At 67.3% G+C, this 56,167-nt stretch carries 55 protein-coding genes (1 of these 55 cut by a window edge); 30 read left to right on the plus strand and 25 right to left on the minus strand.

The features are described from left to right. The coding region (locus AB4Z48_RS21540) for an NAD(P)(+) transhydrogenase (Re/Si-specific) subunit beta (RefSeq protein WP_441617911.1) at positions 1-161 on the plus strand (161 nt) is incomplete at its 5' end. A gap of 267 nt (positions 162-428) precedes the next feature. Then, positions 429-1,469, plus strand: a complete 1,041-nt coding sequence (locus tag AB4Z48_RS21545; protein ID WP_441617666.1) for a response regulator — start codon at positions 429-431, stop codon at positions 1,467-1,469. 97 nt (positions 1,470-1,566) lie between these two features. On the opposite strand, the gene AB4Z48_RS21550 is transcribed toward AB4Z48_RS21545, so the two are convergent. From AB4Z48_RS21550 to AB4Z48_RS21590, 9 genes are all read right to left on the minus strand, one after another. Next, the gene (locus AB4Z48_RS21550; protein WP_441617668.1) at positions 1,567-2,856 is read right to left on the minus strand and encodes a THUMP domain-containing class I SAM-dependent RNA methyltransferase; all 1,290 of its coding nucleotides are present in this window, start codon (positions 2,854-2,856) and stop codon (positions 1,567-1,569) included. A gap of 81 nt (positions 2,857-2,937) precedes the next feature. After that, positions 2,938-3,543: a 2-hydroxychromene-2-carboxylate isomerase gene (locus AB4Z48_RS21555; protein WP_441617913.1), complete on the minus strand. Its 606-nt coding sequence runs from the start codon at positions 3,541-3,543 to the stop codon at positions 2,938-2,940. A 164-nt stretch (positions 3,544-3,707) separates the two neighbouring features. Next, positions 3,708-4,130: a CopD family protein gene (locus AB4Z48_RS21560; protein ID WP_441617670.1), complete on the minus strand. Its 423-nt coding sequence runs from the start codon at positions 4,128-4,130 to the stop codon at positions 3,708-3,710. A 137-nt stretch (positions 4,131-4,267) separates the two neighbouring features. Then, positions 4,268-5,548, minus strand: coding sequence for a glutamate-5-semialdehyde dehydrogenase (locus tag AB4Z48_RS21565; protein ID WP_441617672.1), 1,281 nt, complete (start codon positions 5,546-5,548; stop codon positions 4,268-4,270). A gap of 100 nt (positions 5,549-5,648) precedes the next feature. Then, positions 5,649-6,689 carry a DNA polymerase III subunit delta gene (gene holA, locus AB4Z48_RS21570; RefSeq protein WP_441617674.1) on the minus strand — a complete coding sequence of 347 codons (1,041 nt, stop codon included), beginning with the start codon at positions 6,687-6,689 and terminating at the stop codon, positions 5,649-5,651. A gap of 12 nt (positions 6,690-6,701) precedes the next feature. After that, positions 6,702-7,181 (minus strand): LPS-assembly lipoprotein LptE, encoded by a 480-nt coding sequence (locus tag AB4Z48_RS21575; RefSeq protein ID WP_441617676.1) that lies wholly within the window; start codon positions 7,179-7,181, stop codon positions 6,702-6,704. Between the two features lie 156 nt (positions 7,182-7,337). Beyond that, positions 7,338-9,962 carry a leucine--tRNA ligase gene (gene leuS / locus AB4Z48_RS21580; protein ID WP_441617678.1) on the minus strand — a complete coding sequence of 875 codons (2,625 nt, stop codon included), beginning with the start codon at positions 9,960-9,962 and terminating at the stop codon, positions 7,338-7,340. Positions 9,963-10,102: 140 nt separating this feature from the next. Further along, the gene (gene dapB, locus AB4Z48_RS21585) at positions 10,103-10,900 is read right to left on the minus strand and encodes a 4-hydroxy-tetrahydrodipicolinate reductase (RefSeq protein WP_441617680.1); all 798 of its coding nucleotides are present in this window, start codon (positions 10,898-10,900) and stop codon (positions 10,103-10,105) included. Between the two features lie 112 nt (positions 10,901-11,012). Further along, positions 11,013-11,678 (minus strand): outer membrane protein assembly factor BamE, encoded by a 666-nt coding sequence (locus tag AB4Z48_RS21590; protein ID WP_441617682.1) that lies wholly within the window; start codon positions 11,676-11,678, stop codon positions 11,013-11,015. Positions 11,679-11,877: 199 nt separating this feature from the next. Here AB4Z48_RS21590 and fur point away from each other — a divergent pair, with 199 nt between their 5' ends. Next, positions 11,878-12,309, plus strand: a complete 432-nt coding sequence (gene fur / locus AB4Z48_RS21595; protein ID WP_441617684.1) for a ferric iron uptake transcriptional regulator — start codon at positions 11,878-11,880, stop codon at positions 12,307-12,309. A gap of 106 nt (positions 12,310-12,415) precedes the next feature. On the opposite strand, the gene AB4Z48_RS21600 is transcribed toward fur, so the two are convergent. The 3 genes from AB4Z48_RS21600 to tkt all read right to left on the minus strand — a co-directional run bounded on the left by AB4Z48_RS21600 (position 12,416) and on the right by tkt (position 16,786). After that, positions 12,416-13,408: a LysR family transcriptional regulator gene (locus AB4Z48_RS21600; RefSeq protein WP_441617686.1), complete on the minus strand. Its 993-nt coding sequence runs from the start codon at positions 13,406-13,408 to the stop codon at positions 12,416-12,418. A gap of 248 nt (positions 13,409-13,656) precedes the next feature. Then, a complete protein-coding gene (gene gap, locus AB4Z48_RS21605; RefSeq protein ID WP_441617688.1) occupies positions 13,657-14,655 on the minus strand; it encodes a type I glyceraldehyde-3-phosphate dehydrogenase in 999 nt (332 codons plus the stop codon). Positions 14,656-14,749: 94 nt separating this feature from the next. Next, a complete protein-coding gene (gene tkt, locus AB4Z48_RS21610) occupies positions 14,750-16,786 on the minus strand; it encodes a transketolase (RefSeq protein WP_441617690.1) in 2,037 nt (678 codons plus the stop codon). Positions 16,787-17,115: 329 nt separating this feature from the next. Between tkt and AB4Z48_RS21615 the strand changes: the two genes are divergently transcribed. The 3 genes from AB4Z48_RS21615 to AB4Z48_RS21625 are packed head-to-tail and all read left to right on the plus strand — an operon-like array spanning position 17,116 to position 18,992. Continuing rightward, complete coding sequence (locus AB4Z48_RS21615; RefSeq protein WP_441617692.1) at positions 17,116-17,574, plus strand: VOC family protein; 459 nt, start codon at positions 17,116-17,118, stop codon at positions 17,572-17,574. After that, a complete protein-coding gene (locus tag AB4Z48_RS21620; RefSeq protein ID WP_441617694.1) occupies positions 17,574-18,329 on the plus strand; it encodes a 16S rRNA (uracil(1498)-N(3))-methyltransferase in 756 nt (251 codons plus the stop codon). Before AB4Z48_RS21615 ends, AB4Z48_RS21620 begins: the two co-directional genes overlap by 1 nt. Before the next feature lie 51 nt (positions 18,330-18,380). Next, complete coding sequence (locus AB4Z48_RS21625) at positions 18,381-18,992, plus strand: YidB family protein (RefSeq protein WP_441617696.1); 612 nt, start codon at positions 18,381-18,383, stop codon at positions 18,990-18,992. Between the two features lie 130 nt (positions 18,993-19,122). Here the strand turns inward: AB4Z48_RS21625 and AB4Z48_RS21630 are convergent, their stop codons facing one another. From AB4Z48_RS21630 to AB4Z48_RS21640, 3 genes are all read right to left on the minus strand, one after another. Further along, positions 19,123-19,722, minus strand: coding sequence for a barstar family protein (locus tag AB4Z48_RS21630; protein WP_441617698.1), 600 nt, complete (start codon positions 19,720-19,722; stop codon positions 19,123-19,125). Continuing rightward, entirely contained in the window at positions 19,719-20,075 is a 357-nt protein-coding gene (locus AB4Z48_RS21635; RefSeq protein WP_441617915.1) for a ribonuclease domain-containing protein, read from the minus strand. The genes AB4Z48_RS21630 and AB4Z48_RS21635 overlap by 4 nt, the downstream gene beginning before the upstream one ends. A 340-nt stretch (positions 20,076-20,415) precedes the next feature. Beyond that, complete coding sequence (locus tag AB4Z48_RS21640) at positions 20,416-22,740, minus strand: NADP-dependent malic enzyme (RefSeq protein ID WP_441617700.1); 2,325 nt, start codon at positions 22,738-22,740, stop codon at positions 20,416-20,418. A 284-nt stretch (positions 22,741-23,024) separates the two neighbouring features. On the opposite strand from AB4Z48_RS21640, the gene thiL reads away from it, so the two are divergent. The 3 genes from thiL to AB4Z48_RS21655 all read left to right on the plus strand — a co-directional run bounded on the left by thiL (position 23,025) and on the right by AB4Z48_RS21655 (position 25,267). Next, positions 23,025-24,023, plus strand: a complete 999-nt coding sequence (gene thiL / locus AB4Z48_RS21645) for a thiamine-phosphate kinase (protein WP_441617702.1) — start codon at positions 23,025-23,027, stop codon at positions 24,021-24,023. Positions 24,024-24,129: 106 nt separating this feature from the next. Next, positions 24,130-24,696: a phosphatidylglycerophosphatase A family protein gene (locus tag AB4Z48_RS21650; RefSeq protein ID WP_441617704.1), complete on the plus strand. Its 567-nt coding sequence runs from the start codon at positions 24,130-24,132 to the stop codon at positions 24,694-24,696. 73 nt (positions 24,697-24,769) lie between these two features. After that, on the plus strand, positions 24,770-25,267 hold the full coding sequence (locus AB4Z48_RS21655; protein ID WP_441617706.1) for a CinA family protein: 498 nt from the start codon (positions 24,770-24,772) through the stop codon (positions 25,265-25,267). Between the two features lie 16 nt (positions 25,268-25,283). Here the strand turns inward: AB4Z48_RS21655 and pyrF are convergent, their stop codons facing one another. Next, entirely contained in the window at positions 25,284-26,102 is an 819-nt protein-coding gene (pyrF, locus tag AB4Z48_RS21660) for an orotidine-5'-phosphate decarboxylase (RefSeq protein ID WP_441617708.1), read from the minus strand. Positions 26,103-26,270: 168 nt separating this feature from the next. On the opposite strand from pyrF, the gene AB4Z48_RS21665 reads away from it, so the two are divergent. The 3 genes from AB4Z48_RS21665 to corA all read left to right on the plus strand — a co-directional run bounded on the left by AB4Z48_RS21665 (position 26,271) and on the right by corA (position 28,664). Then, positions 26,271-27,173, plus strand: a complete 903-nt coding sequence (locus AB4Z48_RS21665; protein ID WP_441617917.1) for a DMT family transporter — start codon at positions 26,271-26,273, stop codon at positions 27,171-27,173. Between the two features lie 358 nt (positions 27,174-27,531). Then, positions 27,532-27,705: a hypothetical protein gene (locus AB4Z48_RS21670; protein WP_441617710.1), complete on the plus strand. Its 174-nt coding sequence runs from the start codon at positions 27,532-27,534 to the stop codon at positions 27,703-27,705. Continuing rightward, complete coding sequence (corA, locus tag AB4Z48_RS21675; protein WP_441617712.1) at positions 27,702-28,664, plus strand: magnesium/cobalt transporter CorA; 963 nt, start codon at positions 27,702-27,704, stop codon at positions 28,662-28,664. The genes AB4Z48_RS21670 and corA overlap by 4 nt, the downstream gene beginning before the upstream one ends. Before the next feature lie 143 nt (positions 28,665-28,807). Here corA and mtgA read toward each other — a convergent pair whose 3' ends face one another. From mtgA to mpl, 8 genes are all read right to left on the minus strand, one after another. Further along, the gene (mtgA, locus tag AB4Z48_RS21680; protein ID WP_441617919.1) at positions 28,808-29,509 is read right to left on the minus strand and encodes a monofunctional biosynthetic peptidoglycan transglycosylase; all 702 of its coding nucleotides are present in this window, start codon (positions 29,507-29,509) and stop codon (positions 28,808-28,810) included. Between the two features lie 91 nt (positions 29,510-29,600). After that, a complete protein-coding gene (gene aroE / locus AB4Z48_RS21685) occupies positions 29,601-30,494 on the minus strand; it encodes a shikimate dehydrogenase (protein WP_441617714.1) in 894 nt (297 codons plus the stop codon). A gap of 6 nt (positions 30,495-30,500) precedes the next feature. Then, positions 30,501-31,370, minus strand: coding sequence for an energy transducer TonB (locus AB4Z48_RS21690; RefSeq protein ID WP_441617921.1), 870 nt, complete (start codon positions 31,368-31,370; stop codon positions 30,501-30,503). Between the two features lie 171 nt (positions 31,371-31,541). Beyond that, positions 31,542-33,689 carry an RNB domain-containing ribonuclease gene (locus tag AB4Z48_RS21695; RefSeq protein WP_441617716.1) on the minus strand — a complete coding sequence of 716 codons (2,148 nt, stop codon included), beginning with the start codon at positions 33,687-33,689 and terminating at the stop codon, positions 31,542-31,544. A 195-nt stretch (positions 33,690-33,884) separates the two neighbouring features. Beyond that, a complete protein-coding gene (gene fabG / locus AB4Z48_RS21700) occupies positions 33,885-34,625 on the minus strand; it encodes a 3-oxoacyl-ACP reductase FabG (RefSeq protein WP_441617718.1) in 741 nt (246 codons plus the stop codon). A gap of 107 nt (positions 34,626-34,732) precedes the next feature. Continuing rightward, positions 34,733-35,326, minus strand: coding sequence for a chorismate--pyruvate lyase family protein (locus tag AB4Z48_RS21705; RefSeq protein ID WP_441617720.1), 594 nt, complete (start codon positions 35,324-35,326; stop codon positions 34,733-34,735). Between the two features lie 7 nt (positions 35,327-35,333). Continuing rightward, a complete protein-coding gene (locus AB4Z48_RS21710; RefSeq protein WP_441617722.1) occupies positions 35,334-35,945 on the minus strand; it encodes a YqiA/YcfP family alpha/beta fold hydrolase in 612 nt (203 codons plus the stop codon). Positions 35,946-35,957: 12 nt separating this feature from the next. Next, positions 35,958-37,349 carry a UDP-N-acetylmuramate:L-alanyl-gamma-D-glutamyl-meso-diaminopimelate ligase gene (mpl, locus tag AB4Z48_RS21715; protein ID WP_441617723.1) on the minus strand — a complete coding sequence of 464 codons (1,392 nt, stop codon included), beginning with the start codon at positions 37,347-37,349 and terminating at the stop codon, positions 35,958-35,960. A gap of 204 nt (positions 37,350-37,553) precedes the next feature. Between mpl and AB4Z48_RS21720 the strand changes: the two genes are divergently transcribed. The 10 genes from AB4Z48_RS21720 (at position 37,554) to AB4Z48_RS21765 (ending at position 47,094) form a co-directional block, all read left to right on the plus strand. Next, complete coding sequence (locus tag AB4Z48_RS21720; RefSeq protein ID WP_441617725.1) at positions 37,554-38,255, plus strand: UDP-N-acetylmuramate--alanine ligase; 702 nt, start codon at positions 37,554-37,556, stop codon at positions 38,253-38,255. 137 nt (positions 38,256-38,392) lie between these two features. Then, positions 38,393-38,935, plus strand: coding sequence for a TlpA family protein disulfide reductase (locus AB4Z48_RS21725; protein ID WP_441617727.1), 543 nt, complete (start codon positions 38,393-38,395; stop codon positions 38,933-38,935). Between the two features lie 217 nt (positions 38,936-39,152). After that, a complete protein-coding gene (gene aroQ, locus AB4Z48_RS21730) occupies positions 39,153-39,647 on the plus strand; it encodes a type II 3-dehydroquinate dehydratase (RefSeq protein ID WP_441617729.1) in 495 nt (164 codons plus the stop codon). 171 nt (positions 39,648-39,818) lie between these two features. Continuing rightward, the gene (gene accB / locus AB4Z48_RS21735; RefSeq protein WP_441617731.1) at positions 39,819-40,274 is read left to right on the plus strand and encodes an acetyl-CoA carboxylase biotin carboxyl carrier protein; all 456 of its coding nucleotides are present in this window, start codon (positions 39,819-39,821) and stop codon (positions 40,272-40,274) included. A 183-nt stretch (positions 40,275-40,457) separates the two neighbouring features. Further along, on the plus strand, positions 40,458-41,825 hold the full coding sequence (accC, locus tag AB4Z48_RS21740) for an acetyl-CoA carboxylase biotin carboxylase subunit (RefSeq protein ID WP_441617733.1): 1,368 nt from the start codon (positions 40,458-40,460) through the stop codon (positions 41,823-41,825). A 43-nt stretch (positions 41,826-41,868) separates the two neighbouring features. Further along, a complete protein-coding gene (gene prmA, locus AB4Z48_RS21745; protein ID WP_441617735.1) occupies positions 41,869-42,783 on the plus strand; it encodes a 50S ribosomal protein L11 methyltransferase in 915 nt (304 codons plus the stop codon). Positions 42,784-42,792: 9 nt separating this feature from the next. Then, positions 42,793-44,946 carry a DUF3426 domain-containing protein gene (locus tag AB4Z48_RS21750; RefSeq protein ID WP_441617737.1) on the plus strand — a complete coding sequence of 718 codons (2,154 nt, stop codon included), beginning with the start codon at positions 42,793-42,795 and terminating at the stop codon, positions 44,944-44,946. A 94-nt stretch (positions 44,947-45,040) separates the two neighbouring features. Continuing rightward, positions 45,041-45,541 carry a thiol peroxidase gene (gene tpx / locus AB4Z48_RS21755; RefSeq protein ID WP_441617738.1) on the plus strand — a complete coding sequence of 167 codons (501 nt, stop codon included), beginning with the start codon at positions 45,041-45,043 and terminating at the stop codon, positions 45,539-45,541. 116 nt (positions 45,542-45,657) lie between these two features. Further along, the gene (locus tag AB4Z48_RS21760; RefSeq protein WP_441617740.1) at positions 45,658-46,605 is read left to right on the plus strand and encodes a carbohydrate kinase family protein; all 948 of its coding nucleotides are present in this window, start codon (positions 45,658-45,660) and stop codon (positions 46,603-46,605) included. 21 nt (positions 46,606-46,626) lie between these two features. Next, the gene (locus tag AB4Z48_RS21765) at positions 46,627-47,094 is read left to right on the plus strand and encodes a hypothetical protein (RefSeq protein WP_441617742.1); all 468 of its coding nucleotides are present in this window, start codon (positions 46,627-46,629) and stop codon (positions 47,092-47,094) included. A gap of 293 nt (positions 47,095-47,387) precedes the next feature. Here the strand turns inward: AB4Z48_RS21765 and AB4Z48_RS21770 are convergent, their stop codons facing one another. Next, positions 47,388-47,963, minus strand: coding sequence for a histone H1-like DNA-binding protein (locus tag AB4Z48_RS21770; RefSeq protein WP_441617744.1), 576 nt, complete (start codon positions 47,961-47,963; stop codon positions 47,388-47,390). A gap of 736 nt (positions 47,964-48,699) precedes the next feature. On the opposite strand from AB4Z48_RS21770, the gene AB4Z48_RS21775 reads away from it, so the two are divergent. The 8 genes from AB4Z48_RS21775 to AB4Z48_RS21810 form a co-directional block, all read left to right on the plus strand. Continuing rightward, positions 48,700-48,876: a hypothetical protein gene (locus tag AB4Z48_RS21775; protein ID WP_441617746.1), complete on the plus strand. Its 177-nt coding sequence runs from the start codon at positions 48,700-48,702 to the stop codon at positions 48,874-48,876. 67 nt (positions 48,877-48,943) lie between these two features. Then, the gene (locus AB4Z48_RS21780; RefSeq protein ID WP_441617748.1) at positions 48,944-49,084 is read left to right on the plus strand and encodes a hypothetical protein; all 141 of its coding nucleotides are present in this window, start codon (positions 48,944-48,946) and stop codon (positions 49,082-49,084) included. 606 nt (positions 49,085-49,690) lie between these two features. Beyond that, positions 49,691-50,173, plus strand: a complete 483-nt coding sequence (locus tag AB4Z48_RS21785) for a DUF2147 domain-containing protein (RefSeq protein WP_441617750.1) — start codon at positions 49,691-49,693, stop codon at positions 50,171-50,173. 341 nt (positions 50,174-50,514) lie between these two features. After that, positions 50,515-51,840, plus strand: a complete 1,326-nt coding sequence (locus AB4Z48_RS21790) for an MFS transporter (protein WP_441617923.1) — start codon at positions 50,515-50,517, stop codon at positions 51,838-51,840. A 15-nt stretch (positions 51,841-51,855) separates the two neighbouring features. After that, entirely contained in the window at positions 51,856-53,088 is a 1,233-nt protein-coding gene (locus tag AB4Z48_RS21795; RefSeq protein WP_441617752.1) for an amidohydrolase family protein, read from the plus strand. A gap of 82 nt (positions 53,089-53,170) precedes the next feature. Next, on the plus strand, positions 53,171-54,073 hold the full coding sequence (locus AB4Z48_RS21800) for a LysR substrate-binding domain-containing protein (protein ID WP_441617754.1): 903 nt from the start codon (positions 53,171-53,173) through the stop codon (positions 54,071-54,073). Between the two features lie 150 nt (positions 54,074-54,223). Continuing rightward, complete coding sequence (locus AB4Z48_RS21805; RefSeq protein ID WP_441617756.1) at positions 54,224-55,210, plus strand: Bug family tripartite tricarboxylate transporter substrate binding protein; 987 nt, start codon at positions 54,224-54,226, stop codon at positions 55,208-55,210. Positions 55,211-55,557: 347 nt separating this feature from the next. Further along, a protein-coding gene (locus AB4Z48_RS21810) for a TonB-dependent receptor (protein WP_441617758.1) crosses the window boundary here: on the plus strand, positions 55,558-56,167 show its start. It continues 1,634 nt past the right edge of the window; 610 of the gene's 2,244 nt are visible here — the first part of the coding sequence; it begins with the start codon at positions 55,558-55,560; its stop codon lies off the right edge, out of view.

Genomic DNA, 56,167 nt, shown 5'->3' on the forward strand with positions numbered 1-56,167 from the left:
TCCTGGAAGCCTACAAGGCCAAGACCATCATCGTGAACAAGCGCTCGATGGCGGCCGGCTATGCCGGTCTCGACAACGAGTTGTTCTACATGGACAAGACCATGATGGTGTTCGGCGACGCCAAGAAGGTGGTCGAGGACATGGGCAAGGCCGTCGACTGAGCACGCCAGGGCGCCGGGCGCGGGCCACGCCCGTGCCCGGCGCCGCTGCCCGCACGCCACACGCGCCACGCCCCGGCGTCACCCCCCTCCTTCAACCCCGCCGCACTGCGGTTGCGCGGGGGCGCGAGCGCGCTATACTGGTTCCGGTCTTCGGCCACGGAGTGTTCGCGGGCCGATCCGCCACCGGCCCGGCCGCACAGGTCCGTCCCCTGCCGCGCCGAACCCACCCGCCCGAAGTGTCCGAGAGACGCTCAAGCCGAACGCAACATGACATTCAACCCCCAGGACAGGAATCTGTCGGTCTTCCACCACCCGATCCTGACGGTGCTCGTCGACGACAGCAAGTCGTTTATCGACAGCCTGGCGTTCCAGATGGATCCGTCGCGGCCGGTGGTGACCTTCACCGACCCGCGCGAGGCGCTGCAGTGGATCCGCGACACCTACGCGCGCTTCACCGGTTTCCTGCCGGTGCGGGTGACGCACGATGACCTGACTTTCCTGACCGAGCGGCGTACCGTGCAGCTCGATATCGACCGCATCTACCGGCAGATCCACGACATCAACCGCTACGTGCAGCCGGGCGTGATCGTGGTCGATTATTCGATGCCGCAGATGAACGGCCTGGAGTTCTGCCAGGCGCTGCAGGACCTGCCGTGCAAGACCATCCTGCTGACCGGCACCGCGGACGAGAGCATTGCCGTGCAAGGCTTCAATCACGGCCTGATCGACCGCTACGTCAAGAAGCACGACAGCAATATGGTGGAGCGGCTGGACCAGGAGATCGATGCGTTGCAGCAGCAGTATTTCGCCACGCTGTCGCGCACGCTGCGCGACCTGCTGACGCGGCATTCGTTTTCCTTCCTGTCCGATCCGGTGATCTGCGACCGGGTGCGCCAGATCACAGCGCGCTATGGCTTCGTGGAGTACTACCTTTACCCCAACCCGGCCGGCATCCTGATGCTGACGGCGCAGGGGCATGCCACGCTGATGGTGATCGAGACGCGGGCCGGGCTGATGAACCAGGTGGAGTCGGCCGAGGCCTACGACGCGCCCGCGGCACTGATCGAAGGCCTGCGCGAGGGCCGCATCGTGCCCTTCTTCTGGCCCGGTAACGGCATGTACACGCCGGCCTGCATCGACTGGGAGCAGTACTGCCTGCCGGCCGAGCATTGCGCCGGCCGCGAGGATTATTTCTACGCGCTGTTCGACCTGCCGCGCCACCTGCTGCAGGAACCCATCGTCAGCTTCCAGGACTTCCTGAAGGACTTCGCCCGGGAACCCGAGCGCATCACCGGCCGCGGACACTGATCCGGCGCCAGGCCGCCGCAGGCAGCGGCACACGGCATCACGGGCGGCAGGGGATCCCCCCTGCCCTCATCCCTGCTACCACCCTCTGCGCGGGGCGTCAGGCCGAAGCCGCGCCGCTGTCGCCGTTGCCGTTGTTGCTGCGATTGCCGCCACGCACCATGTCGAAACGGAACAGCCGGCATTCGATATTGCCGTTGTAGAGGGGCGTGCGGCGCGACTCCTTGAGCCGCAGCCGACGCGGCAGGCCGAGGTCGCCGGTGAAGATCCAGGCCTGCCAGCCGGCGAAATTCTGCTTCAGCGTGGTGGCAAAGGCGCTGGCAAACTGGTTGGCGGCCTCGTCCTCGACCCCATTGTCGGGCGCCTCCTCCAGCGGGCGGCGGCGCTCGCCGCGCACGGCGATCCGCTCCCCGTAGGGCGGGTTCATCAGCAACATGCCCGGCGTCGCGAACGGCGGCTGCGCAAAGCGCGCGTCCACCTGCTTGAGCTGCGGCTCGCCGGGCAGGCCGGCGCGTTGCCAGTTGGCTTCGGTCATCGACAGCAGGTCGGTGGAAATATCGCTGCCGGCAATCTCCAGCGGCTCTGCCACGGCGCGCGCGCGCGCGGCCTCGATGTCCGCCTGTGCGGCCGCCTTCAGGGCCTGCCAGCCGCGCGTATCGGCGCCCTTGAGCCATTCGAAGGCGAAGCTGCGCCCGGCGCCCGGCGCGATGCCCAGGGCGACCTGGGTCGCCTCCACCAGGAAGGTGCCGCTGCCGCACATCGGATCGTAGAAGGGTTGTTCGGTCTGGCCCGGCACCCAGCCGGCCAGGCGCAGGATGCCGGCGGCAAGGTTTTCCTTCAGTGGCGCCTCGCCCTTCTCCATGCGCCAGCCGCGCTTGAACAGCGGCTCGCCGGAGGTGTCGAGATAGAGCGTGACGTCGTGCTCGGTCAGGTGGGCATAAATGCGCACATCGGGACTGACGGTATCCACGCTGGGCCGCGCGCCGAGACGCTCGCGCATGGCGTCGCACACCCCGTCCTTCACGCGCAGCCCGATGAAGTTCAGGCTCTGCAGCGGCGAGCGGTGTGCCGTCACGTCCACCCGCAATGTCTCGTCTGGCGAGAACCATTGTTCCCAGCGCTGGCCGCGCGCCAGGTCGTAGATATCGTCCTCGCGGCGGTAGCCGCGTGCGGCCACGCGCATGAGCACGCGGCTGGCAATGCGCGAATGCAGGTTTACTGCGTAGGCCGCCACCATCTCGCCCGAGAACGTGACGCCGCCCGGCATCTCGCGATGGACCTGGAACGGCGCGAGCGCGGCCATGCCGGGCCGGGCTGCGATTTCGCGCAGCTCTTCGGCGAGCGCGCTTTCCAGACCGCGCGGGCAAGGGGCAAAGAAGGCTTGGGACATGGATTGGGTATTCCTGCAAACAAAAACGTCCGCCGTGGCGGACGGGGTCGGATAGCGCGCAGTGTACCGCGCCGCGGGGCTTCAGCCAGCCGCGAAGGCGCGCTCGAGGAAGTCCAGGCGATCCTGGCCCCAGTACGACTGGCCTTCGTAGACGAACCATGGCGCGCCGAAGGCACCGGCGGAGATCGCATCCTGGGTGTGCTGGGCGTAGTCCGCCTGCACGGCCTGGGCCTCGCTGGCCTTGAGCATCGCGGCGCCATCCAGGCCGATGCCGTCGGCAAGCTGGACCAGCGTGGGGGCGTCGGCGATATTACGCTGCTCGGCCCACAGGGCGCGGCCGATCGCGCCGACCAGCTCCATGGCGCGCGCGGTGCCGTGCGCCAGCTGCACGGCGATGATCAGTTTGCTGGCGGCGTCGCCGGACACCGGGAAATAGGTCGGGTGCAGGTTCAGCGGCAGGCCCAGGAATTCGCTCCAGCGGGCCAGTTCCACCAGCCGGTAGGCCTGGCGCTGGGGCGGGCGCTGCGCCAGCGGCAGTCCGCCCGAGACCGAAAACACCTTGCCCAGGTCGCTGGGCTTGAGATTGACCTGCACGCCGTACTTGGCCGCGAGCGCGGTGAAGCGTGCGTGCCCAAGGTAGACGAACGGCGATTGCGGGGAAAGATAGTAGTCGACCTGCTTGCTCATCATGTCCTCTGGACGGGGGCGGCGCGCGTCAACAGCGCCTTGGACTGTGGGGAAAACGGCAATGCGAACAGCGATCCGGAAACCGAACCGGGAACAATACGGGAAAACGCCGCGCCGTGCTTGCGGCCGCCGCGCGGCTTCCCCTGCGTTTCACGCCGGTCGGCTCAGAACGGCTTGACCACCACCAGGATCACCACCGCCAGCAGCACCAGCACCGGCAATTCGTTGAACCAGCGGTAGAAGGTATGCGAACGCGTGTTGCGCCCGCCCTCGAACTTCTTCAGCAGCACGCCGCAGCCGTGGTGATAGCCGATCAGCACCAGCACCAGCGCCAGCTTGGCGTGCATCCAGCCCTGCCCCGGGCCGCGCCCGATGCCGTAGCCGAGATAGAGCCACAGGCCGAACACCAGCGCCGGCACCGCCAGCATGGTCATGAAGCGATAGAGCTTGCGCGCCATCAGCAACAGCCGCTGCACGCCGGCGGCGTCGGTCTCCATGGCGAGGTTGACGAAGATGCGCGGCAGGTAGAACAGGCCGGCAAACCAGGAGACGACGAAGACGATATGCAGCGCTTTGACCCAGAGCATCTGGCTTCTTGTGTGGGGTTGATGGTGCGGCCAGGACGATGACCGTGATGCGTGACGACTGCAAGGCACGTCCGGGCCGGAAAAGGCGCCGGACAGGCGCCGGCAGGCGGCGGGACAGCCCGCCAGCCAGGCCGAACTCAGGTGCGGATCTCGCCGTGCCCGAACACCACGTATTTCAGCGAAGTGAGGCCTTCCAGCCCGACCGGGCCGCGCGCGTGCAGCTTGTCGTTGGAGATGCCGATCTCGGCACCGAGGCCGTACTCGAAGCCGTCCGCGAAGCGCGTCGAGGCATTGATCATCACGCTGGCCGAGTCGACTTCGCGCAGGAAGCGCATGCCGGTGCTGTAGTTCTCGGTGATGATGGAATCGGTATGCGCCGAGCCGTAGGTGTTGATGTGCGCGATGGCCTCGTCCAGCCCGGCCACGGTGCGGATCGCCAGCACCGGCGCCAGGTATTCCAGGCGCCAGTCTTCCTCGGTGGCGTCGACCAGGCCGGTGAAGCCGGCGGCTTCCAGCGTAGCGCGGGTGGCGGCGCACACGCGCAGCTCGACGCCCTTTTCCTGGTAGATGCGGCACAGCGGCGGCAGCGCGGCGGCGGCCACGCCGGCGGCGACCAGCAACGTCTCCATGGTGTTGCAGGGGGCGTAGCGCTGGGTCTTGGCGTTGTCACAGACGCGCACGGCCTTGTCCAGGTCGGCGTCGGCGTCGATGTAGACGTGGCAGATGCCGTCGAGGTGCTTGATCATCGGTACGCGCGCTTCTTCCATCAGGCGCGCGATCAGGCTCTTGCCGCCACGCGGCACGATCACGTCGACGTATTCGGTCATGGTGATGAGCCGGCCGACCGCGGCGCGGTCGGTGGTCTCGATCACCTGCACGGCCTGCTGCGGCAGGCCGGCGGCCGCCAGGCCCTCGGCCACCAGCGCGGCCAGCGCGGTATTGGAACCGATGGCCTCGGAACCGCCGCGCAGGATGGTGGCGTTGCCCGACTTCAGGCACAGCGCGGCCGCATCGATGGTCACATTGGGACGCGACTCGTAAATGATGCCGATGACGCCCAGTGGCACGCGCATCTGCCCCACCTGGATGCCGGTGGGACGGAACTTCATGTTGCTGATCTCGCCGATCGGGTCGGCCAGCGCGGCGATCTGCTCGAGACCGGCGGCCATGGTGTCGATGGCCTTGTCCGACAGCGTCAGGCGGTCGATGAAGGCGGCGTCCTGGCCGTTGGCGCGGGCACGCTCGACATCGCCGGCATTGACTGCCTTCAGGTGCGCGGCATCGCGGCGGATGGCGGCGGCGATGATCAGCAGCGCGCGGTTCTTGTCGGCGGTGGAGGCGCGCGCCATGGCGCGCGAAGCGGCGCGAGCCTGCTGGCCGACGCGTTCCATGTATTGCTTGAGATCGAGCTCGTTCATAGTCCTGGCCGGGCGATACCGGCCCTCAATGCGTGTTTTTTGCAGGCGATGGGCTGGCAGGAACGCGTGCGCGGTGCGCAGGGCGTACCTGGCGCGCAACCTACCTGGCGATAAGCAAAGCCAGCTGCAGCAGGCCGTCCCAGGGTTCGGCCGGCATGCCCTCGGCGCGCAGGCCCTTGACCTGGCGGTCCAGCCGGGCGGCCATGGCGAGCGCGCTTTCGAGCTGCGCCGTTGAAAGCCGCTGTGCTGCCTGTGGCACCAGCTTCTCGCGCGGGCCCCAGATACGCAGTTCGCGGGTCAGCACGCCGATCGGCTTGCCTGCCGCCAACCCTTGCCGGACCTTGGATAATACGCGAATTTCCTCGGTCAGCGCCCACAGCACCAGCACCGTGGCCTGGCCTTCTCCGCGCAGCCCTTCGAGCATGCGCACCAGGCGCGGCACGTCGCCGCCGAGCATCGCTTCAGATAGCTTGAACACGTCGTAGCGCGCCACATTGAGCACCGCATCGTGCACTTGCTCGAACGTCAGCGCGCCGGCCGGATAGAGCAGGCCCAGCTTCTGGATTTCCTGGTGGGCCGCCAGCAGGTTGCCCTCCACCTTGTCGGCGACGAACTGCAGCGCGCGCCGGCCCGGCTCGCCCGGCTCCACGCGCTGCTGCTGCAGTGCCAGCCGCTCGCCGACCCACGCCGGCAGGCGGGTGCGGTCGACCGCATCGATCTTGAGCGAGACGCCGGCGCCTTCGAGTGCCTGGAACCAGGCCGACTTTGCCGTGGCGAAATCCAGCCGCGGCAATGTGACCAGCATCACGACATCCGGCGAGGGCTGGGCCGCCACCGCGCGCAGCGCTTCGCCGCCGTCCTTGCCGGGCTTGCCGGAAGGAATGCGCAGCTCGACGATCTTGCGGTCACCGAACAGCGACATCGATTGCTGCGCCTGGACCACCTGGCCCCAGTTGAAGCCGCGCTCGGCGGACAGCACCTCGCGCTCGGTGAAGCCAGACTCGCGTGCCGCCTGGCGCAGCCGGTCGACCGCCTCCAGCACCAGCAGGTGTTCGTCGCCGTGCACCACGTAGAGCGGCGCCAGGCCACGTCCCTTGGCCTGGCGCAGATGGGCGTCGAGTCCGTCGAGTTTGAGCTGCATGCCGGGCGTGGCTCAGATCGCCTTGACCGCGGCCAGCCGGCGGATCAGCTGCTGCACGATATCGCGCTGCATGTCGCGGTAGAGCTGTTGCTCTTCGTAGTCCTTGGCCAGCGTGTTGGCTTCGTTGTAGGTCAGGTCGCGCGTGAGCACCAGTTGCGACGGGGCGATCAGTTCCTGGCCGCCGGCATCGCGCAGGCGGAAGGTAAAGCGTTGCGTCAGGCGGTATTCGCGCACCACGCCGGTGGTGGTGAGCGACAGCACCGTCTTGGTACGGGTGTCCTGCAGCACGTCCAGCAGCGCGTCGGCTTCCTTGGGATCGGCCACGACCTGCGTATCCGAGCCATTGCGGATGGCGCGGCGCAGGTCCGAGCCCATCAGCGTATTGGGCGGGATGCTCAGGTACAGCTTCTTGAACACGAAATCCGCGTTGCCCCGCATGTGAAAGCCGCAGCCGGCCACCAGGCCGGCCGCCAGCAGTGCCGCCAGGGCCATGCGGCGGCCCCGCACGGGCTCACCCGGCGTCTTTCGATCCGTCTGCCGGTCGGCCTGTCGGTCGGTCGGTCGATCGGCTTGTCGATCGGATTGTCGATCCATACCGGGCAACTCCCTCGTTGGCTTGGTCACGGGCATGAGCTTGGCGGCAGCGTCTTACAACACCACGTTGACGAGACGCCCCGGCACCACCACGATCTTCTTCGGCGCGGCGCCGGCGGCGAACTTGGCCACGATCTCGCTGGCGGCGGCCATGGCCTCGATGGCGGCACGGTCGGCACTGGCCGGCACCGTCAGGCTGCCGCGTACCTTGCCGTTGACCTGCAGCACGAGTTCGAGCTCGCTCTGCACCAGGGCGGACTCGTCCACCTGCGGCCACGGAGCGTCGAGCAGGTCGCCGTACTGCGTGGCGTAGCCCAGTTCCTGCCACAGGCCGTGGGTAATGTGCGGCACCACTGGATACAGCACGCGCAGCAGGATGCCGAAGCCTTCGCGGCGCGCGGCCGGGGTGGCGGCCTTGGCGTCTTCCAGCGCATTGAGCATCTTCATGGTGGCGGACACCACCGTGTTGTACTGGATGCGCTGGTAGTCGTAGTTGGCCTGCTTGAGCACGCTGTGCAGCTCGCGGCGCAGCGTGCTGTCGCCATCGCCATACTGCGCGCCATTGCCGGCCGCCGCGATTGCCTCGGCATTGGCATGGCCGTAGTTCCACACGCGGCGCAGGAAGCGCGACGCGCCTTCCACGCCGGAGCCGCTCCACTCGAGCTGCTGCTCGGGCGGCGCGGCGAACATGACGAACAGGCGCGCGGTGTCGGCGCCATACTGGTCGATCAGCGCCTGCGGGTCGATGCCGTTGTTCTTGGACTTCGACATCTTCTCCACGCCGCCGATCACCACCGGCTGGCCGTCTGCGTTGAGCACGGCGCCCAGCGGACGGCCACGCTCGTCGGTGCTGACGTCCACCTCGGCCGGGTTGTACCAGGTCTTCTTGCCGGCCGCGTCCTCGCGGTAGTAGGTGTCGTTGAGCACCATGCCCTGGGTGAGCAGGTTGGTGAACGGCTCGCCGAACTTGACCAGGCCCATGTCACGCATGACCTTGGTCCAGAAGCGGGCGTACAGCAGGTGCAGGATGGCGTGTTCGATGCCGCCGATGTACTGGTCCATCGGCATCCAGTAATCGTTGCGGCCATCGACCATGGCAGCCGCGTCCGGGCTGGTATAGCGCATGTAGTACCAGCACGAATCGATGAAGGTATCCATGGTGTCGGTCTCGCGGCGCGCCGGCTTGCCGCACGACGGGCAGGTGCACGCGAGGAAGCGCGGATCCTTGGCCAGCGGGTTGCCGGTGCCGTCCGGCACCAGGTCCTCGGGCAGCACCACCGGCAGGTCCTGCTCGGGCACCGGCACCACGCCGCAGTCCTCGCAGTGGATCAGCGGGATCGGCGTGCCCCAGTAGCGCTGGCGCGAGATGCCCCAGTCGCGCAGGCGCCAGGTGGTCTTCTTCTCGCCGATGCCTTTCTCTCCGAGGTCGGCGGCGATGGCCTCCACCGCGGCCTGGTAAGCCAGGCCGTCGTACTTGCCGCTGTGGACGCAGACGCCGTGCTCCTTGTCGCCGTACCACTCCTGCCAGGCTTCGGTGGAGAAGGGCTGGCCCTTCACATCGACGACCTGCCTGATCGGCAGGCCGTACTTGTTGGCGAAGGCGAAGTCGCGCTCGTCGTGCGCGGGCACGCCCATCACGGCGCCGTCGCCGTAGCTCATCAGCACGTAGTTGCCGACCCACACCTCGACCTGCTCGCCGGTGAGCGGATGCACCACCTTCAGGCCGGTGGGCATGCCCTTCTTTTCCATGGTGGCCATGTCGGCTTCCATCACCGAGCCGTGCTTGCACTCGTCGATGAAGGCAGCCAGCGCCGGGTTGGTGGCAGCCGCGTGCGTGGCCAGCGGATGCTCGGCGGCAACCGCGCAGAAGGTCACGCCCATGATGGTGTCGGCGCGCGTGGTGAACACGTACAGCTTGCCGTCGCCGATCAGCTTGCCGTCATCGCCGGCAATCGCGTGCGGGAAGGCGAAGCGCACGCCGACGCTCTTGCCGATCCAGTTCTGCTGCATGATCTTGACGCGCTCGGGCCAGCCCAGGCCATCGAGGTCGCCCAGCAGCTCTTCGGCGTACTGGGTGATGCGCAGGTAGTACATCGGGATCTCGCGCTTCTCCACCAGCGCGCCCGAGCGCCAGCCGCGCCCGTCGATGACCTGCTCGTTGGCCAGCACGGTCTGGTCGACCGGGTCCCAGTTGACGGTGCCGGTCTTGCGGTAGGCGATGCCCTTTTCCAGCATCTTGAGGAACAGCCACTGGTTCCAGCGGTAGTAGTCCGGGCTGCAGGTGGCGACCTCGCGCGACCAGTCGATGGCCAGGCCCATCGACTGCATCTGGCGCTTCATGTACGCGATGTTGTCGTAGGTCCAGGCCGCCGGCGCCACGCCGTTGTTGAGCGCGGCGTTTTCGGCGGGCATGCCGAACGCGTCCCAGCCCATCGGCATCAGCACGTTGTGTCCCGTCATGCGCAGCTGGCGCGCCATCACGTCGTTGATGGTGTAGTTGCGCACGTGCCCCATATGCAGCTTGCCCGACGGGTACGGCAGCATCGAGCAGGCATAGAACTTGGGCTTCTCGCTGCCGTCGGCCAGCTTCGCCTGCTCCGTCACGCGGTAGGCATCGATCGCTTGCCAGTGTTGCTGGGCGGCTTGTTCAACGGCGGAGGGAAGGTATTTGTCTTGCATGTTCAGGACAGCGGGCGAAGCGCGTTGGCGGGCCAAAGCGTGGAAAAGAAAAGCGGCGGGCTGCCTTGCGGCGCCCGCCTGCGCTGGAATGCCGAAAACGCCGATTATAACCGTCGGGGCAGACGGCGCGGCGGGCCCCGTTACTTCAGGCCCAGCACGTCCTGCATGTCGAACAGGCCGGCGGGCTTGTCGGCCAGGAAGCGCGCCGCGCGCACCGCGCCGTCGGCGTAGGACTGGCGGCTCGACGACTTGTGGGTGATCTCGATGCGCTCGCCGATGCCGGCGAACATCACGGTGTGGTCGCCCACGATATCACCGCCGCGCACGGTGGCGAAGCCGATGGAGTTGGGGTCGCGCGGCCCGGTATGGCCTTCGCGCGCAAACACGCCGCAGGTCTTCAGGTCGCGGCCCAGCGCCTTGGCCACCACTTCGCCCATCGCGAGGGCGGTGCCGGACGGCGCGTCGACCTTGTGCCGGTGATGCGCCTCGATGACTTCGATGTCGTAGCCGGAGGACAGCAGCTTGGCGGCCATTTCCAGCAGCTTGAACGTGGCATTGACACCAACGCTCATATTGGCGGCGAAGACCACGCCGATGCGCTTGGCGGCCTCCGCCAGCGCGGCGCGGCCGGCTTCGTCGAAGCCAGTGGTGCCGATCACCATCTTGACGCCGAGCCGCGCGGCCACCGCGACGTGCGCCAGCGTGCCCTCGGGGCGGGTGAAATCGATCAGGCAATCGGCGCCGGCCAGTGCCGCTTCGATGTCGGAAGTGATCGTCACTCCGGTGTTGCGGCCCAGCACCAGCCCGGCGTCCTGGCCCAGGGCCGGCGCGCCCGGCACATCCAGCGCGCCCGACAGGGTCACGCCTTCGGTGGCGAGGACGTGTTCGATCAGCATGCGGCCCATGCGGCCGGAGGCACCTGCGATGGCGATATTCATGGCGTGTCAGCAATCATAAAAAAGCCGGCGGTGAGGCCGGCCGGTATTCGGGGGTCGGCAAGCCCGCCTGGCCGCCTGCACTGGCGGCCGGGCGGACTGCCTTGCGGGCTGCTCAGTTGGCGGAGTTCGGGCCGGCTACCGGCGCCGATGCCGATTCTTCGGTCAACTTGCTGCCGGCGGCGGTCGCGCTGCCAGCGGGGGCCGCGGCAGCGCCTGCCGGCGCGGTGTCGGCAGGCACGGACGGGCTGGCTGCGCCCGGCGCAACGGCGGCCGTCGAATCCACCGGCGCCGCGGCAGGCGCCGAAGCCGGCGCAACCACATCCATGTCCTTGCGCAGCGGGCGCTGGTTGGCCTGCATGGCCTTGTAGCCGTCGATTTCCGCGATCAGCTCGTATTCGGACGGGAGTTCGTCCCCGCCGAACTTGGCCAGCTTGTCGCCGTCGAAGAACACCGTGTAGCGGCGCTGCTGCACCACCGGGGTGTTGCCGCGGCGGAACGAGAAGACGTAATCCCAGCGATTGCCGTGGAAGACGTCCGCCAGCAGCGGCGTGCCGAGCAGGAACTTGACCTGGTCGCGCGTCATCCCTTCACGCAGCTGGGACACGGCCTCGCGCGAGACGAAGTTGCCTTGCACGATATTGATACGGTACGGCGTGATCGCGTTGGCGACTTTGCGTGACGTATTGTCGTAAGTGGAGCATGCTGCAGTCAGCAGAGCAGCAGCCAGCACAGAGGTAACCAGCGTCGGACGCATGGCGGACGAACGAAATGAACGCATGTATCTCGCTTCTAGAAGGGAGAGGAAAGTGCCGATTCCGGCCCTCGCGGCGTTTGCCACGAGACGGCTGGGGCGATGCATCATCGCGGGAGCAGCCTAGGGCAGCCGGCGGCGCCCCAGGCAACCCCCGAGGCGACTTTTACCGCCAAAACCCTTATGATTCAATAATCCAGACATTGTACTCTAGGGAGTCACGCCCATGCCGAGTCCGGCGGACCTCAAAAATATCGGTCTCAAAGCGACCGTTCCACGCCTGAAGATCCTCGAGATCTTTCAGACCAGCGAGCAGCGCCACCTGAGCGCGGAAGATGTTTACCGCATCCTGCTCAGCGAACAGATGGATATCGGCCTTGCAACCGTCTATCGCGTTCTCACCCAGTTCGAGCAGGCAGGCCTGCTCTCACGCAACAACTTCGAGTCCGGCAAGGCCATCTTCGAACTGAACGAAGGCAAGCATCACGACCACCTGGTCTGCATCGACTGCGGCCGCGTGGAGGAATTCTACGATTCCGAGATCGAGCGCCGCCAGCAGAGCATCGCCAGCGAGCGCGGCTTCGCGCTGCAGGAACACGCGCTGTCCCTGTACGGCAACTGCACCAAGCACGACTGCCAGTTCCGCCCCAAGCGCTGACACTGGCCTTCCGGCGGTAACTGCATCCGCCGCGGACGAACATAAAAAAAACCGGCGCACCGCGCCGGTTTTTCTTTGCCTCGGGCAATCGCCCCCGGGGCTGTGCTCAGGTCTCGCGCTCGTCCTGCTCGGCCACGATATGCAGGCCGCCACGCGCGGCGGCCGGCACGCCGACGAATTCGCCGACGACCTGGCGGAACAGGCCGCGCGCCCACACCAGCATCGGATGGGTGTTGCGGCTGCGGTGCCAGAACATGTTCAGGCCCAGCGTGGTATTGAGCTCGGCGGGTAACGGGAAGGCCTTGAGGCCGTAGGTCTCGCAGGCCATGTCCTTGGTCAGCGCATTGACCGTAAAGATCATGTCGGTCTGCGCCGCCAACTCGGACTGCGCGCGCCACGAATGCACCGTCAGCGTGGCGTTGCGCTTGAGCCCGCGCTGCTGCAAGGCGTAGTCCAGCGGGATCAGCGACGGCGCGGGACGGCCGCTGCCACCCGAATGCGCCATGAAGATGTGGCCGCAGTCGAGGTATTGCTCCAGCGTGCAGGTGCCCTTGAGTACGGGATGGTTCTTGCGCGCGCAAACCCAGAGGTTCAGCGAGGTCACCATCTCTTCCACGATCTCGGGATGCCGGGTCGGGAACGGCGAGAACGCCAGGTCCAGTTCGTTGCCGCGCATGGCGGCCACGTCGGATTCCCACGAGTGGGACTCGACCAGCTTGATATGCAGTTCCGGCGCCAGTTGCTTGATGCGCAGGATGAAGCGGTTGAACACCGTATCGCCCAGTTCGGCGGCGAAGCCGATATTGAGCGTGCCAGTGGCAACGGCGGGATCGAAATTGTCGGCGTCGCCCTCGTTGATCGAGGACCACAGGTCGAGCATGTCGCGGATCTTGGGGCCCAGCTCCAGGGCCCGCGGCGTCGGCGTCAGGCCGTGCGGCACGCGGATGAAAAGGGGATCGTCGAAGATCTCGCGCAGGCGACCCAGCGAATGCGATACCGCGGGCGCGGTCATGTGCATTTTTTCCGCGACATAGGTCGCGTTTCGCTTGCTCAGCAACTCGGTGAAAATCACGAGAAGCTTGGTATCCACATTCACCATGATCTCGCCCAGGTTAGATTGGAAGTTGCAAATGAATTATGGGTCACTTGCATAGGCTGCACATTGGTATTTCCAGCACTTTATCAGTGTAAGAGCAAAGCCGGGAGCGGAACAGCGTTTCCACTGGCATCGCCGGCCACGCCCCAGCGCACGATCGCCGGAATTGCCGGCAGGAAGCGAGCATGATGATCCGCAAACCCCGGACCACGGCGGCGCCTACTTCCTGCCGGCGCAGGCAGCCTTACAGCTTACTTGGCCACCACGCGGGCCATTTCCAGCACCTTGTTGGAATAGCCCCACTCGTTGTCGTACCAGCTCACGACCTTGACGAAGGTCGCGTCCAGCGCGATGCCGGCTTCGGCATCGAAGATCGAGGTGCGTGCATCGCCGCGGAAGTCCGTGGCGACCACCTTGTCTTCGGTGTAGCCCAGCACGCCCTTGAGCGCGCCCTGGCTCTGTGCCTTCATTTCGGCGCAGATCTCGGCGTAGGTTGCGCCCTTTTCCAGCTCGACGGTCAGGTCGACCACCGACACGTCGGAGGTCGGCACGCGGAACGACATGCCGGTCAGCTTCTTGTTCAGCTCGGGGATCACCACGCCCACGGCCTTGGCGGCGCCGGTGCTCGACGGGATGATGTTTTCCAGGATGCCGCGGCCACCGCGCCAGTCCTTGTTGGACGGGCCATCGACGGTCTTCTGCGTGGCGGTGGTGGCGTGCACGGTGGTCATCAGGCCGCGCTTGATGCCCCACTTGTCGTTCAGCACCTTGGCCACGGGCGCCAGGCAGTTGGTGGTGCAGCTGGCGTTGGAGATGATCGCCTCGCCCTTGTACGTCTCGTGGTTCACGCCGTACACGAACATGGGGGTGTCGTCCTTGGACGGCGCCGACATGATGACCTTCTTGGCACCAGCGTCGATGTGCTTCTGCGCGCCTTCCTTGGTCAGGAAGATGCCGGTGGACTCGATCACCACGTCGGCGCCGATCTCGCCCCACTTCAGCTCGGACGGATCCTTGACCGCGGTCAGGCGGATCTTCTTGCCGTTGACGACCAGGGTATTGCCGTCGACCGACACTTCGCCGTCGAAGCGGCCATGCACCGAGTCGTACTTCAGCATGTACGCCAGGTAGTCAGGCTCGAGCAGGTCGTTGATGCCGACCACTTCGATTTCCTTGAAGTTGGCGGCGGCGGCGCGGAACACCATGCGCCCGATGCGGCCGAAGCCGTTGATGCCGATCTTGATGGTCATGTCTATCTCCTGAGTAGGCTAACGATCGATGGATGCAAGAAAGCGTTTGCCGGACCGGGCGGCCGCGGCCGCCACATCGGTCCGGAGCTGCGTATTACTGGCCGAGCGTGTCGCGCACCGTGCGCACGACGTTCTCGACCGTGAAGCCGAAGTGCTTGAACAATACGCCAGCGGGAGCCGATTCGCCGAAGGTGTCGATGCCGACCACGGCCTGGACCTGGTACTTCCACCAGAAATCGGTGATCCCAGCCTCGACTGCCACGCGCGGCACGCCCGCCGGCAGCACCGAGGTCTTGTAGGCGGCGTCCTGCTTGTCGAACACCGTCGTCGCCGGCACCGAGACCACGCGCACGTGCACGCCGTCGATGGCCAGTTGCTCGGCCGCGCCCACGGCCAGGCCGACTTCCGAGCCGGTGGCGATGACCACGGCGTCCGGCAGGCCGGTCCTGGGATTGTTGCCTTCGCGCAGCACATAGCCGCCGCGCGCGATATTGGCGCGGGTGGCGTCGCTGCGCTTCTGGAACGGCAGGTTCTGGCGGCTGAAGATCAGGCAGCTCGGGCCGTTCTCGCGGCGCACGGCCTGGGCCCACGCCACCGCGGTTTCCGTGGTGTCGGCGGTACGCCAGACATCCATGTTGGGGATCAGGCGCAGGCTGGCGACATGCTCGATCGACTGGTGGGTCGGGCCGTCTTCACCCAGGCCGATGGAGTCATGGGTGAACACGAACAGCGTGCGGATCCTCATCAGCGCCGCCATGCGCAGCGCGTTGCGGCTGTAGTCGGAGAAGGTCAGGAAGGTGCCGCCGTAGGGAATGTAGCCACCATGCAGCGTGATGCCGTTCATGATGGCGCTCATGCCGAACTCGCGCACGCCGTAGTTGATGTGATTGCCCCAGGCTTCGGCGCGCACGGCCTTGCTGCCCGACCAGTTGGTCAGGTTGGAGCCGGTCAGGTCGGCCGAGCCGCCCAGGAACTCGGGCAGCACCGGGCCGAAGGCCTCGATGGTGTTCTGGCTGGCCTTGCGGGTGGCGATGGTCTCGGCCTTCTCTTCGCACTTGGCCAGGAAGGCGTCCACGGCAGCGTCGAAGGCGCCGGGCAGCTCGCCGCGCATGCGGCGCTGGAATTCGCCGGCTTCGTACGGGAAACGCTCGGCATAAGCCTCGAACAGCGCGTTCCAGGCCTTCTCGAGCGAGCCACCGCGGGCCTTGGCGTCCCACGCCGCATAGACTTCGGCAGGCACTTCGAACGGGGAATGGGTCCAGCCCAGGGCCTCGCGCGTGGCCAGGATTTCAGCGCCACCAAGCGGCGCGCCATGCACATCGTGACCGCCTTCCTTGTTGGGCGCGCCCTTGCCGATCAGGGTGCGGCAGCAGATCAGGGTCGGGCGGTCGCTGGACTTGGCCTGCGCGATGGCGGCGTCGACGGCGGCGGCGTCATGGCCGTCCACCGCGCGGATCACGTTCCAGCCGTAGGCTTCGAAGCGCTTCGGCGTGTCGTCGGCGAACCAGTGCTCGACGTCGCCGTCGATCGAGATGCCGTTGTCGTCCCACAGGGCGATCAGCTTGTTCAGCTTGAGCGTGCCGGCCAGCGAGCAGGCCTCGTGGCTGATGCCTTCCATCAGGCAGCCATCGCCCATGAACACATAGGTGTGATGGTTCACGATGTCGAAGCCTGGGCGGTTGAATTCCTCGCCCAGCAGGCGTTCGGCCAGCGCCATGCCGACCGCGTTGGTCAGGCCCTGGCCCAGCGGGCCGGTGGTGGTCTCGACACCCGGCGTGATGCCGTATTCCGGATGGCCCGCGGTCTTGCTGTGCAGCTGGCGGAAGTTCTTCAGCTCGGCCAGCGGCAGGTCGTAGCCGGTCAGGTGCAGCAGCGCGTAGAGCAGCATCGAGCCGTGGCCGTTGGACAGCACGAAGCGGTCGCGGTCGGCCCACTTGGGATTGACCGGGTTATGCTTCAGATGACGGCCCCACAACGCCACCGCGATATCCGCCATGCCCATGGGCATGCCGGGATGGCCTGAATTGGCCTGCTGGACGGCGTCCATGGCCAGGACGCGGATGGCGTTGGCCATGAGTTGGACGGGCTGCGAAGCGTGCGGACTGGCGGCGGGATGAGCGAGGTGGGACATGCGGCGGGAACCTGGCGGCGGGAAAAGCGCAATTTTACCAGAAGGAACGCGGCAGTCTGGCCCCCCGGCGGGGCCGCCCGGGGGCCGCCTGCAGTGGACCGGATGGCTCTCGCCCGGCATCGGCACGACGCCGGGCCCGATCCGGCTGCGGCGCGCTGCGCTGCCACCACGTGGCGCCCCACCCGGCGCTGTTCGCCCTGCCCCTGCACCTGCAGGCCCTCTTCGACAGCGCTGGCGCACCCGCGTAAGATGCTCATTCGCACCGCCGGTCTTGCCGCCCAGGCAGGCCCCGCGCGGCTTCCCGCAACCGGAGATGACAGGAGACGATCATGACAAGACCGGCCAACACCCCCTGGCTCACTCCCTACCTGACGGTGGGTAACGGGCGCAGCGCGCTCGACTTCTATCACCGCGCCTTCGGTTTCAGTGCGGGGAACGTAGTCGACGAAAACGGTGTGCCCACCCATGCCGAGATGCACTATCGCGGCGAACTGGTCGTGATGTTCGCGCCCGAGGGCGCCTGGGGCAGTACCGCGCGCACGCCGCGCTCGCTCGGCGTCGAATGCCCGCAGACCTTCTACGTCTATTGCGACGATGTCGATGCCATGCACACGCGTGCCATCGCCGCCGGCGCGGTCAGCCTGATGGCGCCCGCCGACCAGTTCTGGGGCGACCGCTATTGCATGGTCGAGGATCCCGACGGCTACCGCTGGGGCTTCGGCAAGCCGCTGGACAATCCGGCGGCGGCGCAGACGCTAGCCACGACCGGCCAGGACGGAACTGTCTGATGCCGCCTCGTTTCTTCGTCGATGGCGCGCTGGCCGCGCAGACCGAGCTGTCGCTGCCGGAAGCCGTGGTCCGCCATGTGCAGGTGCTGCGGCTCAACCCCGGTGACGACGTCACCCTGTTCGATGGCCGTGGCGGCAGCCACGCCGCCACGCTGGTCGATATCGGCAAGCGCCACGCGCTGGCGCGTATCGGCGACCACGATCCCGCCGAAACCGAACTGCCGTTCCACGTCACGCTGGCACAAGGCCTGGCAGGCGGCGACAAGATGGACTGGCTGATCGAGAAAGCGGTCGAGCTTGGCATCGGCACGATCCAGCCGCTGCAGGCGGCGCGCTCGGTGGTGCGGCTGTCGGCCGAGCGGGCACAGAAACGCCAGGCGCACTGGCAGGCGCTGGTGGAAGCGGCCTGCGAGCAATGCGGGCGCAACCGGCTCCCCGTCGTGGCGCCGGTGGCCAGCCTGGAAGGCTGGCTGGCGCAACAGGGCAAGCCGGCGGCGGGCGCCGGCGCGCGCCTGCTGGTCTCGCCGCGCGCCACGCAATCGCTGGTATCGTTTGCAACAGAGCAGCGCCAGCGCCTGCTGGACGGCGGCGTGACGCTGCTGATCGGGCCCGAGGGCGGGCTGGCGCCGGACGAAGAAGCGGCGGCGCTGCGCGCGGGGTTCACCGGCGTGTCACTCGGACCGCGCATCTTGCGTACCGAGACCGCGGGGCTGGCTTGCCTGGCCGCGCTCAACGCGGTACTGGGCGGATTTTGACGGCAAGGGACCATCCGGGTCCGTTGCCGCATTTCACCGAAGGAGTCGACCATGGGACTACTCGATAGCGTGCTGGGCGGGGTGCTCGGGCAGCGCGGCAGCGGCGAAGCAGGCGCGGGCGGCCTGAACCCGAAGATGATGATGGCGCTGGGCCTGATCGCCATGCTGGCAATGCGCCATAAAGGCGGCGACGCGGGAGCGGCCGTGCCGCAGGATCCGTCCGCGGCAGGCGGCGGTGGGCTCGGTGGACTTGGTGGACTCGGCGGCCTGCTGGGCGGCCTGCTCGGCGGCGGTGGCGGCGCTGCCGGCGGCCCGTCCGGCGGAATGGACCTCGGCGGCTTGCTGGGCGGGTTGCTCGGCGGCCAGGGCCAGCAGGGCGATGCGCCCGCGCTGGGCGCCGCGGCTGGCGGCATCGGTGCCTTGCAGGAAGTCCTGGCGCGGGCCGGCCTGGGCGAGCAGGTCAATTCGTGGATCGGCACGGGTGCCAATCAGCCGGTCTCGCCGTCACAGCTGGCCGGGGCGCTCGGCGACACGGGCGCGCTGGAATCGCTGGCCAGTTCCACCGGCATGTCCGCGGATGATGTGGCCGCGCACCTGAGCGAAGGCCTGCCCGAACTGATCGACAAGCTCACCCCGCAGGGCCACGTACCGCCTGCTGCGTGAAGTGCGGACGAAGGCGGCGCTGAAACGCAGGGCGCCGACCGGCTCCGGGTAGACGAAAGGCCCGCTCAGGCGGGCCTTTGTCTTTGCTGCGCGCCCGCCGCGGCTGGCGCGGTATCAGGCGAGGCGGGTGTCAGGCAAACGAGTAGAACACGCGGAACTGGACCTTGCGCTCGGCCCAGAACTCGGCCGCGTCGCGGAACACGTCGAGCAGCACCTCGCGGCCTTCCTTGTCGAACTTCTGCGCAATGGGCAGGCCTTCGAGCACGATCACGAAGCCGGGCTGCGCACCGGCCTTGTGGATCAGGTCGGTCAGGCAGTCAGCCAGGGCATCGAAGTTCTTGCCGAAGTGCTTCGGAAACAGGAAGCTGGTGGCGATGGTGTCCAGCACCTCCGCCTTGCTTTGGCAATGCGCGCAGTTGGCGTACAGGAAATGCTGGCCGAGCTCCGCCGCCGCCTGGGCGAGTTCGGGCACGCGGAACGCGCGGATAGACTGGACGATGTTCGGACGCACCGTCTTGAACAGGTTCATGGCTCCCTCTTGGCTGCCGTCGGTGCCGGCTGCGGGAACGGGTGCGAGCGGCGGTTGGTGCGAGAGCTCGTTGCGAGGCATCATCAACACGTTGTCGTAAAGATTCTGGGCCTGGGTCTGGGCCCGCTGCCAGCCATCTCCGGCGCCGCGCTCTTCGCGGGCGGCAAGGGCGTCGCCCAATCCGAAAATGTCAGTCATCATTTGGCTATCCGTTTGAAACTGTTGTAGTGGTCGTCCGTGTAGTAGCAGTCGTTGGTGGCGCGTTGATCACCGCCACATACGATGCGTCTGGCTCCCCGGTTCCGGCTGTTAGTTTTCACCGTGTATTCGCGGTAATAGTCGCGCGACTTCTGCGGCAGGATGCGCTCGTAGTTGCCGAACCTCGAGCCATCCTTGGCGTAGGGAAACGGGCCACCCGCTTCGATACGCTCCATCGTCGTTTGCGCTTCGTTGGGCAACTGCTGCAGCGAGATGGTTCCCGTGCCGGCGTCTGCCGTCTGCCGCGCCAGCACTGGCTGGGCCAGCGCGCACGATACCGCCGCGACCGCCAGCACCCGGCCTGCTGCCCGTGCCAGCCCTGCGGCTGAAATCCATCGCGATGCGCGCTGCGTCAGAGAAATCTGGGAACCCACGTTGCTTGTCTTGTTGGGGAGGACGCGATAACGATGGCATCGCGCAAATGTGCATTCCGCGCGCACTTCAAGGCCATAAGGTTACGCGCATGCCGCTAAATAATCAATCCCCGCCCCTCGGAACAGACGAAAACTCCAATTGTTTCAAGGTGTTATTAACATGTGTGCACCCACTTACCCCAGGCTTTGCGTCACACCGGGGCACAAGGGGCGGGACGAAAAAAAAGCCGGGCAAGCCCGGCTTTTCTCGGCAGGTAGCGGCTTAGCGCTTGGCGGCCGCGTCCACCACCACCAGCGACGTCATATTGACGATACGCCGCACGGTGGCCGAAGGCGTCAGGATGTGCACCGGCGCCTTGACCCCGAGCAGGATCGGCCCGATCGCCACATTGTTGCCCGCCGCGACCTTGAGCAGGTTGTACGAGATGTTGGCGGCGTCGATATTCGGGCACACCAGCAGGTTCGCCTCGCCCTTGAGCGCGCCATCCGGCACCAGCGTCTCGCGCAGCTTGGGATCGAGAGCGCAATCGCCGTGCATCTCGCCGTCCACCTCGAGCTCCGGCGCACGTTCGCGCAGGATCGCCAGCGTTTCGCGCATCTTCTGCGCCGAAGCGGCCTCCGAGGTGCCGAAGTTCGAATGCGACAGCAATGCAACCTTGGGCTCGATGCCGAAGCGCTTGAGCTCTTCCGCGGCCATGATGGTGATCTCGGCCAGCTGGCCGGCGGTCGGGTCGACGTTGACGTGCGTATCGACCAGGAAGATCTGGCGGCCCGGCAGGACCAGCCCGTTCATCCCGGCGTAGACCTCATTGGTGCCGCCCAGGATCTGGTCGATATAGCGCAGGTGCGCGGCAGTGGTACTGACCGTGCCGCAGATCATGCCGTCGGCCTCGCCCTTCTTGACCAGCATGGCGCCGATCAGCGTGGTGCGGCGGCGCATTTCCAGCTTGGCGTACTGCTGGGTGACGCCCTGGCGGGCCATCATCTTGAAGTAGGCCTCGGAGTAGTCGCGGAAGCGCGGGTCGTTCTCCGGGTTGACCACGGTGAAGTCAACGCCGCCGCGCAGGCGCAGGCCGAAGCGCTCGATGCGGTGGGCGATCACGGCCGGGCGACCGATCAGGATCGGGTTGGCCAGCTTTTCGTCGACGATCACCTGCACCGCGCGCAGCACGCGCTCTTCCTCGCCCTCGGCGAAGACGATGCGCTTCTTCTCCATGTCGACCTGACGGGCGGCCGCATAGATCGGCTTCATCAGGGTGCCCGAATGGTAGACGAACTGCTGCAGTTGCAGACGGTAGGCGTCCATGTCGGCGATCGGGCGCGCGGCCACGCCGGACTTCATGGCGGCCTCGGCCACGGCCGGTGCGATCTTGACGATCAGGCGCGGATCGAAGGGCTTGGGAATCAGGTACTCGGGGCCGAACGACAGGTCCTGGATGCCATAGGCAGTGGCGACGATGTCGCTCTGCTCCTGGCGCGCCAGTTCCGCCACCGCGTTGGCGGCAGCAATTTCCATCTCACGCGTGATGGTGGTGGCGCCGCAGTCCAGCGCGCCACGGAAGATGAAGGGGAAGCACAGGACGTTGTTGACCTGGTTCGGGTAGTCGGTGCGACCGGTGGCCATGATGGCGTCGGGACGCACCTCCTTGGCCAGCTCCGGCATGATTTCCGGATTGGGGTTGGCCAGCGCCAGGATCAGCGGCTTGTCGGCCATGCCCTTGATCATCTCGGGCTTGAGCACGCCGGCGGCGGACAGGCCCAGGAAGATGTCGGCGCCGTCGATGACTTCGGCCAGCTTGCGCTTGTCGGTCTTCTGCGAGAAACGCGCCTTTTCCGGGTCCATCAGCTCGGTGCGGCCTTCATAGACCACGCCGGCCAGGTCGGTCACCCAGATGTTCTCGAGCTTCATGCCCATGTCGACCAGCAGGTCCAGGCAGGCCAGCGCCGCGGCGCCCGCGCCCGACGCCACCAGCTTGACCTTGCCGATATCCTTTCCGACCACCTTGAGGCCGTTGATCACGGCCGCGCCCACCACGATCGCGGTGCCGTGCTGGTCGTCGTGGAAGACGGGAATCTTCATCCGCTCGCGCAGCTTGCGCTCGACGTAGAAGCACTCCGGCGCCTTGATGTCTTCGAGGTTGATGCCACCGAAGGTCGGCTCCAGCGCGGCGATGATCTGGACCAGCTTCTCGGGGTCCTTCTCGTCGATCTCGATGTCGAACACGTCGATGCCGGCGAACTTCTTGAACAGGCCGGCCTTGCCTTCCATCACCGGCTTCGAGGCCGCGGGGCCGATATCGCCCAGGCCCAGCACGGCAGTGCCGTTGGTGATCACGCCAACCAGGTTGCCGCGCGCGGTATAGCGGAAGGAGTTGGCCGGGTCGACCACGATCTCCTCGCATGCAGCGGCCACGCCGGGCGAGTAGGCCAGCGCCAGGTCGCGCTGGTTCGACAGCGGCTTGGTCGGCGTGACCGAGATCTTCCCTGGGGTCGGAAACTCGTGATATTCCAGGGCAGCTTTGCGCAGCGCCTCACGCTGCTGCTGCTTCAGGTCGTCTTGGGGCGTGGGCTGCTGGGGACTGGTCATCGGCGCATCTTCCGGTCGGTGGAACCGTTATTGACGTTGTCGGAAACGAAAGGGCGGGCCGGTTCCACGTACCCGCGTTCTCTTCCTTTTGAACCTGGCATTTTATATTGTGAAATATTATTTCACAATAAGCGTTTTGCGCGTGGCAGCTTTGCGTTTCGGTACAATATGCCGCATGCCGCCAGCGCTGAACAGCAGGGCGTCACCGGCATCGACAAGCCCCGCGCCGGCAACCTGCAGGCGCTCACGTGGCTCTTGCCGATTCTCCCCGCCCGACCCTTTCCATGCCAGCTTATTCCAGCGCTTCCAGCAATCCGGGCGCCCCGCTCTCCGAGTTCGACCTCATCCGCCGCTATTTCACCCGCCCCGCGCGCAAGGCGGTGCTCGGCGTCGGCGACGACTGCGCGCTCATCGAGGCACGCGCGGGCCACCACCTGGCGATCAGCACCGATATGCTGGTAAGCGGGCGTCACTTTTTTCCTGACGTAGCGCCCCGTGCGCTGGGCCACAAGGCGCTGGCGGTCAACCTGTCTGACCTGGCTGCGATGGGGGCCGAGCCGCGCGCCTTTACGCTGGCGCTGGCGTTGCCGGAAGCGCAGCCGGAATGGCTGGCCGAACTGGCCGCGGGCATGCTGGCGCTGGCCGACGCCCACGGTTGCGAGCTGATCGGCGGCGACACCACGCGCGGGCCGCTTACGCTGAGCCTGACGGTGTTCGGCGATGTGCCTGCCGGCATGGCGCTGCGACGTGATGCCGCACGCCCCGGCGACGATATCTGGATTTCCGGCACGCTCGGCGATGCGCGCCTCGCGCTTGGCGACTGCCGCGGCGAATGGCTGCTGCCGGAGCCGGACTTCACGCAGGTCCGCCCGCGCATGGACATGCCGACGCCGCGCATCGCACTGGGCATGGCGCTACGTGGCGTGGCGCATGCCGCACTCGACATATCCGACGGCCTGCTCGGCGATCTCGGCCACATCCTGGCGAGTTCGCAAGCCGGCGCCCTGCTCGACGTCGACGCGCTGCCGCGCTCGGCGGTGCTGGCCGACCAGCCGGAAGCGCTCCAGCGCGAATGCACGCTGGCCGGCGGCGACGACTACGAACTCTGCTTCACCGCGCCCGCGGGCGCCCGCGAGAAGATCGCCGCCATCGGCGCGCGGCTCGGGCTGCAGGTAACGCGCGCCGGCACCATCACGCCGGAGCCGGGCCTGCGCCTGGTCGACCGGGAGGGCAATCCCTGCGCATACAGCGGCAACAGCTTCGACCACTTCGCATCCCCCTGACAAGCGGCATGCGGCCGTGTCATGATGTTGCCATGCGGGGCGCCAGACCCCGCCCGGGCCAAGGCGCCCGGGACAATCCCATCCAAACCAGACGAGCCAACCCTTGATGTCCGCCTACCCGCCCGGGCCCGCCGCGCACGATCCCGCCCTGACCCTCGAAGCCGGCCAAGCCGCCAAGGTCTTGCGCCCCACCGCGCGCTTCATGTTGTCGCACCCGGCCCACCTGATCGCACTGGGCTTCGGCTCCGGGCTTTCGCCCGCCGGCCCCGGCACGGTCGGCACGCTCTACGCGTGGCTGTCCTACCTGGTGATCTCGATGTGGGTGCAGCCGGAAACCTGGCTGTGGATCATCGGCGGCGGCTTCCTGCTCGGGCTGTGGGCCTGCGCCCGCACCGCGCGCGACATGGGCGTGCACGATCATGGCAGCATGGTGTGGGACGAAATCGTGGCGTTCTGGCTGGTGCTGCTCTTCGTCATGCCGACCGGCTTCTGGGGCCAGCTCGCCGCTTTCCTGTGGTTCCGCCTGTTCGATATCGTCAAGCCGGCCCCGATCGGCCACCTGGACCGCACGCTCAAGGGTCCGGGCCTGCGCGGGGGCTTTGGCGTGATGTTCGACGACGTGATGGCCGCGTTCTACACGCTGCTGGTGTTCGCCCTGTGGCGTTCGCTCTGAGCGGGCCCGCCTCACACTGGTTTACGCCGGCCTACACGCCTCCCCTGCAACCATTTCTACCGAATCCGCCATCATGTCCGTCAGCCGCTTGCTCGATCAACTCGCCGTCCAGGCCGGCATYTCCCTGAACGAGAAATCGCTGCTGCTCGCCACGGCGGAATCCTGCACCGGCGGCCTGGTGGCCGCGGCGATCACCGATGTGTCGGGCTCTTCGGGCTGGTTCGAGCGCGGCTTCGTCACCTACTCGAACGAAGCCAAGACCACCATGCTGGGCGTGCCAGCCAAGCTGATCCGCGACCACGGCGCGGTCAGCGAGGAGGTTGCCCGCGCCATGGCCGAAGGCGCGCTGCTCAACAGCCGCGCCCAGGTGGCGCTGTCGATCACCGGCGTGGCCGGCCCCAACGGCGGCACGCCGGACAAGCCGGTCGGCATGGTCTGCTTCGGCTGGAGCAACCGCATTACCACCAAGGTGGAGACGCAGCGCCTGCGCGGCGACCGCCAGCAGATCCGGCGCCAGGCGGCCGAGCACGCCATTCGCGGCCTGCTCGAACTGGTCCGCAACGAAGCCTGAAGCGCCGCGCCGGCCCTCAGGCCGAACGGAAGCGGTTGATGGTCTCGCGCGTCTGCAGCGCGACATTGCGCGCGGCCGCGGCGAAGTCTTTCTCGCGGCTGGCGTAGAGGATGGCGCGCGACGAGTTGATCATCATGCCGACGCCGGCGCCCGTGCGCCCGGCACGGACGGTGGCCTCGATGTCGCCGCCCTGGGCGCCGATGCCCGGAATCAGCAGCGGCATGTCGCCCACGATCTCGCGTACCTTGGCGATCTCCGCCGGGAAGGTCGCTCCCACCACCAGCGCCATCTGCCCGTTGGTATTCCAGCGCGTGGCGGCCGCCTCGGCCACCACCTGGTAGACCGGCTTGCCGTCCACCGGCAGGAACTGCACGTCCGAGCCACCCGGGTTGGAAGTGCGACACAGCACGATCACGCCGCGGTCGCCGTAGGCCAGGTAAGGCTCCAGTGAATCCAGGCCCATGTACGGGTTCACCGTGACGGCGTCGGCCCGGTAGCGCTCGAAGGCTTCGATGGCGTACTGCTGCGCGGTCGAGCCGATATCGCCGCGCTTGGCGTCCAGGATCACGGGGATGCCCGGATGGGCATCGTGGATATAGGCCACCAGCTGTTCGAGTTGGTCTTCGGCGCGCTGCGCGGCGAAGTACGCGATCTGCGGCTTGAAGGCGCACACCAGGTCCGCGGTGGCGTCGACGATCTCGCGGCAAAAGGAGAAGATCGCGCCGCCGGTGCCCGTCATGGACAGGGGCAGCTTGGCGGGATCGGGATCGAGCCCGACGCACAGGAGGGAATCGTTGCGCTGCCAGGCTGAGGCCAGCTGCTCGGTGAAGGTCATGGGATGCTCGCTATTCTGGGTGTGCCGCGGCGGCTGGCTGGCGGCCCCGGAGGCCGGGCCGGCGCAGCGCGGCAACGATCGATGCCTGCGATTTTACCCGCTGCGTGCTATCTTCTGCCGTTCTTCCCGGATACAAAGAGCGGCATCGCACACAGCCGCCTGCCCGCCATGTCTCTCGACCGCCGCAGCATCATCCTGCTCGTCGTCCTCACCATCGCCTGGGGCGTCAACTGGCCCGTCATGAAAATCGGCGTGGCGCATTTCCCCGCCATGGGTTTTCGCCTGCTGTGCATGGCCGGCGGCGTGCTGGCGCTGGGCGTGGCGCTGCGCGTGCGCGGCGAGACGCTGCGGGTGCCGGCGGGCCAGTGGCCCACCATCTTCAAGCTCGCCCTGTTCAACATGGTGATCTGGCACCTGCTGGCGATCTGCGCGGTCAAGATGCTGTCATCCGGGCGCGCCGCCATCCTCGGCTACACCATGCCGATCTGGGCCGTGGTATGGGGCCTGGTGCTGTACCGCGAGCGCATCGGCCGCGCGGCCTGGGTGGGCATCGCCTGCGCGCTGGCCGGCACAGTATTGCTGCTGTCCGGCGAGATCGCCGCCCTGACCGGCAGCCCGGCCGGTACGCTGCTGATGCTTTGCGCCGCGGCCGGCTGGGGCCTGGGCACGCAACTGATGAAGCGCAGCCGGATCGAGATGTCGGTGGGCGTGCTGACCTTCTGGATGCTGGTGGTGACGCTGCCCTTCCTGCTGCTGGGCACGCTGCTGCTCGAGCAAGGCTGGCGCCTTCCCAACGCCGTGGAATGGGGCGCCATCGCCTACAACGCGGTGGTGGTGTTCGCCTACTGCCACCTGGTGTGGTTCGTGCTCGCGCGCAGCCTGCCGCCGGTGGTGTCGAGCCTGTCGGTGATGTTCATCCCGGTGGTCGGCGTGTTCTCGGGCATGTGGATGCTGGGCGAACAGCCGCACTGGCAGGACTATGCGGCCATCGTGCTGATGTTCGCCGCGCTGGCCTCCGTGCTGCTCGTGCCGTTGCTGCATCGCCGGCTCGTGCGCGCGCGCGCCGGATGATCCGGGGCGCTGGCGCGGACCCGTCGCACAACGTGCGGCGGCGGCGGCATTCACCCAGATTTCACTTAACAAGCCCCCCTCGTTGGGCTACACTCGCGGCCATCATAATCCCGGAGAAACTACGTGGGCAGTAGCATCGGGTGTTCGAGTTGCCGCAACCAGACTGCGACTGCACCGAATGCCATGTCACTGCGGGCTGCGTAACGACGACCGCCGGAGCCGGCCCACGCCGCTTCCACCGCCTCGTCGGACTTGCCCGCAGAAAATACTGCGGGTGAGCGTTTTTCCGTGTCCCAGCCGGCGCACCGCCTGTGCGCGCCGCCTCGTCCCGGACCTTCCCTCTCCCGGCTTGCCAGCCATGAACGGCAAACGCCATCGCCTTGCGCGCGCCTTTGCGACGCGCAGCGCGATCACGCTTGCCAGCGGCATTCCGCCTTCGTCGCCTCGCCGCGAAGGACTGGTTCGCCTCCGGGCCCGGCAAGCCACGCCTGCGCGTTTCTTCGCCAAACGCAACAAGGAAGCCCTGGGATGATCAACCTGTTCGTCCTGCAGAAAGGCCGGCTCGCACAGGAGCAGGTCGATGACCGCAATGAACTGCTGCAGCACAAGCCGATCTGGATCGACGTCATCAGCCCTGATGACGAGGAACTCGCCTGGATCAAGGAAGCGTACGGCGTAGCCCTGCCCGAACTCGAAGACCTGGGCGACCTGGAAGCCTCGGCCCGCTACTTCGAAGGCGAGGACGAGAACATCCATATCCGCACCGACTTCCTGCTCGACGAGGAAGACATCTCGCGCAACGTGCGCGTGGCCTTCGTGCTCACGCGCGACGTGCTGTTCTCCATCCACGACGAAGACCTGCCGGTGTTCCGGCTGGTGCGCCTGCGCGCGCGCATGCGTCCGGGCTCGGTGCGCAACGCCAAGGACGTGCTGATGGATCTGTACGCCACCGACGCGGAATATTCGGCCGACTCCATCGAGGAAGTCTACGAGCGGCTCGAGGAAGCCAGCAAGCGCGTGCTGGCCGAGAACGTGACCGACGCCGCCGCGGCCGACGTGCTGGAAACCATCGCCCGCGAGGAAGACCTGAACGGCCGCATCCGCCGCAACGTCATGGACACGCGCCGCGCGGTCTCCTTCCTGATGCGCAGCCAGCTGCTGTCGGCCGAGCAGCAGGACGAAGCGCGCCAGATCCTGCGCGATATCGACTCGATCGAGAACCACACCGCGTTCCTGTTCGACAAGATCAACTTCCTGATGGATGCCACGGTCGGTTTCATCAACATCAACCAGAACAAGATCATCAAGCTGTTCTCGGTGGTGTCGGTCGCGCTGATGCCGCCCACGCTGATCGCCAGCATCTACGGCATGAACTTCAAGCTGATGCCGGAGCTGGACTGGGTCGCCGGCTATCCGTGGGCGATCGCGCTGATGGCGGTGTCGGCGGCGGTGCCGCTGATCTACTTCCGCCGCAAGGGCTGGCTCAGCTGAACGGCGCAATCGAACAGATCCTGGCGTCGTTGCGCGGCCTTGCCGTGCCGGTTTGCACTGTGTGCGGCCGCGCGCCTGGCCAGGACCGCTTCGCTTCATTCCGATCACGCCTCTGAAAGACCGCGCCCGGCGTGAAGGGACGCTCAGTCCGGCAGCGTGGCCGCGCCCATGCGGCGCGCGATGATGTTGGCCTTGACCTTGAAGTTGACCCGCACATTGGCGCAGTACTGCTTCTTGTCGAAGCACTTCGGCGCCGGCAGCGCGGCGGCCAGGCGCGCCGCCTGGCCCACGTTGAGCTTCGCCGCGCTGGTCTTGAAGTAGTGCTGGGCGGCGGCCTCGGCGCCGAATACGCCCTCGCCCCACTCCACCGAGTTCAGGTAGATCTCGAAGATGCGCTGCTTGTCCAGCCAGAATTCCAGCATCCAGGTAATGGCCAGCTCCTGCCCCTTGCGCAGGTAGTGCTGCTCGGACGAGAGAAAGAGATTCTTGGCCAGCTGCTGGGTGATGGTGGACCCGCCCCGCACGATATGCCCGCGCTTCTTGTTGCGCTCCCAGGCATCGAGCATGGCGTCGAGTTCGTAGCCGGGATGGTTGACGAAGTCGGCGTCCTCGCTGGCGATCACCGCGCGCTTGAGGTTGCGCGAGATCTCGTCGTAGCCGACCCAGCGCCGGTCCACCTGGCAGCTCCAGAAGTTGAAGCCGCACAGGCGCCAGCGTTCGGCCCGCATGAACGAGGTGGCAGACGGATCGACGTACTGCCAGGCCGCGATCTGCAGGAAGAAATAGACCTGCATGGCCAGCACGCCGGCCACCAGGATACCGATCAGGTAGGCCAGCCAGCGCAGTGGATTGAAGCCACCGCTGCGCGGCGCGGCGCTGGAGCGGGCGGTGCGCCTGAGCTCTGCCATGGTGGTTGCGGGCGGCAGCCTGCTGCGCTCAGCGTGCCGCTTCGGCCTGCAGCTCCGCGCGCAGCTTCGCCAGCACGGGCGCAGTGGCGGGTCGCACGCCGCGCCAGTTGTAGAAGGCCTCGGCGGCCTGCTCGACCAGCATGCCCAGCCCGTCGCTGGTGCGCGCGCCGCTTTGCGCGGCGAACTTCAGGAATACGGTGGGCTCGGCGCCGTACATCATGTCGTAGGCCAGCACATCCTTGCCCAGCAGTTCCGCCGGCACCGGCGGCAATTCGCCCTGCAGGCTGCTGCTGGTGGCGTTGATGACCACGTCGCAGGCGTCGTCGCCCGTCAGCGCGGCCAGCGCGTCGAAGCCGCCGCCCCACAGTTCCACGCCGTATTCGTCGGCCTGCTGCGCCACGTCTTCGAGGATAAAGCTGGCGCGCTCCGGCGTGCGGTTGGCCACCACGATCCGGTCCGGCCGGCACATCACCAGCGGCAGCATGGCGCCCATGGCCGCGCCGCCGGCGCCCAGAAGCAGGATGCGGCGGCCTTCGAGCAGCGTGTCGAGATTGATCTCGATGTCACGCGTGAGGCCGACGCCGTCGGTGTTGTCGCCGTGGATCAGGCCATCCTCGATCCACATGGTGTTGACCGCGCCGGCGCTCTCCGCGCGCGGCGTGAGACGGTCGGCCAGGTCGTAGGCCTCGAGCTTGAACGGCACCGTCACGTTCAGGCCGTGGCCGCCGCCGGCGAAGAACGCGCGCACGGTGTCGGCAAAGCCGTCCAGCGGCGCCAGCAGGCGCTCGTAGGAGATGGCCTCGCCGGTCTGCTGCGCGAACGCGGCGTGGATGGCCGGCGAACGGCTGTGCGCGATGGGATTGCCAACCACCACATAGCGGTCGGTATCAGCGGGGATCTGCGTGTTTTCTGTAGACATCATCTTGCGTCATCTGGCCTGTAGGCGGATGTCCAGGCCGTTGCGCGAAAACTTGAAGGTAGAGATCACTTCGAGAATATCTTGCCGCGCCTGCATCTGCGGGGTGAAGGAGCCGAACGGCGCGGCCGCGCGCACGATGGCCACGGCCTGGCGGTCCAATGCCGGGTCGCCCGAGCTCTTGGCCACGTCGATCGATTCGATGTTGTAGCCATCGCGGTTGTAGCCGAGCCTGCCCTGGCGGTTGACGTTGATCACCAGGATCAGCTGGCCGTACAGCGGCTTGCCGTTGCGCTGGGGAAAATCGGTGGTGCCGCGCGCCTCGATCCTCTGGCGCAGGCGGTCGTAGTACTGCGCGTATTCCACCTCCTGCGCGCTGGTGGCGGTGAGCTGGTAACGCTTGGGCCGCTTGGCGTATTGTTCGAGGTTGCGCCCGATCTCGGCCTCGAGCTTGGCCATCTCGTCGAGCGAGGTACGCTCGTCCTGGCCGCGCAGCGGCGTCTCGGTGCGCTGCTGGCCGGGCTTGAGCGGCTGGCTGTGGACCGCGGGCGCGGCCTCGCGCGCCTGCGTCAGCAGGCGCTGCTGCTCCTGCTCGAGCTGGTCCACGCGGCGCTGCATCTGGCGCACCAGGTCACCGTCCTTGGTGTTGGTCTGGGCCGGCAGCGGCGTGGTGGCGCGCTGCTGGTCCTGCTCGCCGCCGCCGTCGAGATTGGCCTGGGCCAGCACGGTCGGGTTCTGCGGGCGCTGTGCGGATTTGGAGTTGACCAGCACCACGTCGAGCGCGGCATCGGTGCGCTTGATCTCGAAGGCCTCGGGAGCCACCACGCGCACGGTCAGCAGCAGGACATGGGCCAGCACCGAAACGGCCAGCGCCTTGCTCATCGTGCTGCTGGCGTTCCACCACTGGCGGGGAGAAAAGACGGCTTTCACGATGGCTGGCGTGGTTGGAATGGGGCGTCGGGAAGGCGGAACCGGGCCGGGGCAGGGGTCCTCTCGGACCAGCCCCGGTTCAGACTGCGATTGTAAGGGAGCGCCCCGTTTTTTCCGAGGGACTCAGCCGGCCTCGCCGGTGCCGGTGTCGCGCGCGCCCGACGAAGCGCCGTCGGCGGCGCTTGCCAGGTCTTCCGGACCATCCGGACCATCCGGGCCGGCCTGATCGGCAGACCGGGCGGCGGCGTCGCCGGCGCCCTCGGCCGCCGCTTCCGCGGCCTCCTCGGCAGCGGCTTCGGCGGCTGCCTCAGCGGACACCTCGGCAGCCTCGTCATCGCCTTCCAGCTCCTCCGAGGGCAGTTCGCCTTCGCCGGCGAACACCTCCAGCACGCGGCACGATACCTCGAGTGAGATCTCGTCGGTGGCGCCGATCTCCAGCAGCACCTGGGTGCCGCGCGAAGCCTGGACCAGCTCCGGCACCCGCGTAACCAGCGGGATCTCGGTAAAGCGCACCGCGCCTTCCTTGAGCACCGAGGCCATCAGGCGCTCGCGCTTTTCCTGGCCCAGCCAGCGCAGGCACCAGTAGCGTTCCATGGTGGACTGGTGGTCGGCATAGGCCGCATAAGTGCCTTCGAAGTCGGCCACGGCCGCCAGCAGGTCAGCGTCCTTGGGCTTGAACGGCGCCACCAGCTTGGCCGTGACGCCGTGCTGGGCCACCGCCAGGATCTGCCACTGGTTGACCAGGTCGACATAGCGGCGCAGCGGCGAGGTGCTCCAGGCATATTGCGCCACGCCCAGGCCTTCGTGCGGGGCCGGATACGTCTGCATGCGCGTGCGGTGCATGCCCCAGGCCTTCTGCGTGCGGTAGATGCCCGGCACGCCGTGGTCGGCAAGCAGCTTGCCCCAGGTGCTGTTGGCCAGGATCATCAGCTCGGCCACGATCTTGTCCAGCGGCGAGCCGCGCCGGCGCTGCTCGATGCGCACACGCTCGCCGCCGTCGGGCAGATCGTCGAGGTAGAAGTTGTAGTCCGCGCGATTGTGCGATTCCGGGCGCAGGCCGCTGGCCAGGCGCGCCTTCTGGCGCTCGTCGTGCAGCCAGCCGGAGAAATGCCAGAGCTGGGCCAGCTCGGCGCGGAACGCGTAGTCGCCGGTGCCGTCGGTCAGCGCGGCCTCGGTCACCACGTCTTCCAGCAGGTTGTGGCGCAGGTTGGCCGCGATCATGACCATCTCGGCGCGGGTCTGGCTGCCGAGGATCATCTGCAGGGCCGGGTCGTAGTCCACGTAAAGCGACAACGCCGGGCATTCGCGCCCTTCCTGCAGCGTGTAGCGCTCCACCACCGCGTCGGGCAGCATGGTGATCTTGTCGCCGGGGAAGTAGACCGTGGACAGGCGCTGGCGCGCCACCGCGTCAAGCGGCTCGCCACGGCGGATACCCAGGCCCGGCGCGGCGATGTGGATGCCGACGCGGATCTTGCCGCCGTCCAGCGGCGTGACCGACAGCGCATCGTCGATCTCGGTGGTGGTGACGTCGTCGATCGAGAACGCCTGCACGTCGGCGCGCGGCAGCTCGCCGGCGGGTTCCGGCACGACCACGTCGGGGAAGCCGGTGCCCTTGGGGAAGCATTCCGAGAGGAACTTGGCCTCGTGCAGCGCGCGCGGGCTGGCGATGCCGCCCACCGCCACCATCAGCCGCATCGGCGACATGCCGAGCGCCGTGCAGGCAGCGTCCATCGCCTTGTACTCGAGGCTGTTCTTGTCGGGCTTGAACAGCAGTTGCAGCGCTTTGCCGCGGAAGGCGTCGGGCAGGGTCAGGGCCTTGAGCTGGGTTTCGTACTCGGCCTGGACCAGGGCCTGCTGCTTCTTGCGCTCGAGCGCGGCCAGGGCCGCCTTGAGCTGGTCTTCCGGCGCGCGCTGGTAGCGCCCCCGTCCCTTGCGGCGGAAATAGACCGGATTGCCGTGCAGTGCCTGCGCCAGTGCGGCCTGCTGCACCACGCCGGCACCCGCGCCGAAATACTCGGCGGCCAGGTCGGCAAAGCCGAATTCTTCGTCCGACGCGCATTCCCAGAGGAAATCCAGGTCGATCTCGCCGACCAGCTCGGCGGTCTGGCGCACCAGCTCGATCGCCGAGGGCTGCGCAAACTGCAACAGCACATCGCGCGACTTCACCTTGGTGCGCTTGCCCGCGGGCAACTCCACCTGGTAAGCCTCGCCCTGCTGGGTCAGCACGGTGCCGGCGCGAATCTCGCCGCCTTCTTCGAACAGCAACTGCATGGATCGGTACTTTCAGAAATGCCGGGAGCCGCCCTGGCGAACCAGCGCGCCCTGGCGCTAAGTGACGCCTCTCGGGAACGGCCCGGGGAGAGAAATGATGCGAGGCCGCCTTCAGGCGAGGCGGCGACCGGACCTCAGATGATACCGCACCGCGCCGTGCACAAGCCCGGCGCGGGACAAAGCAACGCCCGGACCTTACAGCGACATGCCGCCGCTGGCCTCGATCGCCACACCGTTGACGTAGCTGGCGTCGTCGCTGGCCAGGAACGTGTAGATGCTGGCGATCTCGGCCGGCTCGGCCAGGCGGCGCAGCCAGCACGACGACTTCATGCCCTCCAGCACCTTCTCCGGCACCGTCTGCAGGATCTCGGTGGACACGAAGCCCGGGCACACCGCGTTCACGCGCACGCCCTTGGGACCCAGCTCGCGCGCCCAGGTCTTGGTAAAGCCGATCACGCCGAACTTGCTGGCGGCATAGTTGGTCTGGCCGAAGTTGCCATAGAGACCGACCACGCTGGATGCATTGAGAATCACACCGCGCCCTTGCTCGGTCATGATGTCCGCCACCGCCTGCGCGCAATTGAATACGCCCTTGAGGTTGACGTCGATGACCGAGTCGAACTGGGCTTCGCTCATCTTGGTCAGGCGCGCATCCTTGGTGATGCCCGCGTTGTTGACCAGGATGTCGATGCGGCCATGCCTGGCCAGCGTGGCGGCGACCGCGGCATCCACCTCGTCACGGCGCGTCACGTCCACCTTGCATGCCATCGCGTCGGCACCGGAAGCGGCCAGTGTCGCGGCCGCGGCGCGCACGCGCTCTTCCTGCACGTCGCACAGCACCACGATCGCGCCTTCGGCGGCGAAACGCTGCGCGGTGGCAAAGCCGATGCCGGCAGCCGCGCCGGTAATGATGGCAACTCGTCCCTGCAATTTCATGATGTCGGTCTCTTCTTCTTGTTTGCGTTCTTGTTTGCGTTTTTGTTGATGCTCTTGTTGATGTTCTTTTTGGCGTTCTTGCTGGCGTTCTTGCTACGATGACTGTTTCACCGCTTGCCGGCAAGCTCCGGCGCGCGGCGCGCCAGCAGGTCCGGCAGGAAGACCTCGGTCACCAGCATGACGCCGCCGCCGCGCCGGAACACCGAGCGCCGCGCCGGCAGCGCCGCGCCGGGATCCAGCTCGCGCATGGCGGGCACCGCCTGCTGCAGCCGCAGCCGCAGCGGGTGATGCGCCCGCAGGCGCGCGAAGGCGAACGGCTCGCGCCGCACGCGCGGGTCGACGAACAGCGCCCCGCCCAGCGGGCGTTCGCCCAGGCCGCGCAGGAAGGGCCAGTCGCGCCGGGCATGCTCGGCTTTCACCACGGTGTGGGCAAAGATGGCGGGCGTGCCGTCGCACAGCAGCAGCACCTCGCGCGCCAGCGCGCGGCGCTGCGCCGGCAGGCCCAGGGCCTGCCATTCATCGGGCAGGGCCAGCTCCATGTGCTGCGCCAGGCGGCGCACGCGGAAACGGTCCGAGGCGGCCACCAGCCTGGCCGTCAGCGAGCCCTCAGCGCATACCCAGCGCCGCAGATTGGCGTCGATGGCGGGATCTTCGGGCAAATGGGCATGCCACGCGCAGCGGCGCACTTGCGCCGCGTTCATGCTGCGCTCATGCCAGCGGCTCCGGTTCGATCAGGCCGGCCGGTCCATAGCCGCAGAAAGCCAGCACTTCATCGACGTAGTCGGCGAATTCGCTGATGCCATGGTCGCTGCCCTCGATCACGCGTGTGCGCGCGCCGGGAAAGGCGGCCAGCATCTCGCGGTAATCCAGCACTTCGTCGCCGGTGGCAGCCAGCAGGAAATAGCGTTCGGGCCGGGTGACCGGCTCCACCCGCAGCGCCAGCAGTTCGTCCAGGTGATGGCGCTCCACCCGCACCGAGCCGCCGCCGTGCCACAGCGGCTGGTCGCCCAGGTAATGCTCCAGGTCGGTCCACGGATGCGTGGCGGGATTGAGCAGCACCGCGCGGCAGCCGTGGCGCTCGGCCAGCCAGCGCGCGTAGAAGCCGCCGAGCGAGGAACCGATGATGGTGAGGGGCTGGGCGCCGCCCGCCTGCGAAGCCGCGATAGCGGCCTCGGCCTGGGCGATGGCCGCGGCCGGCGACACGTTCAGGACCGGACAGGCGTAGTAGCGCCCCACGCCCCATGCGCGCATGCGCTCCTGGACCATACGCGCCTTGAACGATTGCGGCGAGGAACGGAAACCGTGCAGGTACAGCAACATGCCGTGCCCCGCTCAGGCCGCTGCGCCGGCGGCGAAGGCGTCCAGCAGCTTCTGGTGCACGCCGCCGAAGCCGCCGTTGCTCATTACCAGCACGTGGTCGCCCGGGCGCGCGACGGCGCGCACCGCCTGCACCAGCGCAGGCAGGTCGCTGAAGGCAGCGGCGCGTTCGCCAAGCGGTGCCAGCGAATCGGCCAGGTCCCAGCCGAGCGCGTCCTTGCCGCTGGCCGCGCCGTAGCCGAACACCAGGTCGGCCGCCTCCAGGCTGGCGGGCAACTGGGCCTTCATCACGCCCAGCTTCATGGTGTTGGAACGCGGTTCGAGCACCGCCAGGATGCGCGCGTCGCCGACGCGCTTGCGCAGGCCCTCCAGCGTGGTCTGGATGGCGGTCGGGTGATGGGCGAAGTCGTCATAGACCGTGATGCCGCCGACCACGCCGCGCACTTCCATGCGGCGCTTCACATTGGCGAAGCGCGACAGCGAGTCAATGGCCTGCGCGGGGGGCACGCCCACGTGGCGCGCCGCGGCGATCGCGGCCAGCGCGTTCATGCGGTTGTGGATGCCCTGCAGCGCCCATTCGACCCGGCCCTGCAAGGCATCGCCGAACCACACGTCGAAGCGGTCCTGGCTCTGGGGCCCCAAGGCGGCTTCGGCCGGTTCGCCCGCGCGCCAGTCGCCCAGGCCGAACTGTTCTGTCTCGCTCCAGCAGCCGCGCTCGAGCACGCGCGCCAGGCTTTCCTCCAGGCCATTCACGATAAGCCGGCCCTGCTCGGGCACGGTGCGCACGAGATGATGGAACTGGGTCTCGATCGCTGCAAGATCCGGGAAGATGTCAGCGTGATCGTATTCGAGATTGTTCAGGATGGCCGTGCGCGGACGGTAGTGGACGAACTTGCTGCGCTTGTCGAAGAACGCCGTGTCATATTCATCGGCCTCGATCACGAAGAAGTCCGATTCCGTCACCCGGGCCGACACGCCGAAATTCTGCGGCACCCCGCCGACCAGGAAACCGGGCTGGTAGCCCGCGTCTTCCAGTATCCAGGCCAGCATCGAAGTGGTGGTGGTCTTGCCGTGCGTGCCCGCCACCGCCAGCGTCCACTTGCCACGCAGCACATGCTCGCCGAGCCACTGCGGGCCCGAGACATAGGGCAGGTTGCAGTTGAGGATGGCCTCCATCAACGGATTGCCGCGCGACACCACGTTGCCGATCACGAACAGGTCCGGCGCCAGCGACAGCTGCCCCGGATCGAACCCCTCGATCAGGTCGATGCCCTGCGCCTCGAGCTGGGTGCTCATCGGGGGATAGACATTGGCGTCGCAACCGGTCACGCGATGGCCAGCCTGCCTGGCCAGCACGGCCAGGCCGCCCATGAACGTGCCACAGATGCCGAGGATGTGAATATGCATGGGAATTTGGGTCTCGGGGCGGGCCTGGGCGGCCTGGCCCCTGTTGCTACGGGATGGAGACGAATTGTACCTGAGGGGTATGGCGGGCCACCCCCGCGCCTGGCCGCCGGGGCGACGGTCTTTGACTTTTGTCAGCCTGGACAGAACCCTTGCAGAGGCAAAAACTCTAAAAGTCCAGGCCACTCCCTCCGGTATGATCCCCCCATGTCCCGCCGCCCCAGCCTCGACCCCATCCGCCTGCGCGAGGAGATCGCCCAGGCCGCCGCCCGCATGATCGCGGAAGACGGCGCCGACTACGCCTCAGCCAAGCGCAAGGCTGCCCGCCAGTTGCTGGGTGACGTGCGCGTGGCGGGCGAGTGGCTGCCGGACAACGAGATGGTGGAGGCGGAAGTGCGCGCGTACCAGGCCTTGTTCCATGGCGAGAGCCAGCCGCGCATCCTGGCCTTGCTGCGGCGCCTGGCGCTGCTGGCCATGCGCGACCTGGCCGCCTTCCGGCCCTATCTGGCCGGCGCGGTGCTCAACGGCACCGCCACCGAGCACTCGGACGTGTACCTGCAGTGCTTTTGCGACAGCCCCAAGGACCTAACCCTGCACCTGCTGAACGCGGGTGTCGATTTCGATACCAGCGAAACGCGTCACTTTGCCGGCCGCGGCGAGGTCGAGACGCTCAGCTTCCTGTGGAAAGGCCAGTGGCCGGCGCAGCGCGAAGCGCGCGTGCTGGCCGGCGAGATCCGTGCGGAACTGGGCCAGCCGGTCGGCATTCATATCGCCCTGTATGATGCGGACGACGAACGCGGCGCGGTAAGGGCCGATGCCGGTGGCCGCGTGGCCCGAGCCGACCTGGCCGCGGTGCAGGCGCTGGCAGCCAGCGTGCCGGACATGCCGGACACGCCCGCCGCCGCCTGACGCCCTGGCCGGGCCGCCAGGCTGGTCCCGCTATCGTCACAGCCATCGTCCAGTCATATAGATAGAGAGAGGGCCGTCGCCTCGCTTCCGGCCCACACGACTTCACCGACCTCCGACGCCACCCGCCACCCATTGCCATGACCTCTTCCAGCCAACCCGTTCGCCGCAGCCGCCTCTGGATCTGGCTCGTCGCCGTCGCCGCGGCAGTGGCCGGTGCCCTTGCCAGCCACTACGTGTTCTCGCCCAAGCCTGCGTCCGATGCCGCGGTGGAGACGTTCCTGCGCACCGAACTACCCGACCCACAGGGGGGCAAGCTCAGCCTGGCCGATTTCCGCGGCAAGACGGTGGTGGTGAATTTCTGGGCACCCTGGTGCGGGCCCTGCGTGGAGGAAATGCCGGACCTGACCGCGCTCTATAAGGAGGTGTCGGGCCCCAAGGTGGAATTTGTCGGCATCGGCATCGATTCTGCCAGCAATATCCAGCAGTTCATCAAGAAAGTGCCGGTTGCGTACCCGCTCGCGGTCGCCGGCTTTGCTGGCACGGAGCTGTCGCGAAACTTCGGCAACGCGGCCGGCGGCCTGCCCTATACGGTCGTGATCGCGCCGGACGGCACTGTCACCTACCGAAAAATGGGTAGGGTTTCCACCGATGAGCTGCGCGCCGCCCTGCCGCGCGGATAGTGGCAAGATCCTTGATTTGCGGTGAATTTAAACTAACCTTCATCAATCGTCCCGCAATTTGAGTGAAATTCGCCCATCGCAGTGAAAAGTACCGGCTGCGTCGCCAGAATGCTCAGGGAGCGCGCCGCATGCGGGCTTTCCTATGTCTGCGCTGCTAGACAAATCACTCTAAGCTACGGTAATCTCCGCGCAATTTCGTTGAAATGGTCGAGCCGCCGTGATCGATACGCCTCCAGAACGCCGCTCCGCCCGCTACCGCAAGGTGCTGGTCCTGCACGGGCCCAACCTGAATCTGCTGGGTACGCGCGAGCCGGAAACCTATGGGCATACGAAGCTCGTCGACATCGACCTGGCCCTGGCGCAACGTGCACGGGAAACCGGCCTCGCCCTGGCAACGTTCCAGTCCAACCATGAGGGCGCGCTGGTGGATCGCATCCACGCGGCACGCGACGAGGGAGTCGACTTCATCATCATCAACCCGGCCGCCTATACGCATACCAGCGTAGCCTTGCGCGACGCGCTGGCCGGGGTGGCGATTCCGTTCGTGGAAGTCCATTTGTCGAACGTGCATCGCCGCGAGAACTTCCGTCATCACTCCTTCTTCTCCGATATCGCGGTGGGAGTGATCTGCGGACTTGGCTGGCAAGGCTACCTGCTGGCGCTGGACTATGTCCTCGGGCAGGAGCCTGAACAGGCGCCGCCCAAGGCCTGAGCCCGCCGGCTGATTTCGATTTCGTAGACGATGACCGCGCCCTGGCGCTGCCCGGCCCCGCTGACCGCGGTGCACGCAAGCAGGTTGCCGGACGCATGAAAGCATGAAATTTACCCGGATGCGGCCGCCACAGCGGCGCGCGCCGGACAACCCGATTCAGGAGGATAGAAGATGGACCTGCGCAAGCTGAAGACGCTGATCGACCTGGTGGCCGAGTCCGGCATCTCCGAGCTGGAAGTCACCGAAGGCGAAGGCAAGGTGCGCATCGTCAAGGCACCGCCCCAGGTGATCGCCGCGCCGATGGCCATGCAGCCGATGCAGGCACTGCCGCCCGCGGCCGCCGCGCCCGCCGCAGTCGCCAGCGCCGAGCCCGCTTCGCCACAACTGCCGTCCGGCCATGTCGTGACCTCGCCGATGGTCGGCACCTTCTACCGGGCGCCGTCGCCGGGCGCCGCCGCCTTCGTCAACGTGGGCGACACCGTCAAGGAAGGCCAGACGGTCTGCATCATCGAAGCGATGAAACTGCTCAACGAAATCGAATCGGACAAGGCCGGCGTGATCAAGGAAATCCTGGTCGAGAACGGCCAGGCGGTCGAATACGGCCAGCCGCTCTTCATCATCGGCTGATACTGATCGGCATGCCGCGCCGCCCGCAGCCTGCGCCGGAGATTCCGGAACGGCCGCGCCGGCGCAGGCGAACCGGACGCATCTCGTCCCGGTGCCAGTTCCCCCGCCCCCATACCGGCCGCGCCGCCGGGGGCGCCACGATCCGCAGCGGTGGGACTGCCCTTCTCCTCGCAGAGAGTGACTATGTTTGAAAAAATTCTGATCGCGAACCGCGGTGAAATCGCCCTTCGCATCCAGCGCGCCTGCCGCGAACTCGGCATCAAGACCGTCGTGGTGTATTCGGAAGCCGACAAGGAAGCCAAATACGTCAAGCTGGCCGACGAAGCCGTGTGCATCGGCCCGGCGCCTTCGCCGTTGTCCTACCTCAACATGCCGGCCATCATCTCGGCCGCCGAGGTGACTGACTCGCAAGCCATCCATCCGGGCTACGGCTTCCTGTCGGAAAACGCCGACTTCGCCGAGCGCGTGGAAAAATCCGGCTTCGTCTTCATCGGCCCGAGCTCCGAGAACATCCGCCTGATGGGCGACAAGGTCTCGGCCAAGCAAGCCATGATCAAGTCCGGCGTGCCCTGCGTGCCGGGCTCCGAAGGCGCGCTGCCGGAAGACCCGAAGGAAATCCTGGCGACTGCCCGCAGCGTCGGCTATCCGGTCATCATCAAGGCGGCTGGCGGTGGCGGCGGACGCGGCATGCGCGTGGTGCACACCGAGGCGGCCCTGGTCAACGCGGTCAACATGACGCGCGAGGAAGCCGGCCGTGCCTTCGGCAACCCGGAGGTCTACATGGAGAAATTCCTGGAGAACCCCCGCCACGTCGAGATCCAGATCCTGGCCGACCAGCACCGCCAGGCGATCTGGCTGGGCGAGCGCGACTGCTCCATGCAGCGCCGCCACCAGAAGGTCATCGAGGAGGCGCCGGCACCCCACATCCCGCGCCGCCTGATCGAGCGCATCGGCGACCGCTGCGCCGAGGCCTGCAAGAAAATCGGCTACCGCGGCGCCGGCACCTTCGAGTTCCTGTACGAGAACGGCGAGTTCTACTTCATCGAGATGAACACGCGCGTGCAGGTCGAGCACCCGGTCACGGAGATGATCACCGGCATCGACATCGTGCAGGAGCAGATCCGCATCGCCTTCGGCGAGAAGCTGCGCTGGCGCCAGAAGGACGTGCAACTGCGCGGCCACGCCATCGAATGCCGCATCAACGCCGAGGATCCGTTCAAGTTCACTCCGTCGCCGGGCCGCATCACCGCCTGGCACATGCCGGGCGGCCCCGGCGTGCGGGTGGACTCGCACGCGTATGATGGCTACTTCGTGCCGCCCAACTATGATTCGATGATCGGCAAGATCATCACCTACGGCGCCACCCGCGAGCAGGCCATCGCCCGCATGCGGATCGCGCTGTCGGAAATGGTGGTGGACGGCATCCAGACCAACGTACCGCTGCACCGCGAGCTGATGCTCGATGCCAACTTCGTCGAAGGCGGCACCAGCATCCACTATCTCGAGCACCGCCTGGCCCAGAAGAACGTGGCCAAGGGCGGCAAGATCTGAAGCCCGGCGCAGCCAAGCAACAACGGATCGACAAGGATCGCCTGTGGCATTTCAGGAATGTGTGATCGAAATCGCACAAGACCAGGCCGAAGCCTGGTCTGACGCGCTGTTCGACCTCGGCGCGCTGTCGGTCTCGGTGGAAGACGCCGATGCCGACACGCCCGACGAGCAGCCGCTGTTCGGCGAGCCCGGGCTGGAACCCACCCGCCTGGCATGGAACCGCTCGCGCGTGGTGGCGCTGTTCGACGACGTCACCGATCCCGCGCTGGTGGTGGCCGCCGCCGCCAACGCGCTAGGCGCCGGTGAGGTGCCCCCCTACGAGTTGCGCCCGGTCGAGGACCAGGACTGGGTGCGCCTGACGCAATCCCAGTTCACGCCCATCCGCATCGGCGAGCGCATCTGGGTGGTGCCATCCTGGCATGAAGCGCCGGAACCCGACGCAGTGGTGCTGGAGCTCGATCCGGGCCTGGCCTTCGGCACCGGCAGCCATCCCACCACGCGACTGTGCATGCAGTGGCTGGAACAGAACATCAAGTCCGGCGAGTCGGTGCTCGACTACGGCTGCGGCTCCGGCATCCTCGCCATCGTGGCGAAGAAGCTGGGCGCGGGCGACACGCTCGGCATCGATATCGACCCCAACGCGGTGGAAGCCTCGCGCCACAACGCGCAGCGCAACCGCGTGGAAGCCGCCTTCGCGCTGCCGGAGAGCGTCTCCGACGCCAGCTATGACCTGGTGGTGGCCAATATCCTGTCCAATCCGCTCAAGCTGATGGCCGCCATGCTGAGCGCGCGGGTCCGCCCGGGCGGACGCCTGGTGCTGTCCGGCGTGCTGGAGCGCCAGGCCGACGAAGTCGCCGCCGCCTATGCGCCCTGGCTCGCCATGTCGGTCTGGCGCAGCGAGGAGGGCTGGGTGTGCCTGCACGGCACCCGCGGCGAAGGCCCCGGCGTCAAGCACTGAGCGCCGCCGATGGCCGCAGCCAAGCTCGTCACGCGTTGTCCGGCTTGCCGCACCGCTTTCCGGCTGGTAGCAGACCAGCTGCGCCTGCGCCAGGGGCTGGTGCGCTGCGGCCAGTGCGACACTGTCTTCGATGCGCGCGAACACCTGATCGAGCTGCCGGCGCCTGAGGCGGTCCCCAGTCCCGAGCCAAGTCCCGAGCCAAGCCCCGTCGCCATCGCTCCGCAGGAACCCGCGCAGGAAGCCAGCCAGGAAGCAGTGGCGCCGGCATCTCCCCCTGCGCACGCCGGCGCGCGCCGCCGGGCCCCGCGCACACCGCACGAAAAGACGTTCGAGGATGCCCGCGACGGCGCCCACGACAGCACCCATGAGGATGGCCATCAGGACGGCCATCAGGACGATCACCAGGGCGCCCATGAAAGCCCGCACGAGGCCGCGCATGCGCATGCGCGTGCGCCGCGCGCCCCGCGCAAGCGGGCGCATGCTCCGGCGCATCCCGAAGCAGAGGCGAAAGCGGGCGACGCGCACGGCGAGCTTCCCGCCGCGCCCGCCCCCGCCTCGCCCTTCGTCCCGCCCTTCGACCCAGGCTATGACGTGCCGGCGCTCGATGCGCCCACCATCATGCTGTACCAGACACAGGCCGAAGCCGACCAGGCCGCGGAAGCCGCCGGGATGGCCAGGCGGCAGGCCGCAAGCGAAGCCAGCGCGGCCAGCGCCGAAGACGATGCGCCCTCCGCAGTCTTCGTTCCTGGCGTGATCGAGGACGAACCGGGCCAGCCTCTCGAACAGGCTGCCTACGACGATCACGCCATGCCCGCGGAGATCGCCGGGCAGGCCGAAGTGGCAGAAAGCGCTGAAAATGCCGAAAGCCTCGAGCGCGCCGGCACCGACAGCATGCCCGCGACCCCTGGCGAGGCTGACGCGGTCAAGGACGTCGCCGATACCGTCAATGCGGCCGGTGCCGCCGGTACAGCAGGTACCGCCGAGACCACTGAAACCACCGATACCACCGAGACCACCGAGACCGCCAGCAGCCAGTCCACCGCGGAGCCGCACGTCGACGAAGCCGCTGCCGAGGCAATCCTCGCCCAGGAGGCAGCGACGCCCTGGCCCGCACTGGATCCCCGCACGCTGTCGGACGATCTGCCTCCCGCGGCATCCGGAGCATGGGCAATGGCCCAGGCACCGGATGCCGCTGTCGCCCCCGGATCCCTGGCGTCGGCCGAAGACATCGCAAGCGAGGCGCAGGCTGCCGCGCACAGCGTTCTGGAAGCCACCCCCGAAGTCGGCCCCGAGGTCGCGCCCGAGGTCAGCCCTGACGTCGCCGCGCAATTGCCGCAGCTGCCGCCCCTGGAAGCCAGCATCGACGATGCCACGCACACCGCGGACATCACGGACAGCGCCGACACGCAGAGGCCCGCCGAGCCGGCTCTCGCACGGCAGGACGACGCCGGGCCAGCGCCTGCCAGGCAAGCCTCGCCCGCCGCGCACGAAGCACCTGCGCCCGTCCCGAGCGCGAGCGGCTACCTGCGCGCGGAGGCGCAGGACGACTTTCCCGAGATTCCCGCCGCCATCGCCCGTGAGCAGGCCGTGCGCCAGTGGACGCGCCAGGATGTACCCGACGTGCCGGTGTTCGCGCCCGACTTCCTGCGCCATGCGCGCGAGCGCGATCCCGGCCCCGCCAGGCGCAAGCGCACGCTGCAGAAGCTGGCGATCGGCGTGCTGGTGGCGGCAGCGCTGGCGCAGATCGCCTTCCTTGCCCGCAGCCAGTTGTCGGGGCAGTTCCCCGCGCTGCGTCCCGCCTTCGAGGCGCTGTGCGCGCCGCTCGGCTGCGAGGTGGCGCCATGGCGCGACATCGACGCCCTGCGCATCGAAAGCTCGCAGCTGCAGAAGCAGGACGAGGAATCCGACGTCTTCCTGCTCGCCGTCACCATGCGCAACCAGAGCCGCGCCACCGTGGCGCTGCCCGCCATCGAGCTGGTGATGACCGACCTGCAGGACCAGCTCCTGCTGCGCAAGGTCCTGCAACCGGCCGACTACCTCGAACCCGGGCAGAAGGCCTTCGCCACGCAAGGCTTGCGCGCGGGCACGGAGCTGCCGGTTCGGGTACGATTCCGAACGCAGCAGGCGGCCGCCAACTACCGCGTGCTGATCTTCTACCCCTGAATTCCGCCGGGGCCGCCGCCAGTGCCGGGCGCCCCGATTTGCCTCCCCGGCTCGCATCCCCGACATGCGGCCCCCTTCTGCTACAGGAGCACATATGAGCAACGTCACCCTCGGCGGCAACGCCATCGAAATCGGCGGCAAGTTTCCGCAAGCCGGCGACAAGGCCCCCGCATTCTCACTGGTCGGCAAGGACCTGAAGGACGTCGCGCTGGCCGATTTCGCCGGCAAGCGCAAGGTGCTCAACATCGTCCCCAGCCTGGACACCCCGGTGTGCCAGGCATCGGCGCGCAAGTTCAACGAGGCCGCCAGCAGCCTGGCCAACACGGTGGTGCTGACCATCTCGGCCGACCTGCCCTTCGCCATGGGCCGCTTCTGCACGGCCGAAGGCCTGGCCAATGTGGTGACGCTGTCGCTGATGCGCGGCGCCGGCTTCAAGGACAGCTATGGCGTCGACATCAAGACCGGCCCGCTGGCCGGCGCCACCGCGCGCGCGGTGGTGGTGCTGGACGAGAACGACACCGTCAAGTACAGCGAGCTGGTGTCCGAAATCAAGAACGAACCGAACTACGACGCCGCCCTGGCCGCGCTGAAGTAAGCGCCCCGCCAGCAGGCCCCGGCCACCCTGTATCATGGGTGGCCTTTTTTTCGGCGGCCGCCAGCGATCGTGACGGCGTACGCCATCACGCATTTTTGCCAGCATTTGGAGAGAGCATGTCCAGCCTGATCTGTGGCTCCGTCGCCTACGACACCATCATGACGTTCGAGGGACGCTTCCGCGAACACATCCTGCCCGACCAGATCCATATGCTGAACGTGTCGTTCCTGGTCCCGGCCATGCGCCGCGAGTACGGCGGCTGCGCAGGCAACATCGCCTACACGCTCAAGCTGCTGGGCGGCGATCCGGTGGTCATGGCCACCGTCGGCACCGATGCCGAGCCCTATCTGCAATACCTGCGCGCGCTCGGCATCAGCACCGAGCACATCCGCACCCTGCCCGACACCTTCACCGCGCAGGCGATGATCACCACCGACCTGGACAACAACCAGATCACGGCCTTCCACCCGGGCGCAATGAGCCAGTCGCAGCTCTCGCACGTGCAGGACGCGCTCAAGGGCGGCACCCCGCCGGGCCTGGGCATCGTCGCCCCCGACAGTCGCGAGGGGATGCTGCACCACGCGCGCCAGTTCGCCGATGCCGGCGTGCCGTTCATCTTCGACCTGGGTCAGGCCATGCCCCTGTTCAACGGCGACGACCTGCGCCAGTTCGTTGAACTCGCCAGCTACGTGACGGTCAATGACTACGAAGCCCAGGTTCTGCTGTCGCGCACCGGCTGGACCAGCGAGCAGGTTGCCGCGCAGGTCCGCGCCTACATCGTCACCCACGGCGAGAAGGGCGCCACCGTGCACGCCAACGGTCAGCAGTACAATATTCCGGCCGTGCAAGCGGATCGCGTCGTCGATCCGACCGGCTGCGGCGATGCCTTCCGCGGCGGACTGCTGTACGGCATCGAGCGGGGCTTCGACTGGGAGACCACCGGCCGCCTCGCCAGCCTGATGGGCTCCATCAAGATCGCGCACCAGGGTCCGCAGAACCACAAGCTGTCGCGCGACGAAATCGGCCAGCGCTTCGAGGCGGCTTTCGGCTATCGGTACGAGTAACACTTTTCCGGGATCGATCCTATGCACACCCTGATTCGCACCAGCGCCCTCGCGCTTGCCGTCGCCGCCACGCTGGTGGCCGGCTGCGCATCGCAATCGAACTCCGCCAGCATCTACACGCCTGGGCAGGCGCAGCGCGAGCAGACCCTGCGCTATGGCGTGGTCGAGAGCATACGTGAAGTGCTGATTCAGGGTGACCAGACCGGCGCCGGCACCATCGCGGGCGGCGCGATCGGCGGCATCGCCGCCGGCAGCACCATCGGCGGCGGCGGCGGCTCGGTCGCCGCCGGCGTACTGGGTGCCGTGCTTGGCGGCATCGCGGGCAGCATGGCCGAGAACAAGATCAGCCAGCGCCGTGGCCTGGAGATCACCGTCAGGCTGGACAACGGCGAGATGCGTGCGATCGTGCAGGATGCGGACGAAGGCTTCCATCCGGGCGAGCGGGTGCGCCTGCTGTCCTCGGGCGGTACCACCCGCGTGACCCACTAAGCGGGCTCCCCGGAACGTTTCCGGCGCCGTTGCGCGGCCTTGGCCGCGGTGGCCCCAGGATTGTCGTACCGGCCTTGCGAAGGCGCCGCTCCCGGCACGGAACGGCGCCTTTTTCTTTGCCCGCGCCGTCTCCCGCAGCGATGCTGCGCGACCATGAAAAAACCCGCCGGGCTTGCACCATCGGCGGGTTGGCAAGACTAGCGTCTTGCGGACCGGATACGCAGTATCCGGTCAGTGCGGCACGCCATGCGTGCCTTGGCGATTCCCAGCGAGAGCCGTCGACAACGGCACGCTTACGGACGGGTACCCGTCGGGAACGGCCATGCCGCGGCCGGGTTCAGCGCGGTCTTGGCAGCCGCAGCAGGTGCAACGGCAGGGGCCGCGGCAGGCTTGCCGGCAGGCGCAGCCTTCTTGGCAGCACCCTTCTTGGCCGGGGCCTTCTTGGCAGCAGCCTTCTTGGCCGGTGCAGCCTTCTTGGCCGGCGCGGCCTTCTTGGCAGCAGCAGCCTTCTTGGCCGGCGCAGCCTTCTTAGCAGCAACCTTCTTGGCCGGTGCGGCCTTCTTCGCTACGACCTTCTTGGCGGCAGCTTTCTTGGCCGGTGCGGCCTTCTTCGCTACGACCTTCTTGGCGGCGGCTTTCTTGGCCGGTGCGGCCTTCTTCGCCGGCGCTGCCTTCTTCGCTACGACCTTCTTGGCAGCAGCCTTCTTCGCCGGTGCAGCCTTCTTAGCAGCCGGCGCAGCCTTCTTCGCCACGACCTTCTTGGCGGCGACCTTCTTCACTGCGGCCTTCTTGGCCGGGGCTGCTGCCTTCTTGGCGGCAGGCTTGGCGGCCTTCTTGGCCGCCGGTTTCTTCTTTGCAGTCGTTGCCATGGATAACTCCTTCACTAGAGAGTGAATATCGAATGACCTAAGTTGGCGACCCGACCGACCCGAGGCGCGATACAGCGCTGCGACCCCAATCGAGCGAGCGATTCATCGGCGCGCGGCTACACGGCGTCCGCACGCTAATGAATTCGGTGGCAGGGGCACCGCGGCGCGCGGTGCGAAAGTGGCCAAGCGGAGCCCGCAGCCGGGCTTCTGACGCTTGCCGCGCCCTGGAATATTCGATCTGCCCGCGCCATCCGTCGGATCGGCGCGCAGCATGAATTGAAGAGTTATCGGCCGGCACTGCCGCGATGCGGGCTAAGCCACGCGCACCGCGGTCGGCATTCGTTTGGGGGTAGTTCGCCCATCCCGTTACTGGGCCAAAGGAGACTGCACGCGTTTTTGAAAACCAGTACGGCTTGGTCTGCGTCAAAGTTCTAGTGCTCCTGAGCTACCTGTTCCATTGCATCGAATCTGGTGGCGCTCATCGTTCTGCATCGCGTCCAACATCATCGTTCGATCAGCATCGATCTTGCCAACCACCATCACAACTACAACCACAGCCATGCAATGAAGTGAGACTCTTGTCAAGGCGAATCATAATTCGTTTGTTGGGCGATGTTAAGAAAAAAGTGCAAAAAAACTTGCGCACGCGCATGACAACTTCTTCATCGTCAGCGTTGCGCTTCGCCTTCCTCGACTTCGCACCTGCGCGACGCACTCTCGACGCGTTCCATCGCACATGAAAATCGCCTGGCACGAACTCGGCGCCGCGAAAAAAAACAGCGCCGCGCGAGCGCGCAGTCATCGTCGACGCGACTCGGAATTTTCCGTGCGCGCATCGTCGCGCTTGCGGGCAACACGCAGCGGCAACACCTTCGCCGTCTCTCGTCGCGATCACCGGAACCCGCATGAATAAAGGCTTTCCGGGAAGTCGGAAATTTCCTGGGAAAGCGCGACGCGTAACGTCGCGCGTTGGCGCGCGCGTGTTCCGCAGCATCGCCGGCGGACGCGTCGCGCATCGTCGCGACGTTGCGCGCGCCGTCTCGCCACGACGCTTCGGCGCTGCGCGCGCGCTGCTTGCTTCGACGCGCACCGCGCGTGCCCGCGAGCAGCGCGAACAGTGATGCGTCGACGCAACGGTCGGCGCATCGTCACCGCGATGCGAGCAGCACGAAGCGTGCGTCGCGCATCGTCGTACGCCATCGTCGCGAACACCGCGAAGAACGAATGCCCTCTCGAGACGGGCGCGGCGATGCACCGGTGCTGCCGCACGATCGCTCATCGCTTCCTCTGCTTGCCGGCCTTCGTCCGACTCGCGCCGACGCGCCACGCCGCGTTCGTTCCCGCGATGTCGTTGCGCTGCGCGCGAGCGCGCAAGTACCGCGCACTGATCGAAGTCCCGCGCTTCGACACGCGAGCCATGCCGGGCAGGAGTTCAACCGCAGCGGCGCGCACCAGGCGGCCCGGGCAGATGCGTGACGGCGCAACGCCCTGCCCTCACTTGAAACGAACGCCTAGAGGATTGCTTCGGGGGCGGTGAAGGGGTCGGTTTTGCTGCACGACAAAATATCCCCTCTTCCAGCAACGGCGCCGGTTTGCGGCCGGCTCCCAGGGTTGCTTTGGTGCGTACGCAAATGCGCCCCTCGGATTGCGGCTGACGCGCTTCGCCAGTAGATTGGCGTGAGCGCGCCACGCTGGCGCGTCCACCAACTTGAACAGAGGAGAACCCGATGCACTTTACTGCCCCCCGCCGCGCCGCACGCGGCGCCGTCATGGCGGCGCGCATTGCCGTGCTTGCCGGCGCGTTGCTGGGTAGCGCCGCGGCGCTGGCCCAGGCCTCGCCAGCCGGCTCGTGGAAGACCATCGACGATGCCACTGGCAAGCCGCGCGGCCTGGTGGAGATCACCGAGAGCAACGGCGTCTACACCGGCAAGCTGGTCAAGAGCTTCGTCGACATGGAGGGCAAGTCCAAGGTGTGCGACAAGTGCACCGACGCACGGCACGACCAGCCCATCATCGGCCTGACCATCATCACCGGCGTGCGCAAGACCGCCGACAACGAATGGGGCGGCGGCGAGATCCTCGACCCTGAGAATGGCAAGGTCTACAAGACCAAGCTGTCGCTGGCGAACGACGGCAACAAGCTCAACGTGCGCGGCTTCATCGGCATCAGCCTGCTTGGCCGCACCCAGACCTGGGAGCGCGAGCGCTAGTCTCGCCCGCGGTGGAGCCGGCGCCCGCGGCGGCGCCGGCTCCGCATCCTTCCGCCTCTTCCTTCCGTCTCTTCCTTCCGCGTCCTCCCGCCGCACGCCCTGGTCTCACCCCCACAGCATCTCCACAGCGTCCCCGCAGCGTCCCCGCAGCGTCCCCGCCTGCCATGCGCTGCCCGCATGGCGACATGCGCAGAATTCGTTTCCGGCACGGCCGCGCTGCTCCTAACATCGGCTCTACCTGCCGTGCGCCGATGTATCTCCCGACCGCGCCGGGCGGCGCTGCCACGCCGGCCCGGCATCCCGCGGTCCGCACAGCGCAGTCCGACAACCAGGAGGAAGTGATGCACGCAAGCGCCCGCCCAGAAGCGCCACCGATCGTCAGCGGCCAGCAACGCCGCCGCGCCATCGTCGCCACCGTGATCGGCAACGGTCTCGAGTGGTTCGATTTCACCGTCTACAGCTTCTTCGCCGTCATCATCGCGAAGCTCTTCTTCCCCACCGGCAACGACCTCTCGTCACTGCTGCTGGCGGTCGCCACCTTCGGCGTGGGCTTCTTCATGCGGCCGGTCGGCGGCATCATCCTCGGCGTCTACGCCGACCGCGTGGGCCGCAAGGCCGCGCTGTCGCTGACCATCCTGCTGATGGCGCTGGGCACCACACTGATCGGCCTGGCGCCCACCTACGAGCACATCGGCATCTTCGCGCCGCTGCTGATCGTGGTGGCGCGGCTGCTGCAGGGCTTCTCCGCCGGCGGTGAGATGGGCGGCGCCACCGCCTTCCTGACCGAGTACGCACCCGCCGAGCGGCGCGCCTACTACTCGAGCTGGATCCAGGCCAGCATCGGCGTCGCCGTATTGCTGGGCGCGGCAGTGGGCACCTTTGTGACCTCCGCGCTGAGCACCGAAGCGCTCAACAGCTGGGGCTGGCGCCTGCCCTTCCTGCTCGGCATCGTGATCGGGCCGGTCGGCTACTACATCCGCCATCATCTCGACGAGACCCCGACGTTCCGCGACAGCGACGACAAGTCCGACTCGCCGCTGGCAGAAGTGCTGCGCGACTACCCGCGCCAGACCGCGGCCAGCTTCTCGATGGTGATCCTGTGGACGGTCTGCACCTACGTGCTGCTGTTCTACATGCCGACGTACTCGGTCAAAGTGCTCCATGTGCCGCAGTCGACCGGCTTCGTCGCGGGCATGGTCGGCGGCCTCGCCATCATGGTGTGCTCGCCGCTGGTCGGCCTGCTGGCCGATCGCATCGGGCGGCGCGTGCTGCTGTCCGGCTCGGCCCTGCTGATCCTGCTGCTGGCCTACCCGATGTTCGTCTATATCAACCAGGCGCCGGGGCTGGCTTCGCTGCTGGTGTTCCAGCTCGTGTTCGGCGTGCTGATCGCCGCCTACACCGGTCCGATCCTCGCTGCGTTCTCCGAGCTGTTCCCCGCCAAGGTGCTGTCCACCGGCCTTTCGGTCGCCTACAACCTGGCGGTCACCATCTTCGGCGGCTTCGCGTCGTTCATCATCACCTGGCTGATCGCCAGCACCGGCAGCACCATGGCGCCGGCGTTCTACGTGATGTTCGCCGCCGCCATCAGCCTCGCCGGCACGCGCTTCGTGCGCGAGCCTGCCTACCTGCGCACGGCGCAGGCCAGCCGCGCCACCCAACCCGCATAGATCGAGCGTCATCGCATGAAACAGATTCTCCTCAGGGGCGGCAACGTCCTCGACCCCGCCCACGGCACGCTCCTGCAACGCCACGACGTGCTGATCGAAGGCGAGCGCATCGCCCAGGTGTCGGCCACGCCGGTCCACGCGCCCGGCGCGCAGGTGATCGACCTGGCCGGCAAGACCGTGATGCCCGGCCTGATCGACTGCCATGTGCACGTGCTGGCGTCGCTCGCCAACCTTGGCCTGAACGCGGTGCAGCCCAATGTGCTGGTGGCGTTCCGCGCCATGCCGATCATGAAGGCCATGCTCGAGCGCGGCTTCACCACCGTACGCGATGCCGGCGGCGCCGACTGGGGCCTGTCGCAAGCCATCGAGACCGGCCTGGTGCCCGGCCCGCGCATCTTCCCTTCGGGCAGGGCGCTCTCGCAGACCGGCGGGCATGGCGACTTCCGCCCGCGCGCCGACGTGCTCGAGCCATGTTCCTGCGCTTTCCGCGCCGGCGCCATCGCCCGTGTGGCCGATGGCGTGGATGCCGTGCGCCTGGCGGTGCGCGAGGAGATCCAGAAGGGCGCCACGCAGATCAAGATCATGGCGTCGGGCGGCGTGGCCTCGCCCACCGACCCGATCGGCAACACGCAATACAGCGAGGACGAGATCCGCGCCATCGTGGCCGAGGCCGAGGCCGCCCAGACCTACGTGATGGCGCACGCCTACACCGGCCGCGCCATCGCTCGCGCGGTGCGCTGCGGAGTCCGCACCATCGAGCACGGCAACCTGGTCGACCGCGAGGCCGCGCGCGTGATGCGCGAGCATGGCGCCTTCGTGGTGCCCACCCTTGTCACCTACGAGTCGCTTGCGCGCGACGGCGCGCGGCTCGGCCTGCCGGCCGAATCGGTCGCCAAGATCGAGACCGTGCGCCAGGCCGGGCGCGACTCGCTGGCCATCTACGCGGAGGCCGGCGTGCCGATGGGCTTCGGCTCCGACCTGCTGGGGGAAATGCACCGCGACCAGTCCGACGAGTTCCGCATCCGCGCCGAACTGCTCGGCAACCTCGAGGCGATCCGCAGCGCAACCTCTGTCGCCGCCGCGATCCTGCAGCGCGAGGGCGAGCTCGGCACCGTGCGTGCCGGCGCGCTGGCCGACCTGATCGCCGTGGACGGCAACCCGCTCGCCGACATCGGTCTGCTGTGCGGCCAGGGCGAGCATCTCGCGCTGGTGATGCAGGCCGGCCGGCTGCACCGCCAGCCCGCCTGACCGGTGTCCCGCCTGCGCCCGCGCAACGCGGGCGGCTGGCATCGCGGACTATCATGGCGGCTGGACCGTCTCGCCTGCCGCCATGCGCATCTCTCCGCTCCCTCCCCTGCCCTGCCTGGTCGCCTTCGAGTCCGCCATGCGGCATGGCAGCTTCACCCGTGCCGCCAGCGAACTGCATCTCACGCAAAGCGCGATCAGCCGGCAGGTCGCGCAGCTCGAGCGCTTCCTCGGCAAGAAGCTCTTCGTGCGCGAGCCGCGCGCGCTGCGCCTGACGGTCAGCGGCCAGGCCTATGCCGAGGAGGTGCAGCGCCTGCTGGCGGCATGCGCCGCGGCCACCGAGGACGTGATGAAGCGCAAGGGCCACGGCGAGCTGACGGTTGCATGCTCGTCCGGCGTGGCCGTGCTGTGGCTGACGCCGCGGCTGCCGAGATTCCGCGCCGCTCATCCGGACATCCACCTGCGCCTGCTGGTCAACGACAGCCTGGCCTCGCTCTCGCCCGCGGAGTTCGATGTCGGCATGTATTTCCTGCGCGAGGGCCCGCCGCCGGGTCTCGCTTCGCGCCGCCTGTATGACGAGGAGGTATTTCCCGTCTGCGCGCCGGGCTATCTTGGCGGCCGCCGGCTCGCGCCGGCCGACCTGCCCGGCGAGACCTTGCTGATGCTGGAGGATGGCCAGCGACAGTGGATGTCGTGGCAGGTCTGGCTGGCCCAAAACGGCGTGGCCGACGCGCGCGCGACGCACACGCTGGTGGCCAACCAGTATCCGATCCTGCTGCAGCTGGCGATGGAAGGCCAGGGGATCGCGCTGGGATGGCGCCACATGATCGACCGCTGCGTGGCGCAGGGGCTGCTGGTGCGCGCCTGCGACGCCAGCGCGAGCCTGGGCGGTGGCTACTATGCGGTGTGGCCCCAGGACCGCGCCGAGGGTGCGGCGGCGCGCGCCTTCCGCCACTGGCTGGCGCAACAGAGTTCGGAAGGCCAGTAGGGTCTGTCCTTGCGGCGGGTTCAGCAAATTGACAGCTTTGCTGTTTATCATCGCTCGCAAGCCGCAGTGCCGGCTCCGGACCAGGAGCACGGCGCGCGGCAACCAGAACTATCGATGCCGAAAGTGGCAATAGTGCCAATGGAGACAACCATGCGTATTTCCCCCACCAGCCGCGCGCTGGCGCTCGCCCTGCCCACCCTTTGCGCCCTGTTCGCCGCCGGCGCGCCCGCGCACGCCGCCGACGCCTGGCCCACCCACGTGATCAAGTTCGTGGTGCCGTTCACCGCCGGTGGCGCCAACGACCTGGTGGCGCGCGCCGCGGCCGATGCGGTCGGCAAGCGGCTCGGGCAGGCCGTGGTAATCGAGAACCGCCCCGGCGCCGGCGGCGTGGTGGGCGCGGACTATGTGGCCAAGGCCAAGCCGGACGGCTACACCTTCCTGGTTGGCGCCGTGGGCACCGTCACCAACGGCCTGATCCGCAGCAAGATGCCTTACGCGCAAGACGACCTGATCCCCGTGTCGCTGGTCGCGGTGAGCCCGTCGGTGATCGTCGCTTCGCCCTCGCTGCCGGTGAACAACCTGAAGGAACTGGTCGAGTACTCCAAGAAACAGGGCGCCGCGGGCGCCAACTTCGCCACTGCGGGCAGCGGCAGCACGCCGCACTTCGTCGAGGAGATGCTCAAGGAAAAAGGCGCGGTGCTGACGGTGGTACCGTACAAGAGCGGCTCGGAAAGCATCACCGCCGTGATCGGCGGGCAGGTGGCTGCCACCTCGGAAGCCAGCGTGGTGGTGCTGCCCAACATCAAGGCGGGCAAGCTCAAGGCGCTCGGCGCAACCTGGGACAAGCGCATGAGCGCGGCACCCAATATCCCGACCACCGCCGAGCAGGGCATGCCGGAAGTGCGCATCGGCCACTGGGCGGGCATCTTCGCACCCAAGGGCACCGACCCCGCCATCCTGAAGAAGCTGAACGCCGAGATGAGCATCGCCATGCAGACGCAGGAAACGCGCGACCGCCTGATTCCCAACGGCATCGAGCCCGCCGGCGGCTCCCAGGAGAGCTTTGTCGCCTTCATCAAGTCGGAGCGCGAACGCCTGGGCCGCATCGCCAAGGCCGCCAATATGACGGCAGATTAAGAAATATTTTCGGCCGCCCGGCTGGGCGGCGGCAATTGTCTGTATCAGGCCTGTTACACACAGGCCTTTTTTTATTTCCGGTTTGCGTCTTATGCGGCTCTTTGCGAAATAAATGTGAGGCCTTGTAACTATCTGTAATTGCTTTGTTTTGTACTTAGTACATTCAGCGTGTGCTTGTAATGTCTGTGATAAAAAAGCCAAGCTGAATTGCAACGCAAATCATTCGCATTTATATTCCGCCTCGCCCAACCAATTTGCCCCCGCCGTTGGCCGAACCGAAAGCATGCAACGTCTCTCCCGCAGCCGCCGGATCGCTCCCACGGCCGTACCCGGAATCGAGAAACGACATGAATCGCCGCACTCCGATCGCGACCGCACTGCTCGCGCTCTTCGCCACTCCCGTTGTGACCCTGGCCCAGACGGCCGCGACCGAGCCGGCCACGGCGCAGAGCCCCGCGACGCTGAAAGAGGTGGTGGTGCAAGGCGACCGGTCCACCGGCGACTACAACACGGGCAAGACGTCGCTGAGCAAGCTCCCCGCGGAACTGCGCGACGTCCCGCAGTCGGTGACGGTGGTCAACAAGGCACTGATCGACGCACAGGGCGCCACCTCGCTGGCGGATGCGCTGCGTAACGTCCCGGGCATCACCATCGGCGGCGCCGAGGGCGGGCAGATTGGCAACAACATCAACCTCAACGGTTTCTCCGCGCGCACCGACATCTACCTGGACGGCTTCCGCGACCGCGGCCAGTACTATCGCGACGTGTATGCGCTGGATTCCGTGGAAGTGCTGATGGGCCCGTCGTCGATGCTGTTCGGACGTGGATCGACCGGCGGCGTGATCAACCAGGTCACCAAGAAGCCGTCGCTGAAGGCGGCCACCGAAGTGACGGGCTCGGTCACCACCAATGGCCTGGTGCGCGCCACCGCCGACGTCAACACGCCGACCGGCGACA

It is taken from the genome of Cupriavidus sp. 2TAF22, from assembly GCF_052115045.1.
GTDB lineage: Bacteria > Pseudomonadota > Gammaproteobacteria > Burkholderiales > Burkholderiaceae > Cupriavidus.

Coding starts and splice junctions, on each gene's coding strand:
- AB4Z48_RS21545 (WP_441617666.1), top strand. CDS start 429: ATGACATTCAACCCCCAGGACAGGAATCTGTCGGTCTTCCACCACCCG.
- AB4Z48_RS21550 (WP_441617668.1), bottom strand. CDS start 2,856: ATGTCCCAAGCCTTCTTTGCCCCTTGCCCGCGCGGTCTGGAAAGCGCG.
- AB4Z48_RS21555 (WP_441617913.1), bottom strand. CDS start 3,543: ATGAGCAAGCAGGTCGACTACTATCTTTCCCCGCAATCGCCGTTCGTC.
- AB4Z48_RS21560 (WP_441617670.1), bottom strand. CDS start 4,130: ATGCTCTGGGTCAAAGCGCTGCATATCGTCTTCGTCGTCTCCTGGTTT.
- AB4Z48_RS21565 (WP_441617672.1), bottom strand. CDS start 5,548: ATGAACGAGCTCGATCTCAAGCAATACATGGAACGCGTCGGCCAGCAG.
- holA (WP_441617674.1), bottom strand. CDS start 6,689: ATGCAGCTCAAACTCGACGGACTCGACGCCCATCTGCGCCAGGCCAAG.
- AB4Z48_RS21575 (WP_441617676.1), bottom strand. CDS start 7,181: ATGGCCCTGGCGGCACTGCTGGCGGCCGGCCTGGTGGCCGGCTGCGGC.
- leuS (WP_441617678.1), bottom strand. CDS start 9,962: ATGCAAGACAAATACCTTCCCTCCGCCGTTGAACAAGCCGCCCAGCAA.
- dapB (WP_441617680.1), bottom strand. CDS start 10,900: ATGAATATCGCCATCGCAGGTGCCTCCGGCCGCATGGGCCGCATGCTG.
- AB4Z48_RS21590 (WP_441617682.1), bottom strand. CDS start 11,678: ATGCGTTCATTTCGTTCGTCCGCCATGCGTCCGACGCTGGTTACCTCT.
- fur (WP_441617684.1), top strand. CDS start 11,878: ATGCCGAGTCCGGCGGACCTCAAAAATATCGGTCTCAAAGCGACCGTT.
- AB4Z48_RS21600 (WP_441617686.1), bottom strand. CDS start 13,408: ATGGTGAATGTGGATACCAAGCTTCTCGTGATTTTCACCGAGTTGCTG.
- gap (WP_441617688.1), bottom strand. CDS start 14,655: ATGACCATCAAGATCGGCATCAACGGCTTCGGCCGCATCGGGCGCATG.
- tkt (WP_441617690.1), bottom strand. CDS start 16,786: ATGTCCCACCTCGCTCATCCCGCCGCCAGTCCGCACGCTTCGCAGCCC.
- AB4Z48_RS21615 (WP_441617692.1), top strand. CDS start 17,116: ATGACAAGACCGGCCAACACCCCCTGGCTCACTCCCTACCTGACGGTG.
- AB4Z48_RS21620 (WP_441617694.1), top strand. CDS start 17,574: ATGCCGCCTCGTTTCTTCGTCGATGGCGCGCTGGCCGCGCAGACCGAG.
- AB4Z48_RS21625 (WP_441617696.1), top strand. CDS start 18,381: ATGGGACTACTCGATAGCGTGCTGGGCGGGGTGCTCGGGCAGCGCGGC.
- AB4Z48_RS21630 (WP_441617698.1), bottom strand. CDS start 19,722: ATGATGACTGACATTTTCGGATTGGGCGACGCCCTTGCCGCCCGCGAA.
- AB4Z48_RS21640 (WP_441617700.1), bottom strand. CDS start 22,740: ATGACCAGTCCCCAGCAGCCCACGCCCCAAGACGACCTGAAGCAGCAG.
- thiL (WP_441617702.1), top strand. CDS start 23,025: ATGCCAGCTTATTCCAGCGCTTCCAGCAATCCGGGCGCCCCGCTCTCC.
- AB4Z48_RS21650 (WP_441617704.1), top strand. CDS start 24,130: ATGTCCGCCTACCCGCCCGGGCCCGCCGCGCACGATCCCGCCCTGACC.
- pyrF (WP_441617708.1), bottom strand. CDS start 26,102: ATGACCTTCACCGAGCAGCTGGCCTCAGCCTGGCAGCGCAACGATTCC.
- AB4Z48_RS21665 (WP_441617917.1), top strand. CDS start 26,271: ATGTCTCTCGACCGCCGCAGCATCATCCTGCTCGTCGTCCTCACCATC.
- AB4Z48_RS21670 (WP_441617710.1), top strand. CDS start 27,532: ATGAACGGCAAACGCCATCGCCTTGCGCGCGCCTTTGCGACGCGCAGC.
- corA (WP_441617712.1), top strand. CDS start 27,702: ATGATCAACCTGTTCGTCCTGCAGAAAGGCCGGCTCGCACAGGAGCAG.
- aroE (WP_441617714.1), bottom strand. CDS start 30,494: ATGATGTCTACAGAAAACACGCAGATCCCCGCTGATACCGACCGCTAT.
- AB4Z48_RS21690 (WP_441617921.1), bottom strand. CDS start 31,370: ATGAGCAAGGCGCTGGCCGTTTCGGTGCTGGCCCATGTCCTGCTGCTG.
- AB4Z48_RS21695 (WP_441617716.1), bottom strand. CDS start 33,689: ATGCAGTTGCTGTTCGAAGAAGGCGGCGAGATTCGCGCCGGCACCGTG.
- fabG (WP_441617718.1), bottom strand. CDS start 34,625: ATGAAATTGCAGGGACGAGTTGCCATCATTACCGGCGCGGCTGCCGGC.
- AB4Z48_RS21705 (WP_441617720.1), bottom strand. CDS start 35,326: ATGAACGCGGCGCAAGTGCGCCGCTGCGCGTGGCATGCCCATTTGCCC.
- AB4Z48_RS21710 (WP_441617722.1), bottom strand. CDS start 35,945: ATGTTGCTGTACCTGCACGGTTTCCGTTCCTCGCCGCAATCGTTCAAG.
- mpl (WP_441617723.1), bottom strand. CDS start 37,349: ATGCATATTCACATCCTCGGCATCTGTGGCACGTTCATGGGCGGCCTG.
- AB4Z48_RS21720 (WP_441617725.1), top strand. CDS start 37,554: ATGTCCCGCCGCCCCAGCCTCGACCCCATCCGCCTGCGCGAGGAGATC.
- AB4Z48_RS21725 (WP_441617727.1), top strand. CDS start 38,393: ATGACCTCTTCCAGCCAACCCGTTCGCCGCAGCCGCCTCTGGATCTGG.
- accB (WP_441617731.1), top strand. CDS start 39,819: ATGGACCTGCGCAAGCTGAAGACGCTGATCGACCTGGTGGCCGAGTCC.
- accC (WP_441617733.1), top strand. CDS start 40,458: ATGTTTGAAAAAATTCTGATCGCGAACCGCGGTGAAATCGCCCTTCGC.
- AB4Z48_RS21750 (WP_441617737.1), top strand. CDS start 42,793: ATGGCCGCAGCCAAGCTCGTCACGCGTTGTCCGGCTTGCCGCACCGCT.
- tpx (WP_441617738.1), top strand. CDS start 45,041: ATGAGCAACGTCACCCTCGGCGGCAACGCCATCGAAATCGGCGGCAAG.
- AB4Z48_RS21760 (WP_441617740.1), top strand. CDS start 45,658: ATGTCCAGCCTGATCTGTGGCTCCGTCGCCTACGACACCATCATGACG.
- AB4Z48_RS21765 (WP_441617742.1), top strand. CDS start 46,627: ATGCACACCCTGATTCGCACCAGCGCCCTCGCGCTTGCCGTCGCCGCC.
- AB4Z48_RS21770 (WP_441617744.1), bottom strand. CDS start 47,963: ATGGCAACGACTGCAAAGAAGAAACCGGCGGCCAAGAAGGCCGCCAAG.
- AB4Z48_RS21775 (WP_441617746.1), top strand. CDS start 48,700: ATGAAAATCGCCTGGCACGAACTCGGCGCCGCGAAAAAAAACAGCGCC.
- AB4Z48_RS21785 (WP_441617750.1), top strand. CDS start 49,691: ATGCACTTTACTGCCCCCCGCCGCGCCGCACGCGGCGCCGTCATGGCG.
- AB4Z48_RS21790 (WP_441617923.1), top strand. CDS start 50,515: ATGCACGCAAGCGCCCGCCCAGAAGCGCCACCGATCGTCAGCGGCCAG.
- AB4Z48_RS21795 (WP_441617752.1), top strand. CDS start 51,856: ATGAAACAGATTCTCCTCAGGGGCGGCAACGTCCTCGACCCCGCCCAC.
- AB4Z48_RS21800 (WP_441617754.1), top strand. CDS start 53,171: ATGCGCATCTCTCCGCTCCCTCCCCTGCCCTGCCTGGTCGCCTTCGAG.
- AB4Z48_RS21805 (WP_441617756.1), top strand. CDS start 54,224: ATGCGTATTTCCCCCACCAGCCGCGCGCTGGCGCTCGCCCTGCCCACC.